The organism is Psychroflexus lacisalsi (assembly GCF_020164495.1).
In the GTDB taxonomy this organism is placed as follows: Bacteria; Bacteroidota; Bacteroidia; order Flavobacteriales; family Flavobacteriaceae; genus Psychroflexus; species Psychroflexus lacisalsi.
The window spans coordinates 57672-115342 of the sequence record NZ_JAIQYZ010000001.1 but is presented as its reverse complement, the minus strand read 5'-3'; the positions used below and the strand labels follow the sequence as shown (position 1 = coordinate 115342).

At 36.1% G+C, this 57671-nt stretch carries 53 protein-coding genes, 1 tRNA gene, 1 pseudogene and 1 riboswitch (2 of these 56 cut by a window edge); of the genes and pseudogenes, 37 read left to right on the top strand and 18 right to left on the bottom strand.

Going from position 1 to position 57671, the window contains the following annotated elements; all coding sequences use genetic code 11:
- From LB449_RS00560 to LB449_RS00545, 4 genes are all read left to right on the top strand, one after another.
- A protein-coding gene (locus tag LB449_RS00560) for a S66 peptidase family protein (RefSeq protein WP_224453128.1) crosses the window boundary here: on the top strand, positions 1-405 show its final stretch. It extends 492 nt beyond the left edge of the window; 405 of the gene's 897 nt are visible here — the last part of the coding sequence; the start codon falls outside the window, past its left edge; its stop codon occupies positions 403-405.
- Positions 406-407: 2 nt separating this feature from the next.
- Positions 408-770 carry a YraN family protein gene (locus LB449_RS00555; protein ID WP_224453127.1) on the top strand — a complete coding sequence of 121 codons (363 nt, stop codon included), beginning with the start codon at positions 408-410 and terminating at the stop codon, positions 768-770.
- A gap of 11 nt (positions 771-781) precedes the next feature.
- Complete coding sequence (locus LB449_RS00550; RefSeq protein ID WP_224453126.1) at positions 782-1795, top strand: pirin family protein; 1014 nt, start codon at positions 782-784, stop codon at positions 1793-1795.
- A gap of 66 nt (positions 1796-1861) precedes the next feature.
- Complete coding sequence (locus LB449_RS00545) at positions 1862-2128, top strand: hypothetical protein (protein WP_224453125.1); 267 nt, start codon at positions 1862-1864, stop codon at positions 2126-2128.
- 121 nt (positions 2129-2249) lie between these two features.
- On the opposite strand, the gene LB449_RS00540 is transcribed toward LB449_RS00545, so the two are convergent.
- Entirely contained in the window at positions 2250-3923 is a 1674-nt protein-coding gene (locus LB449_RS00540; RefSeq protein ID WP_224453124.1) for a glutamine--tRNA ligase/YqeY domain fusion protein, read from the bottom strand.
- Between the two features lie 433 nt (positions 3924-4356).
- Positions 4357-5073 carry a sulfite exporter TauE/SafE family protein gene (locus LB449_RS00535; protein ID WP_224454414.1) on the bottom strand — a complete coding sequence of 239 codons (717 nt, stop codon included), beginning with the start codon at positions 5071-5073 and terminating at the stop codon, positions 4357-4359.
- Between the two features lie 127 nt (positions 5074-5200).
- Here LB449_RS00535 and LB449_RS00530 point away from each other — a divergent pair, with 127 nt between their 5' ends.
- The gene (locus LB449_RS00530; protein WP_224453123.1) at positions 5201-5626 is read left to right on the top strand and encodes an Lrp/AsnC family transcriptional regulator; all 426 of its coding nucleotides are present in this window, start codon (positions 5201-5203) and stop codon (positions 5624-5626) included.
- A 16-nt stretch (positions 5627-5642) separates the two neighbouring features.
- Here the strand turns inward: LB449_RS00530 and LB449_RS00525 are convergent, their stop codons facing one another.
- The gene (locus LB449_RS00525) at positions 5643-6395 is read right to left on the bottom strand and encodes a DeoR/GlpR family DNA-binding transcription regulator (protein ID WP_224453122.1); all 753 of its coding nucleotides are present in this window, start codon (positions 6393-6395) and stop codon (positions 5643-5645) included.
- 169 nt (positions 6396-6564) lie between these two features.
- On the opposite strand from LB449_RS00525, the gene LB449_RS00520 reads away from it, so the two are divergent.
- From LB449_RS00520 to LB449_RS00505, 4 genes are read left to right on the top strand one after another with little or no spacing between them, the layout of a single operon-like run.
- Positions 6565-8142 carry a glycerol-3-phosphate dehydrogenase/oxidase gene (locus tag LB449_RS00520; protein WP_224453121.1) on the top strand — a complete coding sequence of 526 codons (1578 nt, stop codon included), beginning with the start codon at positions 6565-6567 and terminating at the stop codon, positions 8140-8142.
- Between the two features lie 52 nt (positions 8143-8194).
- Entirely contained in the window at positions 8195-9697 is a 1503-nt protein-coding gene (gene glpK / locus LB449_RS00515; protein WP_224453120.1) for a glycerol kinase GlpK, read from the top strand.
- 2 nt (positions 9698-9699) lie between these two features.
- Positions 9700-10431, top strand: coding sequence for an MIP/aquaporin family protein (locus tag LB449_RS00510; protein ID WP_224453119.1), 732 nt, complete (start codon positions 9700-9702; stop codon positions 10429-10431).
- A gap of 11 nt (positions 10432-10442) precedes the next feature.
- Positions 10443-11234: a hypothetical protein gene (locus tag LB449_RS00505; RefSeq protein ID WP_224453118.1), complete on the top strand. Its 792-nt coding sequence runs from the start codon at positions 10443-10445 to the stop codon at positions 11232-11234.
- A 212-nt stretch (positions 11235-11446) separates the two neighbouring features.
- Here LB449_RS00505 and LB449_RS00500 read toward each other — a convergent pair whose 3' ends face one another.
- Positions 11447-14899: a pyruvate carboxylase gene (locus tag LB449_RS00500; protein ID WP_224453117.1), complete on the bottom strand. Its 3453-nt coding sequence runs from the start codon at positions 14897-14899 to the stop codon at positions 11447-11449.
- A 171-nt stretch (positions 14900-15070) separates the two neighbouring features.
- Between LB449_RS00500 and LB449_RS00495 the strand changes: the two genes are divergently transcribed.
- From LB449_RS00495 to LB449_RS00480, 4 genes and pseudogenes are all read left to right on the top strand, one after another.
- The gene (locus LB449_RS00495) at positions 15071-15439 is read left to right on the top strand and encodes a TlpA family protein disulfide reductase (RefSeq protein ID WP_224453116.1); all 369 of its coding nucleotides are present in this window, start codon (positions 15071-15073) and stop codon (positions 15437-15439) included.
- A gap of 364 nt (positions 15440-15803) precedes the next feature.
- Entirely contained in the window at positions 15804-18974 is a 3171-nt protein-coding gene (locus LB449_RS00490) for a VCBS repeat-containing protein (RefSeq protein ID WP_224453115.1), read from the top strand.
- 2 nt (positions 18975-18976) lie between these two features.
- Positions 18977-20316 (top strand): annotated as a pseudogene (locus LB449_RS00485) (vanadium-dependent haloperoxidase).
- A 78-nt stretch (positions 20317-20394) separates the two neighbouring features.
- Positions 20395-20865: a hypothetical protein gene (locus LB449_RS00480; protein ID WP_224453114.1), complete on the top strand. Its 471-nt coding sequence runs from the start codon at positions 20395-20397 to the stop codon at positions 20863-20865.
- A gap of 39 nt (positions 20866-20904) precedes the next feature.
- Here LB449_RS00480 and LB449_RS00475 read toward each other — a convergent pair whose 3' ends face one another.
- A complete protein-coding gene (locus LB449_RS00475) occupies positions 20905-22020 on the bottom strand; it encodes a DUF2914 domain-containing protein (RefSeq protein ID WP_224453113.1) in 1116 nt (371 codons plus the stop codon).
- 209 nt (positions 22021-22229) lie between these two features.
- Between LB449_RS00475 and LB449_RS00470 the strand changes: the two genes are divergently transcribed.
- The 3 genes from LB449_RS00470 to LB449_RS00460 all read left to right on the top strand — a co-directional run bounded on the left by LB449_RS00470 (position 22230) and on the right by LB449_RS00460 (position 25380).
- Positions 22230-23063 carry a LytTR family DNA-binding domain-containing protein gene (locus LB449_RS00470; RefSeq protein WP_224453112.1) on the top strand — a complete coding sequence of 278 codons (834 nt, stop codon included), beginning with the start codon at positions 22230-22232 and terminating at the stop codon, positions 23061-23063.
- A gap of 87 nt (positions 23064-23150) precedes the next feature.
- Complete coding sequence (locus tag LB449_RS00465) at positions 23151-24590, top strand: S41 family peptidase (RefSeq protein ID WP_224453111.1); 1440 nt, start codon at positions 23151-23153, stop codon at positions 24588-24590.
- A 13-nt stretch (positions 24591-24603) separates the two neighbouring features.
- Positions 24604-25380, top strand: a complete 777-nt coding sequence (locus LB449_RS00460; RefSeq protein ID WP_224453110.1) for a hypothetical protein — start codon at positions 24604-24606, stop codon at positions 25378-25380.
- A gap of 266 nt (positions 25381-25646) precedes the next feature.
- On the opposite strand, the gene LB449_RS00455 is transcribed toward LB449_RS00460, so the two are convergent.
- A tRNA-Ala gene (locus LB449_RS00455) sits at positions 25647-25720 on the bottom strand.
- A gap of 130 nt (positions 25721-25850) precedes the next feature.
- Between LB449_RS00455 and LB449_RS00450 the strand changes: the two genes are divergently transcribed.
- The 4 genes from LB449_RS00450 to LB449_RS00435 all read left to right on the top strand — a co-directional run bounded on the left by LB449_RS00450 (position 25851) and on the right by LB449_RS00435 (position 30161).
- A complete protein-coding gene (locus LB449_RS00450; RefSeq protein WP_224453109.1) occupies positions 25851-26435 on the top strand; it encodes a HupE/UreJ family protein in 585 nt (194 codons plus the stop codon).
- A gap of 97 nt (positions 26436-26532) precedes the next feature.
- Complete coding sequence (locus tag LB449_RS00445; RefSeq protein WP_224453108.1) at positions 26533-26964, top strand: deoxycytidylate deaminase; 432 nt, start codon at positions 26533-26535, stop codon at positions 26962-26964.
- Positions 26961-28562, top strand: a complete 1602-nt coding sequence (locus LB449_RS00440; protein WP_224453107.1) for a S41 family peptidase — start codon at positions 26961-26963, stop codon at positions 28560-28562. Before LB449_RS00445 ends, LB449_RS00440 begins: the two co-directional genes overlap by 4 nt.
- A gap of 6 nt (positions 28563-28568) precedes the next feature.
- Positions 28569-30161 carry an ATP-dependent DNA ligase gene (locus tag LB449_RS00435; RefSeq protein WP_224453106.1) on the top strand — a complete coding sequence of 531 codons (1593 nt, stop codon included), beginning with the start codon at positions 28569-28571 and terminating at the stop codon, positions 30159-30161.
- 170 nt (positions 30162-30331) lie between these two features.
- Here the strand turns inward: LB449_RS00435 and LB449_RS00430 are convergent, their stop codons facing one another.
- Together LB449_RS00430 and LB449_RS00425 are read right to left on the bottom strand one after the other, a co-directional pair.
- Positions 30332-30604: a hypothetical protein gene (locus LB449_RS00430; RefSeq protein WP_224453105.1), complete on the bottom strand. Its 273-nt coding sequence runs from the start codon at positions 30602-30604 to the stop codon at positions 30332-30334.
- Between the two features lie 6 nt (positions 30605-30610).
- A complete protein-coding gene (locus LB449_RS00425) occupies positions 30611-31147 on the bottom strand; it encodes a CIA30 family protein (RefSeq protein WP_224453104.1) in 537 nt (178 codons plus the stop codon).
- Between the two features lie 55 nt (positions 31148-31202).
- Between LB449_RS00425 and LB449_RS00420 the strand changes: the two genes are divergently transcribed.
- On the top strand, positions 31203-31799 hold the full coding sequence (locus tag LB449_RS00420) for a DNA-3-methyladenine glycosylase (RefSeq protein ID WP_224453103.1): 597 nt from the start codon (positions 31203-31205) through the stop codon (positions 31797-31799).
- 6 nt (positions 31800-31805) lie between these two features.
- Entirely contained in the window at positions 31806-32468 is a 663-nt protein-coding gene (locus tag LB449_RS00415) for a hypothetical protein (RefSeq protein ID WP_224453102.1), read from the top strand.
- A gap of 96 nt (positions 32469-32564) precedes the next feature.
- Here LB449_RS00415 and LB449_RS00410 read toward each other — a convergent pair whose 3' ends face one another.
- Positions 32565-33449: an AraC family transcriptional regulator gene (locus LB449_RS00410; protein ID WP_224453101.1), complete on the bottom strand. Its 885-nt coding sequence runs from the start codon at positions 33447-33449 to the stop codon at positions 32565-32567.
- A 202-nt stretch (positions 33450-33651) separates the two neighbouring features.
- On the opposite strand from LB449_RS00410, the gene hemA reads away from it, so the two are divergent.
- The 3 genes from hemA to LB449_RS00395 are packed head-to-tail and all read left to right on the top strand — an operon-like array spanning position 33652 to position 36496.
- Positions 33652-34908, top strand: a complete 1257-nt coding sequence (hemA, locus tag LB449_RS00405) for a glutamyl-tRNA reductase (RefSeq protein WP_224453100.1) — start codon at positions 33652-33654, stop codon at positions 34906-34908.
- A gap of 30 nt (positions 34909-34938) precedes the next feature.
- A complete protein-coding gene (hemC, locus tag LB449_RS00400; RefSeq protein ID WP_224453099.1) occupies positions 34939-35847 on the top strand; it encodes a hydroxymethylbilane synthase in 909 nt (302 codons plus the stop codon).
- A gap of 1 nt (position 35848) precedes the next feature.
- Entirely contained in the window at positions 35849-36496 is a 648-nt protein-coding gene (locus LB449_RS00395) for a uroporphyrinogen-III synthase (RefSeq protein WP_224453098.1), read from the top strand.
- A gap of 47 nt (positions 36497-36543) precedes the next feature.
- On the opposite strand, the gene LB449_RS00390 is transcribed toward LB449_RS00395, so the two are convergent.
- Both LB449_RS00390 and LB449_RS00385 read right to left on the bottom strand, forming a co-directional pair.
- On the bottom strand, positions 36544-38610 hold the full coding sequence (locus tag LB449_RS00390) for a M16 family metallopeptidase (protein WP_224453097.1): 2067 nt from the start codon (positions 38608-38610) through the stop codon (positions 36544-36546).
- 1 nt (position 38611) lies between these two features.
- Positions 38612-39925 (bottom strand): M16 family metallopeptidase, encoded by a 1314-nt coding sequence (locus LB449_RS00385; protein WP_224453096.1) that lies wholly within the window; start codon positions 39923-39925, stop codon positions 38612-38614.
- Positions 39926-40088: 163 nt separating this feature from the next.
- Between LB449_RS00385 and LB449_RS00380 the strand changes: the two genes are divergently transcribed.
- The 3 genes from LB449_RS00380 (at position 40089) to rpmA (ending at position 41412) form a co-directional block, all read left to right on the top strand.
- The gene (locus LB449_RS00380; protein ID WP_224453095.1) at positions 40089-40529 is read left to right on the top strand and encodes a DUF4199 domain-containing protein; all 441 of its coding nucleotides are present in this window, start codon (positions 40089-40091) and stop codon (positions 40527-40529) included.
- Positions 40530-40616: 87 nt separating this feature from the next.
- Positions 40617-41129: a 50S ribosomal protein L21 gene (gene rplU / locus LB449_RS00375; protein WP_224453094.1), complete on the top strand. Its 513-nt coding sequence runs from the start codon at positions 40617-40619 to the stop codon at positions 41127-41129.
- Positions 41130-41151: 22 nt separating this feature from the next.
- Entirely contained in the window at positions 41152-41412 is a 261-nt protein-coding gene (gene rpmA, locus LB449_RS00370; RefSeq protein ID WP_224453093.1) for a 50S ribosomal protein L27, read from the top strand.
- Between the two features lie 145 nt (positions 41413-41557).
- Here rpmA and LB449_RS00365 read toward each other — a convergent pair whose 3' ends face one another.
- The 7 genes from LB449_RS00365 to recA all read right to left on the bottom strand — a co-directional run bounded on the left by LB449_RS00365 (position 41558) and on the right by recA (position 47098).
- On the bottom strand, positions 41558-41995 hold the full coding sequence (locus tag LB449_RS00365; protein ID WP_224453092.1) for a hypothetical protein: 438 nt from the start codon (positions 41993-41995) through the stop codon (positions 41558-41560).
- 7 nt (positions 41996-42002) lie between these two features.
- A complete protein-coding gene (locus tag LB449_RS00360) occupies positions 42003-42521 on the bottom strand; it encodes an acyl-CoA thioesterase (RefSeq protein WP_224453091.1) in 519 nt (172 codons plus the stop codon).
- 44 nt (positions 42522-42565) lie between these two features.
- Complete coding sequence (locus LB449_RS00355; RefSeq protein WP_224453090.1) at positions 42566-43513, bottom strand: HU domain-containing protein; 948 nt, start codon at positions 43511-43513, stop codon at positions 42566-42568.
- A 64-nt stretch (positions 43514-43577) separates the two neighbouring features.
- The gene (locus LB449_RS00350; protein WP_224453089.1) at positions 43578-44972 is read right to left on the bottom strand and encodes a hypothetical protein; all 1395 of its coding nucleotides are present in this window, start codon (positions 44970-44972) and stop codon (positions 43578-43580) included.
- Complete coding sequence (locus tag LB449_RS00345) at positions 44973-45527, bottom strand: RNA polymerase sigma factor (protein WP_224453088.1); 555 nt, start codon at positions 45525-45527, stop codon at positions 44973-44975. It lies immediately after the preceding gene.
- Entirely contained in the window at positions 45528-45956 is a 429-nt protein-coding gene (locus tag LB449_RS00340; RefSeq protein WP_224453087.1) for a hypothetical protein, read from the bottom strand.
- A gap of 119 nt (positions 45957-46075) precedes the next feature.
- The gene (recA, locus tag LB449_RS00335; RefSeq protein ID WP_224453086.1) at positions 46076-47098 is read right to left on the bottom strand and encodes a recombinase RecA; all 1023 of its coding nucleotides are present in this window, start codon (positions 47096-47098) and stop codon (positions 46076-46078) included.
- Between the two features lie 423 nt (positions 47099-47521).
- Positions 47522-47622, top strand: a riboswitch (SAM riboswitch).
- A gap of 238 nt (positions 47623-47860) precedes the next feature.
- Between recA and LB449_RS00330 the strand changes: the two genes are divergently transcribed.
- The 9 genes from LB449_RS00330 to LB449_RS00290 all read left to right on the top strand — a co-directional run.
- Positions 47861-49165, top strand: a complete 1305-nt coding sequence (locus LB449_RS00330; protein ID WP_224453085.1) for an O-acetylhomoserine aminocarboxypropyltransferase/cysteine synthase family protein — start codon at positions 47861-47863, stop codon at positions 49163-49165.
- 14 nt (positions 49166-49179) lie between these two features.
- Positions 49180-49644, top strand: a complete 465-nt coding sequence (locus LB449_RS00325; RefSeq protein WP_224453084.1) for an OsmC family protein — start codon at positions 49180-49182, stop codon at positions 49642-49644.
- On the top strand, positions 49637-50647 hold the full coding sequence (metX, locus tag LB449_RS00320) for a homoserine O-acetyltransferase MetX (RefSeq protein WP_224453083.1): 1011 nt from the start codon (positions 49637-49639) through the stop codon (positions 50645-50647). The genes LB449_RS00325 and metX overlap by 8 nt, the downstream gene beginning before the upstream one ends.
- Before the next feature lie 3 nt (positions 50648-50650).
- Positions 50651-51829: a homoserine dehydrogenase gene (locus tag LB449_RS00315; protein WP_224453082.1), complete on the top strand. Its 1179-nt coding sequence runs from the start codon at positions 50651-50653 to the stop codon at positions 51827-51829.
- Between the two features lie 178 nt (positions 51830-52007).
- Positions 52008-52274 carry a four helix bundle protein gene (locus tag LB449_RS00310; protein ID WP_317196203.1) on the top strand — a complete coding sequence of 89 codons (267 nt, stop codon included), beginning with the start codon at positions 52008-52010 and terminating at the stop codon, positions 52272-52274.
- Positions 52275-52383: 109 nt separating this feature from the next.
- A complete protein-coding gene (gene trhO, locus LB449_RS00305; RefSeq protein WP_224453081.1) occupies positions 52384-53412 on the top strand; it encodes an oxygen-dependent tRNA uridine(34) hydroxylase TrhO in 1029 nt (342 codons plus the stop codon).
- A gap of 281 nt (positions 53413-53693) precedes the next feature.
- Entirely contained in the window at positions 53694-53924 is a 231-nt protein-coding gene (locus LB449_RS14075; RefSeq protein ID WP_224453080.1) for a cation-transporting P-type ATPase, read from the top strand.
- Positions 53812-55098, top strand: coding sequence for a cation-translocating P-type ATPase (locus LB449_RS14020; RefSeq protein WP_317196202.1), 1287 nt, complete (start codon positions 53812-53814; stop codon positions 55096-55098). The genes LB449_RS14075 and LB449_RS14020 overlap by 113 nt, the downstream gene beginning before the upstream one ends.
- Positions 55099-55719: 621 nt before the next feature.
- Positions 55720-57671, top strand: partial view of a hypothetical protein gene (locus LB449_RS00290; RefSeq protein WP_224453079.1) — the 5' portion only. Its footprint extends 421 nt past the window's final position; only the first 1952 of its 2373 coding nucleotides appear in the window; its start codon is at positions 55720-55722; its stop codon lies off the right edge, out of view.

Genomic DNA, 57671 nt, shown 5'->3' with positions numbered 1-57671 from the left:
CAGATAACCGGTGAGGTGAAAGGAGAACTCATCGGTGGAAACTTATCGGTATTATATTCAGCAATAGGAAGCCACAGCCTGCCGAATTTTGAAAACAAAATTTTATTCCTTGAAGACCTGGACGAATACCTCTATCATATCGATAGGATGATGCAGAATTTAAAACGCAGTGGACTATTAAGCAAGATCTCTGGGTTAATTGTTGGCGGGATGACCGATATGAACGACAATTCGACTCCTTTTGGCAAAACAGCAGAAGACATCATTTATGGAGTTGTAAAAGACCTCAGCATTCCTGTAGCTTTCCATTTCCCAGCGGGCCACCTGGAGACAAATTTGCCTTTAATATTTGGGGAAACTGCTCATCTTAGTGTAACTTCGGAACGCGTTCAACTCACCTACTAAGCATGGCACAGCATAATGAATTAGGCAAGAGCGGCGAAAAAGATGCCGTCAATTTCTTAAGGGCTAAGGGTTATGAAATCCTGGAAACCAATTTTGTTTACGATAAAGCAGAGGTAGATATTATTGCCAAAAGTGGAGAGTTTTTGATCGTCGTAGAAGTAAAAACCAGAAGTACGCCAGATTTTGGTGATCCACAGGATTTTGTGAAACCCGCTCAAATTAAACGCCTGGTTAAAGCAGTAGACTATTACATTAATGAGAAGGATCTCAACCTGGAAGTGCGATTTGATATTGTAGCTATTATTAAAAATAAATTAGGAAAACGTATAGAACATCTTGAGGATGCTTTTTATTACTTTGAATAAAATTTGAAGCCATGAGTAATCCTATTATAAAAGTTAAAGAACTTGGTTTTCACTGGGAAACCAAAGATCCATTTATGTTTTGTGCCTTTCATCAAGATAATTATCCCAAGGGAGAAGCCCACAAAGGGCCCTCTAAAGACGCTCTAAAGGGTAGGTTCCTCGGTAATGATTTCCAGAAAAAAGAGGGTTGGAGAATGTACCACGGGCAGGAAGTGCCTGGGTTTCCATACCATCCCCACGCTGGTTTTGAGACCATTACTCTAGTAGAACAAGGTTTTGCCGACCATTCTGACTCTATGGGGGCCAAAGGCCGATTTGGACAAGGTGATGCACAATGGATGACGGCTGGAAAAGGGGTGTTACATTCTGAAATGTTTCCGCTTGTGAATCAGGATAAGGAGAATCCACTGCTCTTATTTCAGATCTGGTTGAACTTACCCAAGCGATCCAAAAAAGTGGAGCCACACTACAAGATGCTGTGGCATGAAGAGATTCCCATCGTTGAGGAGAAAGACGAAAATGGAAAACTTGCTAAGATCAAAGTCATTGCAGGACACTATAAATCCAATAAGTCATTGGATCCAACCCCAGATTCTCTGGCGGCTGTAGCTAAGAATGACATCCAGGTGTGGCGAATTACTTTAGAAGCTGGAGCTGAGTTTACACTTCCTGCCGGCGAAACTAAAAGTAACCGGGTATTGTTTTTCTACGAGGGTGAAAAATTAAAAACTGAAGGATTTGAAATTCCTGAAGGGCATTCCTTAGATTTGGAATCGTCTCAGGAGCTTAAATTGGTGAATGGTAATAAAAAAGCGGAGCTGCTATTATTACAAGGCAAACCCATCAACGAACCTGTGGTACAACAAGGGCCTTTTGTTGCCAATTCGCGTGAAGAGATGAGTGAGATCATCAGCGATTACCAGCGCACACAGTTTGGTGGATGGCCCTGGCCAAAAGCTGAGTTTACCCATGGTGATGAAGGTCGATTTGCGTTATTTGCTGATGGAAGCTTGGTGAAAAAATAATACTTTGCTATATAATTAAATTAAGCTGTGAAAAAATTTATCCTTCTTTTTCTTATCTGTTTTTGTATGATATCGTGTGTTGATCTATTTCTGGACGATGATATCAATTATCCAGATACTGGAGAACCTGTCACTTTTTTTGAAATCAATGTGGGTAATAACTCACTGGGTGGTAATAATATTGTGGAGTCAAGCTTAGGCACTTTTAATATTAACCAAAGTGCAAGCTTTAGATTACAAGCACAGCATTACCAAATCAGTAGAATCGAACTCAACCAGGACACAGGAGAAATTATCTACTTATATCAACCCCAAACAAGGTTATGTAGGTGAAGATTACGTAGAGATTTTAGCCCCAACCGATCGAAATGGCAATCAAATTTTTGAAACGAAAGTGTATAAATTTCAAATTAATGTAGGTCATTAAAAAAGCGAGATAAATATCTCGCTTTTTTTACTTATTCTTCCAATTATCCCTCAAGGTCACTGTCCTGTTAAAGACCAAATGATCTAATGTGGAATCCCTGTCCACACAAAAATAACCTATGCGTTGAAATTGAAATTTATCTTCAGCTTTAGCTGACTTTAAATAAGGCTCTACATACGCTTTACCTACTTCCAATGATTCTGGATTCACAAAGTCCAAAAAGTCCTTCTCTTTGTCCGCAGTAGGATCTTCCACTGTAAATAATCTATCGTAAAGTCTCACCTCAGCTTCAATAGCGTGAGGGATTGACACCCAGTGCAGAGTTCCTTTTACTTTTCGCTGAGAGGCTTCCGTACCACTTCCGCTTTTACTTTCGGAATCGTAAGTACAGTGAACTTCCAGAATAGTGCCGTTTTCATCCTTCACCACATCTTCAGCTTTGATGATGTAGGCGTTTTTCAATCTTACTTCCTTGCCCAATTTTAAACGGAAAAACTTTCGGTTGGCTTCCTCTCTAAAGTCTTCCTGCTCGATATACATTTCTCTGGAAAAAGGAACTTCGTGTTCACCTGCGGATTCATCTTCAGGGTTATTTTCGGCGCTAAGCCACTCCTCTTTTCCTTCAGGATAATTGGTGATCACAACTTTCAAAGGATCCATCACGCCCATTACTCGAGTCGCTTTTTTATTCAGATCATCTCTCACACAAAACTCCAGGTGAGCGACATCTATCATGTTTTCCCGTTTACCAATTCCGATACTTTCTGCGAAAGTTCTTATCGATTCTGGGGTATATCCCCGTCTTCTCAAACCAGAAATCGTAGGCATTCTTGGATCATCCCAGGAATTGACGATGCTTTGCTCCACTAGTTGAGCCAATTTTCGTTTACTTACCACAGTGTGGCTCAAATTACGTCTGGCAAATTCACGTTGTTTAGGCACCAAGTCGCCAGTTTTGCTCACACGCTTCACAAACCAATTGTAAAGTTCGCGATGAGGTAAAAACTCCAGCGTACAGAACGAATGCGACACCGACTCAATAAAGTCAGACTCACCATGCGCCCAATCGTACATTGGATAAATCATCCAATCGTTTCCTGTGCGGTGATGCGCTTTATGCAAACACCTGTACATCACTGGATCCCGCATGATCATATTTGGCGAAGCCATATCAATTTTAGCTCTAAGCACGTGAGCTTTTTCGCCAGTTTCACCGTTTTTCATGGCTTCAAAAAGCGCTAAGTTTTCTTCCACAGAACGCTTTCTGTAAGGACTCGCTGTTCCAGGCTGGGTTGGAGTACCCTTTTGAGAAGCCATCTCTTCAGACGACTGGCTGTCCACATAGGCATCTCCAGCTTTGATCAACTCCACAGCCCAATCGTACAACTGCTGAAAGTAGTCTGATGCGTAACATTCCTGCGCCCATTCAAACCCAAGCCATTGCACATCGCTTTTGATAGACTCCACATAAACCGTTTCTTCCTTCAACGGATTGGTATCATCAAACCTAAGATTTACCGGAGCATTGTATTTGAGCCCCAATCCAAAATTCAAACAAATAGACGACGCGTGTCCAATGTGCAAAAAACCATTAGGTTCTGGTGGAAAACGAAATTTTAAGTCGCTCGCTTTATAGTCGGTTTTCAAATCCTCTTCAATGATCTGCTCAATGAAATTCAAAGATTTTTTTTCTTCAGACATAATTCAAAGTTAAGTTGCAAATTTACTCAAATTCACGGTGCTATAAAGAGATGCCCGAATAAGATTTTTAAGGTTTCTTCTGATTTTGGGTTTCGTTAGCTTTTAGCTTTATAAGAAGTTAGCTTAAAGCCAATAACTCACTTAATCCCCTCGCCGGGACGGTAGTTACAACTGAAGGTTTTACGAAATTGACAATTATTTAAGCGAACTAAATAATGTTAGTCGTTTATGCTTCTTCAACTAAAACTAATCTTCAATAAAAATGTTGCTTGTAAATGGTTGAAACCATTAAAGTCTAGATGACGTCAACATAGCCCAGGGTTTAAACCGTGAACTATGAAAAAAATTACTCATGCTATAAAGCTATTTGACAAGACCTCACAGGTTTCAAAAACCTGTGAGGTCTAAACACATACAAGCTTATTTTAACTCTCTAAAAAATCAAAGCTAATCCAGAAAGCGATAGTATAACTAGAAGTATTCTTTTGAACTGAACTTCATTGATTTTAGGAAAAAATTTAATGCCCAAAAATTGAGCTAAAAAGAAAACTGGCAGAACCATTACACTCATTTGGAAGTGCTGTAAATTCAAAGCACCACTAATGCTTAAGGCAGGAATCCTGATGAGGGTAATCAAAGCTAGCACGCCAATCATAGTGGCTCTAAAAGTTTTAGCTTCCTTCACCGTATTTTTCACACTGATGACATATAAGGGACCTCCAGTAGAAAACACACCAGAGAAAAAACCACCCATCACCCCAAAGGTCCAGTTGGCTTTTTTACCAAGCGCCAATTCTTTCTTCCCCAGCAAGACATAACCAACATATAAAAGTATGAAAACACCTAGTCCTGTTTGTAAGATCGCAGGTTTGGAATAGGTAAGGACGACGATTCCCAACACAACGCCTATCAACGAGGCCAGTGTAAGTCTTACAATGGTGTCTTTATCTATGTTACGCCATTCTTTATACACCAAATAGCTGCTGGAAAACAAATAGAATATGGAAACATAGGCTATAGCATCTGGTAATTTGACGGCAAAAAGAAGGATTGGCAAAGCCACTAAAGACCCAGCAAAACCTACTAAAGACTGCACAAAAAAACCACAAAAAATAGCAATCGCTAGGATGACCAAAACATATAACTCCACAGTTTTTTCTTTTTTTAAAACAAGTGCAAATTTAAGTTTCAGCACGTTTTCTGTAAAATGGAATCAATGGCTCAAAGGTGCATTTACAATAATAAAGAGTATTTTTGAGCTTAAAACCTCATTTTTAATGGTAAATGATTTAGATCGCAAAATAATTGATATACTAAAACTGAATTCACGGCAGTCTTACGCTGAAATAGGCAAGCAGGTATTTCTTTCACCCTCTTCTGTAAGAGAACGGATAAAAAAGTTGGAAGACACGGGAGTCATTAAAGGCTACAGTCTTCGTGTAAATCAAACTCTGCTAGGAAACAGCTTGGAAGTTTTTATTATGCTTAAAATGTTTAGCGGCAAATTAAAACCTGCTTTGGTAGAGATAGAAACTTATCCGGAAGTCAAGGAAGCCTACAGGATAACGGGGCAACATAACTTGTTTATTCGGGTGGCTTTAAAAGATCAGCTTCACTTGCAACAATTCATAGATAAGCTGGTAAATTTTGGGGAGCCTACCACCCATTTGATTCTTTCGAGAGTGGGGAAAAAAATGACATGAAAATTTTAATAAGCAGTCATACCACAGTCAAATGAATCCCCATGCTTTTAATTTCCTTAGCAACCGTATTACTGATTCCAGAATCGGTAATAATATGATGGATGTCTGAAATGGCACAAATTTTACCAAATCCTTTTCGATTAAATTTAGAAGAATCAGCCAAAACAATAATCTTTTGAGCTGATTCTATCATTTTTTTATTCAGAATAGCTTCTTCAAGGCTTGTAGTTGTACATCCGTGATCAACATCAATTCCGTCTACACCCAGAAATAAAAGATTACACGAAATATTTTCCAACAGCGAATGTGAAAAATGTCCTGTCACCGAAGAGGAGCTGTGTCTTACATTTCCTCCGAGTTGTAAAATATCGTAATATGGAGAATTCGTTAATTCCAGAGCGACATTCAAAGACGAAGTTGTGATGTTAAGATGTTCTTCTATGTGGATAGCTTTAGCAAGCATTTGCATCGTCGTTCCAGAAGCAATCATGATGGAATCGTTGGGTTTGATCAATTGAATGGCGGCTTCGGCAATTGCTTCTTTTTCTTTCACATTCAGCTTTTCCTTTTCACTAACGTGTCTGTCGTTGATATAAGGATTTTGAATGGTAGCGCCTCCATGCGTTCGAAATAATAAACCTTTATCTTCTAAAAGTTTTAGATCCTTTCTTATAGTTACGGCAGAGACTTCAAACAAATCACACAAATGAGCAACACTGACGTAAGTTTCTTTTTCTAGAAGTTCTAAAATGGCTTGATGACGTTTCACTTTTCTTTCGCTTTTGCACAAATATATGAGATAAGTAGCGAAATACTCATTAAGAGTAAATATCTAGAAAAAACAGATGCAAAAAGTTTCGTTTTATTATTATTTTAATCTTTTAACTTCGTTTTAATAATATTTTGTTACATTTGAATTATATTCGAAATTAAACGTAATGAATTCAGAACAATTATTTAATAGAGATCATCTTATAGATAAAGCAGAGCAAGTTGAAGAATGGGATAACATCATTATTGGGGGTGGATCCACTGGTCTTGGTATTGCTTTGGATAGTGCAACTAGAGGCTATAAAACACTTCTTCTTGAACAGTTGGATTATGCCAAAGGAACTTCAAGCCGAAGCACAAAGCTTGTTCATGGTGGCGTAAGGTATCTCGCACAAGCAAATATATCTTTGGTTAGAGAAGCTCTCAAAGAACGTGGACTATTAGAGCAAAATGCTCCGCATTTGGTCAAAAATCAAACCTTCTTAATTCCAAATTACACGTGGTGGGAAGGTCCTTATTATACTCTAGGTTTAAAGGCTTACGATTTTTTAGCTGGAGAATTAAGTTTAGGAAGCTCAAAACATATCAGCAAAAACGAAACTATTCGTAAGTTACCTACAATTAAGAAAGATAAGTTAAGAGGTAGTGTAAGTTACCAAGATGGACAATTTGACGATTCAAGGCTAGCTGTAAATATTGCACAAACTGCCATAGAAAAAGGAGGTGTGTTACTCAATTATTTTAAAGTCAAAAACTTAACAAAAGATGGTAGTGACAAAGTCTCCGGGGTTGTATCAATCGATCAAGAAACCGGAAAAGAATTCACTTTTAAAAGTAAAGCAGTTATCAATGCAACCGGGGTATTTGCAGATGATATTCTACAAATGGATAAACCTGGTTCTAAGAAAAGAATACAGCCAAGTCAAGGTGTACATCTAGTATTTGATAAAAAATTTCTGCCGAGTGAAGATGCTATCATGATCCCAAAAACAGATGATGGCAGGGTTCTATTTGCTGTGCCTTGGCACGATAAAGTCATTGTAGGAACAACTGATGTGATGGTAGACAATCACACCACCGAACCCAATGCTACAGAAAAGGAAGTAGATTTTATTTTGGAGACTTTCAATCGATTTATAGAAAAGAAGGCTACAAGAGATGATATCAAAAGTATTTACGCAGGTTTAAGACCACTCGCCGCTCCTGAAGATGAAACTGGAAAAACCAAAGAAATTTCCAGAGGGCATAAAATATTAGTATCAGATAGTGGATTAATCTCTATCACAGGTGGTAAGTGGACTACTTATCGAAAAATGGCAGAAGACACTTTAAATAAAGTCATTAGCCTAGGGTATTTACCAAAAAAAGAATGTGTAACAGAACATCTTTTTATCCACGGAGCCATGAAGACTGAAGAAAGAGATAATCATCTTTATGTCTATGGAAGCGATCAAGAACACCTTCAGAAATTAATAGAAAAAGAAAAGAGTTTAGGCGAAAAAATTCACGCAGATTTAAACTACCTAAACGTCGAAGTTCTTTGGGCAGCGCGCCACGAAATGGCTAGAACTGTTGAAGATGTTTTGGCAAGACGAGTTCGCGTGCTCTTTCTAGATGCTAAGCGCTCTATTGAAATGGCTCCTAAAGTTGCTGAAATTCTTGCCAAAGAACTCAGCAAAGATCAGCAATGGATTGATAAACAAATTCAAGACTACACAACCCTAGCAAAAGGATATATCATCTAAAGACTGATAAAATTTTTAAACCAACCTCAACCAATAACTTAAAACACTAAGCATGGAAAAGTACATTTTGGCCTTAGACCAAGGTACCACAAGTTCAAGAGCTATTTTATTCAACAGAAGAGGAGAAATACACTCCGTTGCTCAGCAGGAATTTGCACAGCATTATCCAAAACCAGGGTGGGTTGAGCACGATCCTGCCGAAATATGGTCTAAACAAGCAGGTGTAGCCGCCGAAGCCACAACCAAAAAAGGATTAAACGGGAAGAATATAGCTGCCATCGGAATCACCAACCAAAGAGAAACTGTAGTAGTGTGGGACAAACATACAGGGCAACCTGTTTACAATGCCATCGTATGGCAGGACAAAAGAACCTCAGATTACTGTGATCAATTGAAAGCCGAAGGCAAAGAAAAAATGATTCAGGAGAAAACGGGACTCGTCATCGATTCTTATTTTTCAGGTACCAAAGTCAAATGGATATTAGAAAATGTAGAAGGCGCCAGAGAAAAAGCAAATGCTGGAGATCTTGTGCTGGGAACCATCGACACCTGGCTGATTTGGAATTTCACAAAAGGTGAACTTCATGTCACCGACGTTACTAATGCTTCACGAACCATGCTCTTCAATATCCATACGCTAGATTGGGATGATGAGTTGCTGGAATTGTTTGATATTCCTAAAAGCATGTTGCCAGAAGTAAAAGATTCTAGCGAAGTTTATGGTCATACCAAAACCACAATATTTGCATCCAAAGTCCCTATTGCAGGAATTGGAGGTGATCAAATGGCGGCTTTGTTTGGTCAAATGTGTACCAAAAAAGGCATGGTAAAAAGCACCTACGGAACAGGTTGTTTCATGTTGATGAATATTGGCGAAAAACCCATACTCTCCAACAATAAACTATTAACGACTGTAGCCTGGCGCATCAATGGTAAAACCAATTACGCTTTGGAAGGCAGTATATTCATAGGTGGAGCTGTTGTGCAGTGGCTTAGAGATGGTATTGGCCTCATAAGGCGATCTAGCGATGTTGAATATGTAGCTAACTCGGTTGAATCTTCGGAAGGGGTCTATTTTATCCCGGCTTTTGCGGGACTTGGAGCGCCTTACTGGGATCAAAACGCAAGAGGTAGCATGTTTGGCATTACCCAAGGTACAACCGATGCGCATATTGCAAGAGCCTCTTTGGATGCCATTGCATATCAAACCATGGATATTTTGAAAGCTATGCAATCCGATTCCGAAATCGATATAGAAGAACTCCGGGTCGATGGTGGTGCCAGCGTTAACGATATGCTAATGCAATTTCAATCGGATGTTCTAAATACAACAACTATAAGACCGAAAACGATTGAGACCACCGCACTTGGTGCCGCTTATTTAGCAGGTTTAGCCGTTGGGTTCTGGAAAAGTATTGAAGAGATTCAAAACATTTGGGAAGAGGATGTGAAGTTTTATCCTACAAAAGATCAGGAAAGCATTAAAGAGGGCATTCAAGGATGGTACAGGGCTATTGATGCATTACAGTACTGGAGTAAATCTAAAAACCAATAATTATGAGTCCATTTGTAGCAGAAATATTAGGTACAGCTTTGCTTATTCTCCTCGGAGGAGGAGTTGTCGCAAGCAGTGTTTTGAAGGATACCAAAAGTAGTGGCTCTGGCTGGATGGTCATCACCACGGGTTGGGCATTTGCTGTTTTTGTTGGCGTTTTCGTCTCTGCACCATACAGTGGAGCGCACATTAATCCTGCGGTAACCTTAGCATTAGCGCTAGAAGGAAGCTTTTCCTGGCAGGAAGTCCCTGTTTATTTTCTAGCTCAGGTGATTGGAGCCATGATTGGTTCTGGGACTGTTTATTTACTTTTTAAAGATCACTTCGATGCTACAAATAATCCTGAAGGGAAGCGCGCCATTTTTTGCACAGATCCTGCAATTCCAAATACATTCAGAAACCTGATGAGTGAAGTTATAGGAACATTCGTTCTTATTATTGCTGTCTTTTTTATCACAGGTGCGGAAATTCAAAGTGAAGAAGGCGTCCCAGTTGGTCTTGGTGCAATCGGTGCACTTCCCATTGCTTTTGTAGTTTGGGGGATTGGTCTTTCTTTAGGAGGATTAACAGGATACGCCATCAATCCTGCTCGGGATTTAGGACCACGAATTATGCATTTTCTTTTACCTATTAATGGTAAAACACACAGTAACTGGTCGTATAGCTGGATTCCTATCCTTGGACCATTTCTAGGTGCAACCCTTGCCACTTTTCTTCATTTAATACTTAGCTAAAATCTATTCTTATGCTTTATAAAATCAGAATATCAGGTCTGATTCTATTCCTGTGCACTTCTACTTTTATGTTTGGACAAGGGGATTATCAACCAATACCAGACCTACTTCCGGAAGACAGTTTACAAACTAAAAAAACCTACCGTCCTTTTGAATTCAACCTTACTGTGAAAAATATGCACTTGTGGCGCGGATATCGAGTGACCGATGAAGCTATGACCGCAGCCAATGTGTATTATGTTTCCAAGGATGGAAATTTTAAAGCTGGTCTTTGGGGTGGCGTAGGTTTTGCTGGTAACTACACAGAGTTTGACTATTATATATCATACGATTTTAAAAACTGGAGCTTTGCCATCTGGGATATCAACAACTATACAGATTTCCCGGAGGCTGAAATTTTCAATTACGACAGAAGTGAAACATCGCATTTTATTGATGTCTCTGTGACTTATGCTTTTAAAGAATTTCCATTGCAAACTTCATGGAGCACCATCGTTCAAGGAAGAGACACTTATATAACCTCCAGCGGAGATTTGAGGAATGCCTTCACCAATTATGTAGAGGCTTCATACGTTCTTGCAAGTGGAAGAGACTGGAATCTCGGACTCTATGTTGGAGCTGCCTTTTCTTTCAAGAGTGAGACTCATTTTTATGGAGATAGGCCAGGCTTCAATAATTTCGGAGCTACCTATTCCAAAACCTTAAAGGTATTTGACAAGTACGAAATTCCAGTTTCTGCCACAGCCATGTGGAATAACCTCCAAGATTATGGCGCTTTACAGGTGGCGATTAATTTGTTTTAAAATTTCTTCTGATTTTGAGTTTCGATAAATTGAAATGTAGAACAAGTTAACTTGAAACCAAAAGTTCACCTCAACCTCTCGCTTTATATAAAGACCCAACTGAAAGCTTTACGATAGATGTTTAAAAATTAAAACTTAAATGTATTTATGTTTCTAAAACACAAAAGCCCTTTCAAATTGAAAAGGGCTTTGTAAATACTATTCTATACTAATTACTTCAGCTCAACCACCAAATCGTCTGCATAGACCATAATTCCTGGTTTCAACTCTATATTACTGACTTCCCCTTCAGCATTGGCAGTAACCGTCGTTTCCATTTTCATGGCCTCGATAATAAATAAAGGCTGGTTTTTCTTGACCTTGTCTCCTTTCTTCACTAGAATATCCGTTAAAGAACCTTGAAGCGGCGCTCCAATCTGCTTCTCATCGGACTTATCTGCTTTTTTATGAGAGACTTTTTCAACTTTTACGCCTTCATTTCTCACCTGAATATTTCGGGTCTGTCCGTTTACTTTAAAGAAAACCGTAGCCATTCCATCCTCATCGGTTCTACCAACGGAAACCAATGTAATCAATAGAGTTTTTCCTCTATCAAGTTCTACAACAATTTCTTCACCAGGATCCATACCGTAGAAAAAATTCTTAGTAGGGATATTGAAAACACTTCCGTATTTTAAGTGATGGTTGTAAGCGTCAGTGAATACTTTTGGATACAATTTATACGATAAGAAATCGGTAAATTCCAAGACTCTATCCATGTCCTCAGAAAACATATTTTGAAATTCTTTAAATTCCTTTTCAAAATCAACAGGTTCCAAATGTGCATTGGGTCTGTCTGTGTAAGGCTTTTCTCCTTTCAAAATGATCTTCTGTATTTTCTCCGGGAAACCTCCAACGGGCTGCCCCAAATCGCCTTTGAAGAAACTCACCACAGATTGTGGGAAAGATAAGTTTTCACCGTCTTTCAAAACATCTTCAATGCTTAAATTATTACTTACAAGATACTGTGCCATATCACCAACAACCTTGGAACTTGGTGTTACCTTAATAATATCACCAAAAAGTTCATTCACTTTAGCATACATATCTGTGATCTCATGAAACCTATCAGCTAGACCCAATGATTCTGCCTGTGGCTTTAAGTTAGAATATTGTCCTCCTGGAATTTCATGTTTGTAAACCTCTCCTGTTCCAGACTTCAGACCAGACTCAAACGGATAATAGTAGGTTCTCACCTGTTCCCAATAAATGGAATATTCGTTCAGCTTTTCAATATCTAGTTTATTTTCTCTTGGATGGTATTTTAAAATCTCAACCAGAGAATTGAAATTGGGTTGAGACGTCAATCCAGACAATCCACCAAGGGCGACATCAACAACATCTACTCCAGCTTCTATCGCATGTAGGTAAGTTGACGCTTGCATTGACGAAGTGTCGTGGGTGTGCAAGTGAATAGGAATCTTAACTTCAGACTTTAAGGCAGACACCAATTCTTTGGCTGCATTTGGCTTTAGCAAACCAGCCATATCTTTGATAGCCAAAATATGAGCTCCAGCATTTTCCAGATCTTTAGCTAACTGAGTATAATATTTTAAGGTGTATTTGGTTCGGTTAGGATCCATTATATCTCCGGTGTAACACATGGAAGCCTCAGCCAAACCACCGGTATTCTTTCTTACATATTCTATGCAAGGTGCAATAGATTTCATCCAGTTTTGAGAATCAAAAATTCTAAAAATATCGATACCACTATTCCAAGATTCAGTAACAAAACGTTCGATTAAATTATCTGGATAGGCCGTATACCCCACTCCATTAGAGCCTCTTAGAAGCATTTGTAGCAAAATATTTGGCATGGCTTTTCTCAACAGTTTGAGTCGTTCCCATGGGTTTTCTTTCAAAAATCGCATGCAAACGTCGAATGTAGCTCCACCCCACACTTCCATACTGAAAACCTCAGGATGAGATTTAGCAAAATTTTCTGCGACTTTCTGCATATCATACGTCCTCATTCTTGTAGCCAGCAGACTCTGGTGCCCGTCGCGCATCGTCGTATCGGTGAAATGAATTTTCTTTTCATTCGTCAACCATTTCGAAAATTCTTCTGGCCCCAATTCTGTCAGCAGGTCTTTCGTTCCTTTTTGGTAAGGCGTTTGAGCTGAAACTTTAGGAACTTCAGGCTTTAAGAATTTCGGATTCTTGATAGTATTTTTTACATCTGGATTTCCATTTACGGTCACATCTCCAAGGAAGTTAACCATTTTGGTTGCACGGTTTCTTGGTTCTTTGATATCAAAAAGCTCAGGTGTATTTTTAATATAATTTACTGTCACCCGACCTTCTCGAAAGGTAGCATCCTTTAGGATATTATCGAGAAAGGCCATGTTGGTTTTAACGCCACGCACCCTAAATTCTGCCAAAGCACGACGCATTTTTTTACACGCATCATCCAATGTTCTGCTACTGGCAGAAACCTTCACGAGCATAGAATCAAAAAACGGGGAAATCTTCACTCCCTGGTAAACGCTACCCGCATCGAGACGTATTCCAAACCCTGAAGCACTTCTGTAAGTCGTTATGATTCCGTAGTCTGGTTTAAAATCATTTTTGGGGTCTTCGGTAGTAATTCTACATTGTACAGCATATCCATTTACTGACACTGATTCTTGGTTTGGAAGTTTTATTTCTTCATCTGATAGCTTAAAATTATCCGCTATGTAAAGTTGGGTTTTTATTAGATCAATCCCCGTCACTACTTCGGTCACGGTATGCTCTACCTGCACTCGAGGATTCACTTCAATAAAATAAATACTGCCATCATCGTCCACAAGAAATTCAACAGTACCGATGTTATTATAGTTTACTGCCTTACATATTTTGACAGCATACTTATAAAGGTTATTTTTTACCGTTTCATCTAAATCTTTAGATGGTGCAAATTCAATCACTTTTTGATAGCGGCGTTGCACCGAGCAATCCCTTTCAAAAAGGTGAAGAATATTTCCATGATTGTCGGCGACAATTTGGATTTCAATATGCTTGGGGTTTTCTATAAATTTTTCAAGAAAAACGGTTTCATCTCCAAAGGCATTTTTGGCTTCTCGCCTAGATTCGCTGTAAGCATTCTCCAACTCGTCCATGCTTCTAAGCACTCGCATTCCACGACCACCACCGCCAGATGCTGCTTTTAGCATGAGTGGAAAACCTATCCTCTCAGCTTCTTTTGTAGCAATCTCCAAAGAGGTTAAGTCCTCTTTATTACTTTCTATAATTGGAACATCATTGGCAATAGCCACTTTTTTCGCAGTCACTTTATCTCCCAAAGATTTTAAAACATCGACTTTAGGACCTACAAAAACTATATCATTATCTGCACAAGCTTGAGCAAATTTTGCATTTTCGGAAAGAAAACCATAACCCGGATGTATTGCATCCACACCGTTTTCTTTGGCTACACGGATGATTTCATCGATGTCCAAATAAGGTTTTAAGGGCTCCTTATCATCACCAACCTGGTAAGATTCGTCTGCTTTATATCTATGTAAAGAATATCGGTCTTCGTAAGTGTAAATACCAACAGTTCTTATACCTATTTCTGTACAAGCTCGGAAAATCCTGATAGCGATTTCTCCTCTATTGGCAACTAAAACTTTTTTGATGTTCATTATAATTGAGTTTATTTTGAATTAAATGTGGTAGGCTTTAAAGTTATTAAATAATTTAGTCAATTCGTAAATTTGAATTGTTTTTAAAGCTTATTAAAAATAGATCTTAAAACAAATATGGATATACTACTCAAAACCCTAAAAGGCGAAATCCGCACTTTAAAAAATTTAATGAAAAAGAAAAAAGTGAATCTCCTCCTTTTTTATAATACGTATTGTATGGGCTGTACTGGAAGGGCTATTCCGTTTGCGTATGAGTTGACCAAGGATTTCCCTGAGGTAAATTTAATTGTCATACACACCAATTTTGGAAATCAAACTTTTTCTGAAAATGAAATTCTCGATATTTTCACTACTAAAACCTCTCCTTTCAATATTTACATAGATCCAAATGCAGAAACTTACAATCACTTTCAGTGTGAGGGCACTCCTCATTGGATTGTTTTGGATCAAGAATTACAAATCTTTAGAAGTATTTTTGGCTCTCAAAATCAAGCTCAGCAAAGGCTATGGTATGCCTTAGAATCTTTAAAAAATTAAGATATAATTTAGTTTTAAATTTAATCCTAAAATTCTGAATTCTTAAGCTTTAAAATTTTCTCACCGCTATTTTTCTTATTAAAAAATTACAAACCCTCGGCATCATATTTATTCAATTAGAAGTAATTACCAATTACAAAGTGTTGAAAATTAATATTTTATTCTAGAATTAATCTTTTATTTTAAAATTTATCATCAGACAAGGGATTTTAATTTATTTTGAATTGATTAACATGTAATTAATCCAAAACGTTTGCTTTAAAGATATTTATTCATAATTTCGTTTTAAAATTAAATTATTATCAAGGCAAAAATTAATTCAATATTATTATTTTCCACTATCGCATTTTGGAGTTGCACAAATATGTCTAATAAAGATTTCTTATTCAAAGAAGTTCCCTTAGAGAAAAGCAATGTTGATTTTGAAAATATGGTTACTGAAGATGCTGAGCACAGTATCATCAACTATATTTATTACTACAATGGAGGTGGGGTCGCCACTGGTGATGTAAATGGCAATGGATTACCGGATTTATTTTTTGTTGCTAACACAGGGGAAAATAAGCTTTACCTCAACAAGGGAAATCTAGAGTTTGAAGATGTTTCCGAGCAGGCTAACATTAAAGGTAACTCAAGCTGGAATACAGGCGTAACCATGGTAGACATCAACAATGATGGCTTACTCGACATTTATGTTTGTGCAGTTTCAGGATTACTTGACTTTGCTGGACATAATGAGCTTTTCATCAATAATGGCGATGGCACTTTTACAGAAGATTCCAAATCCTATGGATTGGATTTTAAAGGTTATTCCACACAAGCTTACTTTTTCGATTACGACAAGGATGGGGATTTGGATGCTTATATCGTGAATCATGCTGTGCACACAAATTTGTCACATGGCAAAGCAGAATTAAGAAATGAGAGAGTGCCGAATGTTGGTGATGTTTTACTAAGGAACGACAATGGCAAATTTGTTGACGTAAGCGAATCTGCCAATATTTTTGGAGGGATTAATGGTTATGGATTAAGCGCAAGCATTGCTGATTTTAATAATGATGGCTGGGACGATATTTATGTGTGCAATGATTTTCATGAAGATGACTACTACTACATCAATAATCAAGATGGGACATTCACAGAAAGTCTCGATAAAGCTTTTACGACCATCAGTAGATTTTCTATGGGAAGTGATGCTACCGATATTAACGGCAATGGTTATCAGGATTTAATGACTTTGGACATGCTCCCAAAAGAAGAGCGATTATTAAAAGAAACCGAAGGTGATGATGCAATGTTCAACATGCAGGCACATCTCAAAAAATTAGGCTACAAAGATCAGTTTTCAAGAAATATGCTTCAATTCAATCAAAATGGAGATTATTTCATAGAGACTGCTCTACTCCATGAAGTCGCTGATACTGATTGGAGCTGGGCCCCTTTGTTTGCAGATTTCAACAATGATACACATCAGGATTTATTTATTTCAAACGGCATTTTACGAAGACCAAATAGTTTGGATTTTAAAAAATATGTCTCAAGTGCTTTTAAAGGAAGAAATGAAGACGAAGGCTTGAAGTGGCTTTACAATTCTATTGATAAAATGCCGAGCGGTATTGTAGCCAATGAGATTTTTGAAGGTAATTCTAAAACTTTCAAAAATCGAACTGGAAACTGGATCAAAAATCAACCACAGCTTTCCAATGGTGCCATTTATGTAGATCTAGACCTGGATGGCGACTTAGACTTGGTCACAAACAATTTTAACCAGAAAGCCTCTATTCTTGAAAACACGACTGATAAAAACGCAAATTACCTCAATTTAAAATTGAATTATACCTCAGGAAATAAAGAAGCAATTGGTGCTAAAGCCATGGTTTATAGTAATGGTAAAACTCAACTCAAGCAGTTATTTAAATCGAGAGGTTTTTTATCCTCAATTGAAGCTAAATTGTATTTTGGACTTGGTAAAACTATGGTAGTTGACTCTGTAAAAGTCATCTGGCCAAATAATGAATATCAGACACTTATAAAACCTGAATTAAATACAACACTAAAGGTTGACTACCAGGAAAGTGGAAAGTTCTATGAGTATTCTAAAGTCGAAGAAAAAAATGACATTTTTAAAAAAGTAGATCTTATAAATTTCACCCACAAAGAAGATAATTATAATGATTTTGCCGAAGAAAAACTCATTCCTTACAAAGTATCTACACTAGGACCTGCTATTACCGTAGGCGATGTTGATAATAATGGCTTTGAGGATGTTTTCATTGGAAACGCTTCAGGAAGACCTGCTCAACTATTTCTAAATAACGGCATGAATTTCGAAAACTCAGATCAGCCCGTATTTTTAAAAGATACTAATTTTGAAGATAATTCTGCCATATTTGTTGATGTAGATAATGACGGAGATTTAGATTTATATGTAGCCTCAGGCGCTAATGAGGACTCTAAGTTTAAAGAAGATCGTTTGTATTTAAATGATAACGGCAGCTTTACAAAGTCGGCAGGTCATATCCCAAATGATTCTTCTATTACTTCAACAATAATTGCTTATGATTATGATGGCGATGGTGATCAAGACTTATTTGTTGGAAACTATTCTCAATTGGGAAATTTTGGTGAAATGGTAGATTCTTACATCCTAATTAATGATGGGACAGGGCATTTCATTAAAGATCAGAATTTCAACCTAAAATCCAAAGTGACAGACGCTAAATGGCATGATGTAAATGGGGACGAAATTAAAGACCTGATTATCACTACTGAATGGGACCGTCCTTACATCTTCATAAATAACGGAGGTAAGCTTAAAGAAATGGAGCTCCCTAATAAGCTGAACGGCTTATGGCAAACAGTAACAATTTATGATATCAATAGCGACGGGAATGAAGATATTTTGCTTGGCAACTGGGGACTAAATACAAAGTTTAATCTCAATTTTGATGGCCCTTTAATAATGTATCACTCAGACTTTGACAAGAATGGAGTAGATGAGGTTGTTTTAGCTTACAATAGCAACGGTGAATATTATCCTTTAAATACTAAGGATGAGCTTGCTTCTCAAATGAACATAATGAGCAAAAGGTTTCTAGATCATAAAAGTATGGCTGGAAAAAACATCGAGGAAGTTATGACTAGTGGGTCATTAAAAGAAGCAGAAAAATATAAAGTTGAAACCCTGGCTTCTGGTTATCTATTAAATAAAAATGGAAAGTATGATGAATTTATTCCTTTTTCGAATGACTTTCAACTAGCGCCTATAACAAGCTTTTCTATATTAGGACTTAATGATGAAGATCAGCTATTGGTTGGAGGCAATTCCTTAAAAGTTAACACTTATCATGGTGCTTATACAGCATTAAAAGGTCTTTTGGTGAAAGATATAGACAACTACAAATTTATTTCTGATTTAGGGATGGAACCATTCAACGACCAAATAAAAGAAATTAAAAATCTGAAAATGAAGAATTCTAAATTACTAATTGTAGTGCCTAATAATAGTAGTATAGAATGTTATTTATATAAATAAAAATGAGGATAAAACTCTTTAGCCTTTTTTTGATAATAAATTGCTTTCTTACTTCTTGTGAGAAGGAAAGCAAAGCTATTGTTATTCAAAGAAAGGATTATCACGATGCAGTTGATAAGCTTACAGAAATAATGGTGCACGATATATTTTCACCACCAGTAGCTAGTAGGCTGTATGTATATCCGAATATTGCAGCTTATGAAACTCTCAATCAAAATAGTGAAGACTACATATCACTTGCTTCACAATTGAATGGCTTAGAAACTCTTACTCACTCACCTGAAACAGACAAGGTAAATTTAAAGCTTGCAGCTTTAATTGCTCATTTAAATGTTTCTAAAGAATTAGTTTTTTCCAAAGAAATGATGACTGTCTACAGAGATAGTCTTTACAACACCTGGAAAGACAGAAACTCAAATGAGTTTGAGATTGCCAAGAATTATGGTTTAGAAATTTCAGATCAGATTATCGCTTGGATGAATAAAGATGGATATAGTGAAACGCGAACAATGTCTGATTATAATATTTATTCAGATGATCCTTCGGTATGGCAACCTACTCCACCTGCTTATATGAAAGGGATTGAACCACATTGGAATAAATTAAGGCCCTTTGTATTGGACTCTGCTTCTCAATTTAAACCTAAGAAGCATCCACAGTTTTCATTGGAACCGGATAGTCAATTTCATAATGAACTCATGGCTGTTTATAAAGTGAATAATGAAATCAGAGAAAAAGGAAATGATAGCGAAGAAATTGCTATTGCTCGTTTTTGGGATTGTAATCCCTTTGTTTCCGTTAATAAAGGTCACTTCATGTTTGCCGAAAAAAAAATAACACCTGGAGCTATTGGATTGGCATTTGTAAAATCGCGAATGAAATTACTGACGCAGATTTTGAAAAAACAGTCTTTACTCAAACCAAAACTTCTATTGCGATTGCTGATGCATTTATAAGCTGTTGGGATGAAAAATACCGGAGTAATCTGGTAAGACCAGAAACGCTTATCAATAAATATATCGATCCCGAGTGGCTGCCAATATTACAAACACCTCCGTTCCCAGAATATACAAGTGGACATTCTGTAGTTTCTAATGCTTCTGCAGAAATTCTCACCTCAATTTATGGTAATGATTTTGAATTTTTAGACTCTACTGAATTGGCTTACGGCCTACCGTCCAGATCATTTAAGTCTTTCAGGGCTGCTGCAGACGAAGCCGTTATTAGTAGGTTTTATGGGGGGATCCATTATGAATCTGCCATTTATGAAGGGGAAAAGCAAGGGCAATTAGTAGGTGAGTTTATAGATAAAAATATTCAGTTCTTGAAGCCTAGAAAATAAGAATGCTGCTATATTTGGCTCCCAAAAACAATCTCAAAACAGATTGTTTTACACCCTAGAGTCATTATAATTTAATTTATGAAGTATTTCATTTTATCTATTTGTATCTTTTTTACTGTATCAATAGAAGCACAAAACCTAGCAGGAGCTCAAGTTTCTTTTGACTCCGACAGAGATAATGCTGGAATTGGTTTCAAAGGCGTATTTGGCCTTTCCAACTCATTATCATTCTCTCCAGACATCAATTACTTTTTTGGAAGTGCTAGTTTTGCAACGGTCAACACCGACTTACATCTGGACCTGGCTCAGGGGAATAATCTAAAATTCTATGGATTGGGTGGGTTGCACTTTGGAGCGCTCAGAAGCATAAGCAGTAGAAGTGGTTTTTTGGGATTCAACAGAGATGCAGATGTCAATTTGGGGGTGAATCTAGGACTTGGTGCTCAACTGTTTACCAAAGATAATTTTAGGTTATTTACTGAAGGAAAATACATAGTATCAGATTTGAATCGATTTGTACTTTCTATCGGTATGCTGTTCAATCTATGATTGATGAAATGATCAAAAAGTTAGTCAAGACCTGTTGTTTTAAAATGATTTTTCAATAGTTTTAGAGGTATAGGAATCTGATACATTCATAACTTCAAAATCCACAATCCCAATGACCAATTCTTCTTCTGTAATTACTTTTACTTTCCATTGTCCTTCCATCAAATTGCTTTTGTAAGTATAACCGCGGAAACCCCGTCCACGTCCACCAGCAATTTCAAAGTTTATGTCTTCTGTAACTTCCCAACTTTCGGTTTTTGGATTGTACCATTGCCAGCGGTGGGAAACTGATTTTGTTAAGTTGGTAGGAGCAAAAATTGAGGTGAAGACGTAAACAGGCTCCTCTGCTACTCGATGAAAGTTGATGTGGTGTGGACGCCAAAACACGTACCATTCATCCTTTTCGTAAATAACTGTATAATCACCGTTTCTTTTTTCGACATGGTGTGCCACCAATCCAGTTTCCATAGCAAGCGGCACAGGCGGAATGAGATTGAAATAATAAAACACATTGAATCCTATGTAAATAGACACGATTATGGCGATCATTTTTTTCAAATTGACCTCTGCTTTAATGCTTGGACTTGAGTTATAAATAAAAATTATAAGCGATAGAGTAATCACCAAACTCACCAATCCGGAAATAAAAAAAATAAAAGTATTCATCTCCTTTATAAACATTGGAATCATAAAAGCAAAAAACGTAAAGCTTATAAAAAAATAGACGCTAAATAGAAGGTACTTATTAGAGATGCGCTTCTTCAGCAGTTCATTAGCAAATAAAAGCAGAACCAATAAAATAAAGAAGGAAATGGTTTTTGACATGGACACACTTCTAAAGAAATAAATCACAAAAGCACTCGAAAGCCCTCCAAAAGAAAACTGTATAGCAAGAGGGATATATGCTGCATATTTTCCTAAAAATTGACTTATCCAATTTTCATCCTCCGCTATATTGTACAAATAGAGCATGAGGGATAAAGAAGTCATGTGAAGGCAAAGTACAGCTGTATCATAGGTGCGGTCTATTCGTCCAAGAGTTAAGGTGTCAAACACAAAGCCACCAATGAAAAACAGAATTGGAGTATACTTCTGATTATTGACCACAAATTTTCCGAAACCACTGTTTCTATACCTCGCTAAAGTTCTATTCATAACTGATTAAGAGGTGTCAAATGTAGAGTAATATAATTTGCGAAAATGTTTTTAAATTCTAGGGTTTAAAAGAATTGTTCATAAATTTATGTAGAATAAGAAATTGCATGAGCTATAATTATTAAATGTGGTCTTCCTAAAATTTAATTGATTAGACTTGACACTATTTTAAGTTAATTAAAGCTCAAGATAATTTTAAACTTAATATGATGAATTCATTTCAACAAAAACTACTTTCGAGGTACCCGACGTTGCGGAATAACAAAGAAATGTGTTACTCAGCTTTGGTAATTTCTGTATTGGTTTATTTTTTCTTGGCTGTATTCCAGCCCTTTGGAACGTATAATTTTCATCATACTTATAAATACGTAATATTATTAGCTTATCCTTTAATTGCTTTTACATTTTTCTTCTCTAGTGAGCTCATTGTAAAAAGGTTCTTTGACAATTGGAACTGGAAAAAGGAAGTTTATAAAAATATGTCTGCTCTTTTGATTTGTGCTTTTATCAGCTATCTATACCTCAACACAGTCATTCATCGAACGCCCTTCAATCTGACAGCGTTTTTATATTTAGTAGCGTTCACATTAGTAATTGGAATACCTATATGCGCTATTAATATTTTGGCTAAATATGTTTTTCTCAAAAACAATAATGTTTTATTTGAAAATTCAAGCCAAAACTTCACTATTGAAAATATTGAAAACCCACCACTTGTCATCATACCAGATGTAGGGGATTGCATAAAACTTTCACAAGAAAACTTTCTTTACGCAAAATCGGACGGCAACTATTCCTTTTTGCATTATTTTGACAAGGGAACAAATCAGCGGAAATTATTGAGATTGTCTTTGAAAAGTCTTGAAGAGCAAATTTGTGATGAAACAATCTTCAGATGCCACCGGTCTTATATTTTGAACGCCAATAAAATTCAAAATAAAACTGGAAATTCTCAAGGGTATAAACTGTCTTTAATTCAGGTTAAAGACAAAATCCCTGTGTCTAGAATTTACATTGAGAAGATAGATAAGCAGATGTTCTAGTTGCTCATCACAAATCCTTGTCATTAATCACAATATTCAACAGCATAAGATACTATAGTCGATTTTTGAATGAAAATCGTTTTAAGTATGAATCTCTACCTTTTTGGAATTAGGCATTTGAAGTTTAATTGCATTCTAATCTATGTTTTATTTTACCTCATATTACTAAACCCAAATTTTTGCTGGGCTCAAACCATTTCAGGTGATCAAAAATTATCAGGTAAATGGAACATAAATCTTCATCATAACGCGGTTGGGAATGCTCAATTTCTGATGGATTTTGAAACCAACCAAGATGAATTTGAAGCACATTCCAGAAAGAATGCAGATAGGGACATTCTTGGCTTTTGGACCTCTTTATTATCTAGGACTTTTACAAAAAACTTCAAAAATGGTAGTCTTTTGAGAATTGAAAACGGTAACTATCAATTGTTGAATGACACAATTTATTTGAAAGGGAAACTAATTTCAACTATTGGCAACCTCAATATAGATGGATTTGTAGTTGGAGATGAGTTACAATCTACTTTGAAATATGATAATGGTAATATAGCAGGAAATATTTCTGGAAACCGAATAATTCCAGATTTACCCCTAAGCAACTACAAAAACCTTTTTCATGATATCAAGGTGTTGACACAAAAACACATCTACAATAAAGACGTATTAAAAACCAAAGAATGGGAAGTTTTTACTGAAAAAATGAACTCTAGTGCTTCTAACTTTCAGGATGACTTGGATATGATTTTTGCTTTTTATTACCATTCGAGAAATTTACCATTTTCGCATTTTTCTTTGACTAAAACTCTGAAGCCAACCAAGAAATCAAACCCTACCAAACCTAAAAAAGGGTATTTAACTTTAAAGCAAAAAAATTCTGATACAGCTTATCTCAAAATCTTATCCTTCAATGGAACTTCTACGGAAGTTGATAGCATTTTCAAAATTATAAATGAAAGGGAGTATGGTCACTTAATTGTTGACTTGCGGAATAACTCCGGAGGGAATGTAGAAGCAGGAATCACTTTTGCAACAAATGTAATTGATAAGGTGAGTTATGGTGGTGTATTTTTAACTCAAAAATGGTTCAATAATCACTCAGGATTGCCCCAAATTGAAGACTATAACAAATTCGCTTTTTTCTCTGAAGCAAATAATGATTTGATTCTCGAAGGTATTCATAAAACAAAAGGATTATGCCTTAAAGTTATTCCTAAAGAGAAAACCTATAAAGGTCAACTTTATATTCTAGTTAATAAAAATACTGCAAGTACATGTGAACCCATTGTTTACGAACTTAAAAAGCAAGAAAGAGCCCTAATTATAGGAGAAACCACAGCTGGAGCAATGCTTAGTAGTGAAACTTTTGATTTAGATAGCGATTATAAAATAACTATCCCTACAGCTGATTATTACGCATCAGATGGATATAAAATTGATCAGAACGGTGTAAAACCAAATATCAAAACCAGTAGCGAAGATGCGCTACTAAAAGCTTTTGAAAAAATTGCTAATATAGAAGAATAATTAAACCACTCTTATGAAAAACGTCTCTCTTAAAAAAATCATCAGAATCGCAAAGTATTTAGCCATATTTTACTTATCCATTGGCATGATTGCACTCGCCATACCAAAACTGCTAGAAATGCAGTTTAGAGTTGATCACTACCAAGCTTTTATTCCTCTCGCAGAACTGCCAAAATCAACTCATATGTGGTCTTTTTTTGGCAGGTCCTATGTCTACAATCTTTTTATTGGGCTAACAGAATTATCCATTGGCATTCTCATCATATTTAAAAGAACTAGATTGATTGGCTTGTTGATTTCTTTAGGGGTGTGCTTAAATATTTTTATAATAAATATTCAATTTGATATGATTTATGAAGTTGTAAGGCACATTTCTATAGATTTATTCTTAACTCTAATTTTGCTCATTGAATACCGAAAGGATTTGTATCAATTCTTTATAGGATTGGGTGGTAAACTAAACGGAGAAGTTATTAAAGCAAATAGTGGAATTTGGAAAAAACTTCGCATTGCTTATGTGATCTTTTTTCCGGTAGCCTATTTCATATTCTCCTTCGTGGTGATATCCATGTTCGATTATAATCTTATTGGAAGCTATGAGATTAAAAATACTCAAATTGAAAACGGAAACATTACATTCGACAAAGGAAGCATCGGTACTACACCTATGCTTTTTTTTGAAAGAAATGATTTAGTTGTATTATCAGTCAATGATAGTATTCATTATGGGTGGTATGAAATAGAGGAGGAGCATCTTCGGATGAATTTTCGACCATCTAAAAATCATTAACTCGAATATATTGATGCGCAAATTAAAGACTATAAATTCATCACTGGCAAAATAAATGATAGCATCCCCATACAGATGGAAATTCACAGATTACCCATTGAAAAAGACTATTTGAATGGTATGTATATCGATTAAATCAAAAGAAAGGTTGTTTTAAAAAAAAGTCTATAATTTAGAGTGAATGAGAACAGGCTTATGCTTCGGGAGAACCGATAACGCACGCACCTCTAAAAATAAAAACCACTCCGTAAAGAAGTGGTTAAAAGTGGAGAATATCGGATTCGAACCGATGGCCTCCACGCTGCCAGCGTGGCGCTCTAGCCAACTGAGCTAATCCCCCTTGATTACAAAAATAAACAAAAATAAGAAGCACCATAATCATACCTCAACTATTTTCACGTTTGAACCCTTAGAATCCTCATCTGAAGCAATTTTTAATTAATTTTACCAACTAAACTTAACTACTTATCATGGATGATTTTTGGCTATATCTCAAACTGGGTTTTGATCATGTTTTAGACTGGAACGCTTATGACCATGTACTTTTTCTTACAGTTCTGGTGGCCTCATACTCTTTTAAGCAGAGCAAAAAAGTCATTTGGCTGGTCACACTTTTCACCATTGGTCATATCTTGTCTTTAGCGATTTCGGCTTATGATATTTTAAGGATTAACAGTGCAATTATTGAATTTTTGATCCCTGTGAGTATTATTTTTACAGGAATCTACAATATTTTTACCGCGGGAAAATCTACAGGAAAAAGCAAATTCGATCTTCTTTATGTCGTGACTTTTTTCTTTGGTTTGGTACATGGTTTTGGGTTTTCTACCTATTTCAATATGCTGGCAAAAAGCTCGGATAATTTATTTCTTATGCTGGTAGAGTTTGCTTTAGGAATTGAAATCGCTCAAATTCTAGTGGTTTTTGTGGTTCTACTTTTAAGTTTCATTGTTCAAACTATTTTTAGATTTTCAAAGAGGGACTGGATATTAGTTATTTCATCCATTGTTTTAGGGTTAACCTTACCCATACTTGTTGATAATTGGATTTTATAAACACTATAAAATCAATATATTAGAGTTTAAGTAAATTTAAGCAGCTTCTTAACGCTTGTAAAGAAGCATAAGTTTTAGATTTGTAATTATTTTCCAAATGACTACAAAGAAACAACTGAAATTTGATAAAGCATACTTGAGAATAGCTCGAGAGTGGGGGAAGTTATCTCATTGTAAGCGTAAACAAGTTGGAGCAATTATAGTAAAAGACCGAATGATCATTTCTGATGGCTTCAACGGTACCCCAACTGGATTTGATAATGCTTGCGAGGACGAGGAAGACATTACAAAATGGTATGTATTGCACGCAGAAGCAAACGCTATCCTGAAAGTGTCAGCTTCTACACAATCTTCCAAAAACTCAACCTTATATATCACGCTATCGCCTTGCAAAGAATGCAGCAAGCTGATTCATCAAGCTGGTATAATTCGGGTGGTTTATCAAAAAGCTTATAAAGATAACTCTGGTCTGGATTTTTTGGAAAAGGCTGGAGTACAACTAGAACATATACAAGATCTTGAAGAATGAATAGAGGAATGAAAATAATGCTACCCATACTTATTTGTGTAGTATTTGTAGGTGGGATATTACTTGGAGATGTATTGAATTTCCAGGACAATTCCCTTGCCAATTCTTCGTCAAAGCGACAAAAAATAAACCGGCTTATCAACTTTATCGACAAAGAGTATGTGGATGAAGTCAATACAGATAGTATTGTAGATATTACAGTCAATTCTATTCTAGAAAACCTAGATCCACATTCTGCTTACATCTCTAGTCAAGACTATGACTATGTTCAGGATAATATGCGTGGTGATTTTGTTGGAATCGGTATTAGTTTTTACACCATCAAGGACACCATTGCCGTTATAAGAACTTTGGAAAAAGGTCCTGGGGAAAAAGCTGGACTGGAAGCTGGCGATAGAATTTTATATGCAGATGCTGTGCCTTTGTTTGGTAACGAGATGAATAATGATTCACTCACAAAAATCCTGAAAGGCCCAGAAAACTCTAAGGTTAACTTAAAAGTAAAACGCCTCGGTGAAAACGACCTTCTCGATTTTGAAATCAATAGAGGTGTGGTTCCTTTAACGAGCGTCGATGCTGGATACATGGTAAACGATACTTTGGGTTATATAAAAATTAATCGCTTTGCTGAATCTACTTATTCTGAATTTAAAACTAAAATGAAGCAATTCGCCACCCCAGAAATGAAAAGCGTGATTCTGGACCTTAGAAGTAATGGAGGTGGATTTCTGAAACAGGCTACGCTGATTCTGGATGAATTTATCACCGATGGGAAATTGCTTTTATTTACCAAAAACAAAAACGGAGACCTGAAGGAAACATTTTCTACTGAACGTGGAGACTATGAAGACCAAAACCTGGTTGTTTTTATGGACGAAAAGTCCGCTTCGGCCAGTGAAATAGTTGCGGGTGCGATACAAGATAATGACAGAGGTACTATTGTAGGTCGGCGCTCGTTTGGCAAAGGTCTTGTCCAAAGGGAGATGAATCTTGGTGATGGCAGCGCTGTAAGGTTAACCGTAGCAAGATATTACACCCCTACAGGGCGTTCCATCCAGAGGCCTTACGAAAACGGGAATAGCGATGCCTATTATTCTAAGTACATGGAGCGATACTCCAATGGTGAACTCATGAGTAAGGACAGTATTACTACAGATGACTCTCTGAGGTACGAAACTCCAGAAGGCAAAGTTGTTTATGGTGGTGGTGGAATCATCCCAGATATTTTTGTGGCCAGAGATTCTTCTAAAGCTGTACAAGACATAAAATTCATGTATAATGGTGGAGTCATGGACAGGTTCATATTCGATTTGCTGGATGAAAACAGAAAGCTTTATAATTCACTTTCTAAAGATGACTTTTTAAAGAGAACGCTTATTACTGAAGAGGTTTTGGATCAATACACCCGGTATCTAGGAGACTACAATATGAATTACAATTTTGGTAGTACAAGTCATGTCTTAGAAAAGTATCTGAAAGCTACCATGGCGAGACAGTTGTTTGGAAGTGATCTTGCTGAAAAAATTTCTAACGAAAATGACTCCTACATCAATAGACTTCTAAAATCAAAATCAGAAAAAACCCAGGCGACAGATTAAAGGTGTATGAAGGATTTTGCTCAATTGGTAAAAACGATAGACAGTACAAACAAAACCAATAGAAAGGTGGAAGCCTTGAGTGAATACTTTCTGAAAGCTTCAGACTCTGATAAAGTCTGGACCATCGCAATTTTATCCCACAGACGACCTCCAAGACCTGTGAACAGCACTTTGATAAGAGGCTACGCTTCAGAATTGGCGGATATTCCTTTGTGGCTTTTTGAAGAATCCTATCACATTGTTGGCGACCTTGCGGAAACCATAGCTTTGGTAGTCCCGGAAAAAGTTAAAACCACCGAAAAGAGTTTGAGTCAATATCTCCAGGAAATACTTCGACTTAAACCAAAATCAGAAGAAGAGAAAAGGGAATACCTTATAGAGAATTGGAGCCAACTCACTTATTACGAGCGTTTCGTATTTACCAAATTGATCACAGGAGGATTTAGAATTGGTGTGAGTCAGAAGTTGATGACCCGCGCACTTTCCAAGGCAACTGAAATCGATGAAGATATTTTGGCTTTCAAGCTCATGGGTAACTGGGATCCCAATAAAATCTCTTATTCTGAATTGATTTTGGAAGAGAATGAAGCGGATTATTTGTCCAAACCTTATCCTTTTTACCTGGCTTACGCTATTGAAGACGATGCTTCCGAACTTGGAAATCCAGCGGAGTGGATTGCAGAACACAAGTGGGATGGCATTCGCTCTCAACTCATTGTGAGGAAAAATCAGCTTTTTGTGTGGAGTCGTGGTGAAGAGTTGGTAACTGATAAGTATCCAGAATTTGAAGCTTTTACTGAAGTTTTGCCCAATGGTACCGTTCTCGATGGAGAGATTTTACCTTATCCCGGAGATGACATTGGGGATTTTAAAGATTTGCAAACCAGGATAGGTCGTAAAAATGTTAGCAAAGCGCTTCTGAAAAAGCTACCAGTCATTTTAAAGGCTTACGACATCCTAGAATATAATGGGGAAGACATTCGTTCGACCCCTTTTGAGAAGCGTCGGAAAATTCTAGATAAGCTTTTTGCTGAGTATTCTTCCAAAATAAAACCTTTTCACCTTTCAGAAACCATGAGGTTTTCATCCTGGGAAGAAATGGCTAGAGAGCGAAAGAAAGCAAGAGATATCAAGTCTGAAGGACTCATGATAAAGCGGGCGGATTCCTGTTACGGTGTTGGTCGTAAAAAAGGAGATTGGTGGAAATGGAAGTCAGATCCTTTTAGTATCGATGCGGTGCTAACTTACGCTATGCGTGGACACGGCAGACGAAGTAATTTGTTTACAGATTACACCTTTGCGCTTTGGAATGATGATAAGACAGAATTGGTCACTTTTGCCAAAGCCTACTCCGGGCTTACCGATAAGGAATTTAAGAAAGTGGATGCATGGATCAAAAAAAATACCATCGAACGCTTTGGGCCTGTGAGAAGTGTAGAACACGAACATGTTTTTGAGATCGCTTTTGAGGGCATCGCCGAATCCAAACGTCACAAAAGCGGAATCGCGACAAGATTCCCCAGGATATTACGCTGGAGGCAAGACAAAAAAATTGAAGACGCCAATACTTTGGAAGATTTGAAAGCGATGATTCCTTAGTGAATTAAGATGTGAGTTTGACTTATTACAAATACTTTCAGAATATAGAAGTGCAACGCATTCTAAATATAAAGATTGATATGAGGTCTCGACTGCGCTCGACCTGATAAAAACGTCTATACTAATGAAATGTACCCTCAAGCGCCATCGAGAGGCAAATATTTAAAACACTAATTATCTTTAATCTTTTTCCGATAGATATAGTCGTTCAGATGCCAGGAAAAGAAACCATAAATCCCGCCTCCTACTACAATAGAAATCATCAATTGAACAAAAAAATCTGTGTTGCTGATTTGCCCCCACTTATCCCAATAATTAATCACCAGGTTAACAGCAAATATTATAATTCCAAATCCAACCCCGTGTTTGATGATATATTTTGCTTTGCCCTGACTTTTGTTTTTCTCCCAATTGTCAACAAATTTTTTATCGGCTTCGTTCATAAATTTTTATTTGGATAAATATATTTTATCAATTTCAAGTTTAAACTCCTCTTTGTTTCCATTTCCAATCAGTATGGCTACTTCTCGGATGACATTGGCTTCAAAGTTGGGCAAATTTAAACTTCTCCCTCTATATCTAGGATAAAAGCTTGAAAGTTTTAATTGAACAGTTTCCCAATCTGAAGTCACTTCAAATTCTTGTATATAGGAATGAATCTCTCCTTCATTTTTCTTAATTCTAAACTGGTAAGTAGAGGGTTTACCTTTCACCTTGAGGTTGATATATGAGTACTTTTGAACGCCTGTTATATCGGTTTCATGCCTGACAGAAGCAAAACCTCCATTATTTTCCAAAGATATTTGTCCCTTAAATACCGCATTTCCTTCTTCATCAAGGTTTATTGAACTTTGAGACAGCCCGCCCATGACTCCATCATTCACAATTTGCCAGTCGTTAAGATCTTGACTTGAATTGAAGTTATAAATAGTAAAATCTTGTGCCATAGCTGTGGTTATTATAAAACAGAACATTAAAGTTTTCATAGTTATCCATTTTTTCATCTTTAAATTTACTTATTTTATATTGAAATTCAGATTTATGCCTCAACCACTTTCTAAAACTTATTTTGAAAATGAAAATGTAGTTTTTCTTGCAAAAGACTTGATAGGCAAACAATTAAGTACTTGTATTGATGGAGTTCTCACTTCTGGGGTCATCACTGAAACTGAAGCTTACGCTGGTCAAGGAGATAAAGCTTGTCACGCGCATCTTGGCAGATTCACCAAGCGCACAAAAGTAATGTACGAGTCTGGTGGAATTGCCTATGTTTACTTGTGTTATGGCATCCACCACCTCTTCAATATTGTTACAAATACTAAAGGAAATGCGGACGCGATTCTGGTAAGAGCTATTGAACCTACTCTTGGTATAGACATAATGCAAGAACGTCGTGGAAAATCTAAAGTGGATAAAACATTGACTTCCGGTCCTGGAAATATCTCAAAAGCTTTAGGGATTTCAAAAACTTATAATTCACTTAGCGTAACAAGTGAAAATATCTGGATTGAAGATATTGGGCATAACCCGTCAAATATTAAAGAAACAACGCGTATTGGTATAGACTATGCAGGAGAAGACGCGGCCTTGCCCTGGAGATTTTACGATAAAGATTCTAAATTTGTTTCAGTTAAATAAATACTTATGAAAATAAAACTCATCCTTGTAACTATTTTTACTTTTTTGCTAAGTAATACTATCTACAGCCAAAACAAATTATTTTTTAATAGAATACATTATTTTGAACATCAAGAATGTGAACATCCCATAGGTACAGTAATTTATGACAAAGTTTTTTTTGGTAACAACACAGATAACAGCTCCTTTTTAAATTTTAATAATTCGAAAAGTGAAGTTGTTTACGTAGACTTAACCAACTATGGAAGTTACACAGCATTCAATCAATTTGTGAAAAATAATTTTTTGGGAGCAAATAATATTATGATGGGCTTCAAAATGGGAGTTCCAAGCATTTCGGAATCCATAAAACAAGCGAGAAGTGGTTTCAAGCTTGATAAAGTGAAGGATACAACTGTAAATGATAAAAAGTTAAAACATATTCGGATTAAACCAAAAGATACTCTCGCTCATCGATATGAATCTTACAATATTCTTATCAATATCAATACATCAACTGAAAAACCACTATATACGTCCCCAACAGTTCATTTTTTGTTATTAGGTAGTTTAAAAGATTTAAAAGGAACTGTCGTAGAAACCTATTTTATCGACCTTCAGGGCTACAGGTTTTGCCGTGATGTCCTTTCAGGATTCGAAGTCACTAATAAGAGAGTTATTGTAAAATAAATCGATTGTTTTAGTATAAGACCAAACGAAAATCACAGGAAACTATTTTAGATAAATGCCCCAAATGTCAGAGTGGTTAATATGCCTAAAGAAAGATTAACCCTGAATATATTTTTTAGGAGTGGTCCCAAATTTCTTTTTGAAAGCGGATATAAAATGACTTGCAGTACTGTAACCAATACTCAGTCCTACCTCATTGACATTGTGCTGTCCTTTTTCTAATAGCTTTCTGGCGTAGTCCATTTTATAATCGAAGAGAAAAGAAAATACGGTATCGCCGTAAATTTCTTTAAAACCTTCTTTCAGTTTTTTAAGACTTAAACCCACCTCATCGGCAAGTGCCTGCAAAGTTGGAGGCTCTGTCATACGCTGAAGAATGATTGTTTTTGCCAGTTTTATTTTTTTCACATTATCCTCATCATCCAGAAACGGGCATTGTTCAATATCCGCTTCTGCAGGTCTGTTAAAGTAAAGTCCTATCAATTCATAAGCTTTCCCCTTAAGGTATATTTTCCTTACCGAAGGATGTAAATTGAAATTCAGTATTTGAGATAAAATGACTGCCATTGCAGGAGTAACAACTACTTCTTTATAAAACTTCTTGTCCCGATTATCTTCAGTTAAGAAATCAATATAGTTAGCTTCAGCTGAAAATAAAGTATGAAGTTTTTTGATAGAAATCAAAATAGACACCGACCAGGATTGTGAAGATGCTTCAAGATTAATCGGCAAATCCCTTTCAGGATTATAAAGTAATAATGAGCTATCCTCTTTTATATTTAAGGCATAACTTCCTTCATTGAAATTGAATTTGATCTCACCCTTCACGCAGAAATGAAACTGAATAAAATCAGCACTTATATTATGGGTGATGCATTCTTCATGTTCAGAATCATTTTTTACAGACAAGATGGATATCCCTTCTTCAATTTCAATAAATTGTTCCGAACCTCTAGCGATATTTTTTTCTGATGGTAGCATTGAATATTGTTATATTTTGTTTAGAACGGTTCTAATTAGTAAGGCTTCAATTGGTGATTATTGTTACAAAAATACCTAATTGAACTGATATTTATCACATTTAAGATAAAAATACGTCAAACGACAAAAAAGGAACTTTGAGCGTTATTTTTAATTATGCTTATGCTCTAATTTTGTAATCTATATTTTTTGGAATCAAAGAATGCATAAATACAACGTCTCTAAACATAAAAACTTCTACGTCATAGGTATCAGCTATCAGAAAGCCGATGCAGAGACTAGAGGTAAATTCAATTTAAATATTGACCAAAGAAAAGCTTTACTGGTTAAGGCCAAGTACATTGGGCTTACTTCTGTAGTAACTTCTTCCACTTGCAACAGGACAGAAATTTACGCTTTTGCAAATGACCATAACGTTCTCATAGATCTACTGTGCGAATTTAGTATTGGTGATCAAACAACATTCTCAGAAAGTGGTTATGTTTTAGAAAATGAAACTGCCATTAATCATATGTTTAGAGTTGGTGGTGGACTTGACAGTCAAATTCTTGGAGACTTTGAAATTATAAGCCAGATCAAATCTGCTTTCACATTATCCAAGAAGAAAGGAATGATCAATCATTTCATGGAAAGATTGGTCAATTCAGTAATTCAGGCGAGCCGTAGAATTAAGAATGAAACTAGAATTTCATCAGGCGCTACTTCTGTATCTTTCGCTTCAGTACAATATATTTTAGACCATATTCAAGATGTATCGGATAGAAAAATCTTATTGTTTGGTACTGGAAAAATAGGTAGAAATACTTGTGAGAATTTGGTGAAGCATACCAGCAATAAAAACATCACATTAATTAACAGAACAAAAGATAAAGCTGAGGAAATCGCAGGAAAGTTCAATTTAATCGTAAAAGATTTTTCCGAACTACAATCAGAGATTCGTTCTACAGATATACTTATTGTTGCTACTGGAGCTCAATCTCCAACCATTACTAAGGAATTGATTTATCCAAAAAAAGAACTTCTAATTCTTGACCTCTCTATCCCGAAAAATGTTGCTGAAGATGTTGAAGGCATGACTAATGTGAAGCTGCTTCACTTGGATTATTTATCAAAACTTACTGACGAAACTTTAGCTAAGAGAAAAGCTTTTATTCCTGATGCTGAAGTTATTATTGAAGACGTTAAAACTGAATTCAATGAGTGGTTGGACACTAGAAAATTTGCACCAACCATAAAAGCTTTGAAAGAAAAATTTAAAATCTTTCAGGATGAAGAATTAGATTATCAAAGCAAAAAAAACAATCAGTTTGATAAAGAGCAAGCTGAAATTATCAGTGACCGTGTCATACACAAGATAACTCGGAGTTTTGCAAGTCACTTAAGAAGCGCCAACGGCTCTACTGAAGACAGTATTGCATTACTCAAAAAGGTGTTTGAGTTGGAAACTGAATCCGAATAGTCTAAATTTCCCTTCCTAAATTAATTTTATATGTCAAAAACTATACGAATAGGAACTCGTGATAGTGAACTAGCCTTGTGGCAAGCTCATAAAGTAAAATCACTTCTTGAGCGTGAAGGTTACAATCCTGTTTTAAAACCTGTAAAATCGACTGGAGATCTCAATTTGGATCAACCGCTTTACGAGATGGGAATTACTGGGATTTTTACTAAAACACTAGATGTAGCGCTCATTAAAGGCGAAATTGATATTGCAGTGCATTCCATGAAAGACGTACCAACGGCTTTACCCAAAGGTGTTGTGGAAGCGGCAGTTCTTCCACGCGCCAATACAAGTGATATTTTTATTCACAAAGGCTTGGATGATTTTTCTTCAGAAAAAACTATTGCTACAGGAAGCTTAAGACGAAAAGCACAGTGGTTGAGCAAATATCCAAATCATGAAGTCGTCAACCTGAGGGGGAATGTAAATACACGTTTGCAAAAATTAGAAGATAATGATTGGTCAGGTGCCATTTTTGCAGCAGCTGGTCTCGAAAGAATAAATTTAAAGCCGGAAAATCACGTCGAATTGGATTGGATGATTCCAGCGCCGGCTCAAGGAGCAATGCTAGTGGTCACCATGGAGTCAAACCCCACTTGTAAAACGGCTTTAAAGCCTATAAATCATGCTGAGACGGCTTTGGCAGTGAAAGTTGAGCGTGAGTTCCTTAAAACACTGGAAGGCGGCTGTACAGCACCGATTGGTGCTTTAGCAACCCTTGAGAATAGTGTTTTGAACCTAAAAGCGGGATTATTTAGTCTGGATGGAAAAGAATGCTATGTAATTGAAGAATCTACGGATTTAGAGCAGGTAGAAGGCTTTGGGAAACGCTGTGCTGAACTTGTATTAAAACAGGGTGGTGACCGATTAATGAAAGAACTTCGCAAAGTGTTGTAATATGCCTTCTGTTCTTTCTACAAAACTACTTAGTCCCTCTCAAAAAAATTTGCTGCTAAATGCATACTTAAGTCTTACTGAATACAATGCAATACAAACTAAAGCATTGAAGATACCTGCTTCTATTTCAGAAGAAAAGTATCAGAATGTAATTGTTACAAGCCAAACTACAGTAGAAATCATCAAAGATTTTAAAATTGAGACTTGCTTTTGTGTGGGTGAGAAAACAGCTTTGAAATTGAAATCCTTAGGATTTAAAGTGGAGGTAATTGCTGAAAGTGGAATAGAATTAGGAAAAAAAATCATTCAGGACTATTCTGAGTTGTCCTTTACTTTTTTCGGAAGCAAAAAGCGGAGACCAGAACTTTCTTCAGCACTCAAAAAAGCAAACGTTTCTCTGGCAGAGGTTTTCGTTTACGATACTATTAAAATACCAAAAACATTTCAAAGAGATTTTGATGCAGTCTTGTGTTTTAGCCCGTCCGGAGTTGATAGCTTTTTTGAAGGAAATCGAGATACAAGAGCTAAAATTATTTGTATTGGGTCTACAACTGCTCAACAGGCAAAACTCTATTCTGAATCTGTTTTTGTCTCGACTAAAACTAGCGTAGAAAGTGTTATTGTAAAGACTGTAAAACTTTTAAAATAAAAAATCCCGCTGAATAGCGGGATTTAATTTAGTTTATAAAAGGAAGTTTACTCGAAATCAGCTTCACTAACATCTTTATTAAACATAACTTCTTCCATATTGAAATCTACAGTTTGTGGTCCTAAGTTTTGACTAAAAGTCATTGGAACCATCACGCCGTTTTTCTCAGCATAATCTAAATAAGAAACAGTTGAAGTCATTTTTTGACCCATTTGTTCTGCAGTAGTTTCAGTTGCCAGCTTAAGTCCTGTTTCAACGCTGTAGAATTCTCTTACATTATCAGTCAATTGAATAACATAAGCCTCCTCATCATTCACAGTTTCAATAGCCACAAGCTCTGCACCTTCATTGATGTTTAGCTCCGGGAACAATCCTGAAGTGACTTTTGTATCCTTGATTTGTTGCTCATTAAGATCAATTTTTTGACCTCTCATCATTAAATATCCACTATCTCCATTGAAAACTTGTTTACTAAGTGTATTGCCGTTCATAGCAACTTCTTCAGATTGTTTTCCTTCGGTAGTTGATTTTCTTGTTAAAGAAAGCGACATTCCCTGGAAACTTGCATTACCTTTCATGACCATAGAATTTAGCTTAGAAACAGCTTCTTTACCTCCTATAGCTTGAATGTAATCATTGTATACTGTTTCAACAGACACACCTTCTGGCAGAGGTTTTTTAAATTCAGGTTTATCAATTGGGTTCGCATATTTATCGAAATAGTTGATAGGATAGTCTAACCTGCCTAAGTTCTCAACAACTTCACTTCCTTTTCCTACGATAATTATTTTGGCATTATCGACCTTGAAGTATTTCTTAGCAACATTTTGAACATCCTCAACAGTTACATTGTTTATGTTTTCTAAATAAGAAGCATAAAAATCGTTTGGTAAATTATTGCGTTTAATATTAAGCGCGTAGTTTGCTATAGTTTGCGGACGCTCCAAGGCCATAACAAAATTTCCTACATATTTCGCTTTGGCATCTTTCAATGTTTCAGGGTCTACTGGTTCAGTTCGGATACGGTCTATTTCTTTTACAAATTCAACCACAGCGCTATCCGCTACTGCATTACGAACTTTCGCGCTTGCATTAAATCTGGAAACACCATAGCGGCTAGCGCCCAAACTAGAGTAAGCTCCATAAGTATAGCCTTTATCTTCCCGAAGATTTTTAAATAAATAACCTTCTCCACCTCCACCAAGAATATTGTTGGCCATCAATGCTGCAAAATAATCTTCATCACTTTGTTTTAAACTCACAGTGTTTGTAACTGAAATTTCAGATTGAGATGCATTTGGTAAATCAATAAAATTAATTTCCGTTGTTGGAGCGTTTTTAGTTAACTGAGGTTCTGGGGTTTCAGGTAAGTCTTGTTTTTCCCAACCTCCAAAATAAGTTTTAATTTGTTTTTTTGCTTCTTTTGGCTTGATGTCACCAACAACAACAATATAGGCATCGTTTGGAGCAAAGCGTACTCGATAAAAATCTTTAACGTCTTCAAAAGTAACATTGTTTACTGTTTCTTCAGTCAGGAACTCACCATATACATGGTCTTTTCCGTAGGCTAAAGCACTAACAACTCTGCTGGAAACTGAACTTAAATCTTTTTCCTGAGTCTTTAGATTTTCAATAAGCTTATCTTTTTCTTTTTGAAACTCTTCTTCAGTCAATAAGGGATTTATAGTTGCATCTGCCATCAATTCAACGATACGGTCAGCATACCTTTTCAATCCACTACCGAAACCTCCGCTAGAACCAAAATTGATATTTGCTCCTAAGAAGTCAACTTCTTCATTGAATTCATCTTTTGGAATTGTTGTGGTTCCATTCCCAAGCATGGCGGATAAAAGGCTAGCTACACCAGCTTTTTCACCTTCTTTGTAAGGTTTATTATCTATACTCAATTGGTATGATACACGTGGTAGTTTGTTATTTTCTACCACCATTATAGTGATACCATTTTTCAATTTGTATTCCTTTGGGTCTTCTAAGTTGATGCTTGGCTCAGGTCCTGCCTCCGGCATCTGAGACCTGTCTATTTGGGCGCTTGCTCCAAAAGTAATCAAAGCAACACCTATAAAAGCGACTAATTTTTGTTGTAATGTTTTCATCTTAATTATCATCTTTTTTTGGTAAGTACTCGATTTCAACTCTTTGGTTAGGGCTCAAATATTTTTTTGCCACATCTCTAATTTCTTCTCTTGTAATAGACTGATATAAATCTAGTTGATTGTTTATCAGGTTTACATCATCATATAACATATAATAAGTTGCTAAAGAGCTAGCAATACCAGCAACGCTTGAATTTGAACTTACAAATTGATTCTCAAACTGATTCAGAAGCTTTTGATAATCACGTTTTGAAATTAATTCGTTTTGAATTTTTGCAATCTCCTCATCCATTTCTTCTAGAAGAGTGTCCAAAGACACATCACCTTGAGGAAGTGCAAAAAGTGCGAAGATACTGTAATCAACCTGTCCTAGATTTACAGCTTGAACCTGTAGCGCTTGCTTCTGCTCATCAACTAATTTTTTGTAAAGCACTGAGCTCTTGCCACCACTTAAATAAGCAGAAATCATGTCTAATACAAACGCATCTCTAGTGGCCTGACCTGGAAGTCTATAAGCTGCGATAACAGCAGGGATCTGAATATTTGCATCATAAGCAGTGACTTTTTTAGTCTCTGTTATAGGTTCTTCTTCAGGAAAGTCTCTTACTACCTCTGGACGTGGTTTCACTTCTCCAAAGTAATCTTTCACCATTTTAATAGTTTCATCCTTATCGATATCACCGGCAACAACAAGCACAGCATTATTTGGACCATAATATTTATCGAAATAAGCACTAAACTCTTCCAATGTGGCGGCATCTAGATGCTCCATTTCACCAATGTTAGTATCTTTATAGGGGTGAGCTTCAAAAACGTTTTCGCCTATAACTTCCAATAATTTTCCATAAGGGGCATCATATCTTTGGCGCTTTTCCTCCTTAACAACTTCATTTTGAGTTTCAACTCCCTTTTCATCGATTACAGGATGAAGCATACGCTCAGACTCTAACCATAAACCTAATTCTAATTTATTAGAAGGGAAAATGTCGTAATAATAAGTACGATCCTGAGAGGTGTTGGCGTTAAAAGTACCACCGTTTGCAGGTATGATTTTCATAAACTCTCCACGAGCGATGTTTTCTGTACCTTCAAATAATAAATGTTCAAAAAAGTGAGCAAATCCTGTTCGATCGCGGGGACCATCTTTTCCTCCCACATCGTACATAACAGACGTAATTACAACAGGTGCCGTATTATCTTGATGCAAGATCACGTGCAAACCATTGTCCAAATCGTACTCTGTAAATTCTACCTTCTGGGCATTAGCCAGCGTGATAAAAAAAACAAAAACGGATAACATAATAGTTTTAGTCATTTTTAAATTGTTTTAGTTATAATTTATTAGTCTAAAAATAATTCATTTGTTACAATATTTAATAACCTAATTTATATTTTTGCATTCCTTAAGACATTATTAATGTTGATGGAAAATTCTTATCCGTCTTTAAATTTAATATATTAGCAAATAAAATTATCTCATGAGTCGATTTGTACTTTCTGTAAGATTTGGCATTGCCTTAGCTTCTTCATTAATAGCATACTTTTTGGTGTTATCCTTATTTGGATTTCACACCAATCCTTTTTTCAGTTTATTTAATGGAGTCATCACTGGTTTTGCCATTTATGAAGCTATTCGATACAAAAGAATTGAATTAAAATCAGAGTATAATTATGTAGAAGGGTTTCAGGCTGGAATAGTTACTGGATTCTTGGCTACAATAATATTTACGGTCTTCATGTCGGTCTACGTTACCGAAGTTGATCCAGACTTCATCAACAAAATTGCTGAAAACTTCTCAAAGTCTTATGATATTGGTGTTGGAGTTTTTGGTTTCACAGTATTACTTTCAGGATTTGCTACTGCTGTAGTCCTCACTCTTTCCTTTATGCAGCTCTTTAAACATAAATTGAAAGAGTAATTGATTTCAAAAAAAATATTTTATTGAAGTTATTTTTAAAATACTATATTTGCAAACTATTTAGTAAAAATTAAATAACTAAACACTATGTATGCAATTGTAGAGATAGCAGGGCAGCAATTTAAAGTTGCGAAAGACCAGAAAGTGTTTGTTCACCGTCTAAAAGAAGAAGAAGGTACTGATGTATCTTTTGATAGAGTTCTTTTACATGCAGATGGAGACAACATTACTCTAGGCGCCCCAGCTATAGATGGTGCAACTGTTAGCGCAAAAGTCGTTAAGCACCTGAAAGGAGACAAAGTCATTGTCTTTAAAAAGAAAAGAAGAAAAGGATACCGTAAGAAAAATGGCCATCGTCAATATCTTACTCAAATCCACATTGAAGATATTTCTGTTTCAGGAGGATCTTCAAAACCTGCTTCAGCTTCTAAGAAAAAAGAGGAAGCAAAAGAAGAGAAAAAAGTAGAGTGTAAAGAAACAGAAACTACAGACTTGAGCAAGCATACTGTTGCTGAGCTTAAGGAAATGGCTAAAGAAAAAGGCCTAGAGGGATATTCTGCTTTGAAAAAAGCCGAACTCATCGAATTATTAAGTAAGTAACATAATATAAAAACTAAACATCATGGCACATAAGAAAGGTGTTGGAAGTTCAAAGAACGGAAGAGAATCAGAATCAAAACGTCTTGGCGTGAAGATTTTTGGTGGACAAGCTGCAGTCGCTGGTAACATTATTGTGAGACAAAGAGGAACTGCTCACAAACCTGGAGACAACGTTTATGCAGGAAAAGATCATACATTACATGCTAAAGTTGATGGAACAGTACATTTTAAAAGAACTAAAGATGATAAATCTTTTGTCTATGTCACTCCATTTGAAGCTTAAGCAATAAACTTCTATTAAATACAAAGCCCATTGAAATTAATTTCAATGGGCTTTTTTATGTTTTAAATATTTCTGAGGACTAAGTAACACTTTTACTTTATTCCGTTTATCCGAAAAATATTTTAGTTTTCACTTGATTTATGTTTTAAAACCAAGCATTCCAAGGAATTCTTGAAAGCATAAGCAGCAAGGCAAGAGCATAAAAAATGGCTATGGTCCTAAATTTTTTATTGGAAGCTAATTTCTTTTTGTGTTTGCTATACCCTACGGTAATAAGTACTATTGTGATTATCATAGTTAAAGGATGCTCAACTAAGTAAAGTCTCAAAGTAGAGTCTCCCATAACTCCTTTCATCCCTACTTCAGAAAAAGCATTGAAATAAGGGCTTACAAAATAAAGAACAATACCAATAAGCAATTGTAAATGTGAAACAATAAGTGTAAAAAGTGATATCCTAAAGTCCTGAGGACCAAATGACTTTTTTCCAAGCGTTTTAATGATGGCGTTGAAAGTTGCTAATGTCAATATTAGCAGAACTAAATAAGCCCAATAAGAGTGAACAATCTGTATAACTTCGTACATAGTATTTTTATTTATTATTTACAAATAGAGCTTTAAGCTCTGTGGCATCTTCTGGTTTCATTTTACCTGCTAGGACTAAACTCAACTGCTTACGTCTCAGGGCAGCTTCATATCTATCTATTTCAAGCTTGGTTTGTGGCTCCAATTTTGGAACAGGAACAGGATTACCCATATCATCTACAGCTACAAAGGTATAGATAGCTTCGTTAGCTTTGGATCTCCTTCCGCTTTCTCTATCTTCTATCCAAACATCTATAAAAATTTCCATAGAGGTTTTAAAGTTTCTGGATACTTTGGCCTCCACAGTCACTACACTACCTAAAGGAATAGCTTTATTAAAAGCCACATGATTTACAGATGCTGTTACAACAATACGCCTGGAATGCCGTCTAGCCGCAATACTTGCAGCTCGATCCATTCTAGCCAAAAGCTCCCCACCAAAAAGATTATTGAGAGGGTTAGTTTCACTCGGTAAAACTAGATCTGTGAGTGTGGTTTTGGAATCTTCAGGGTACTTAACTTCCATGTAATATTTTTTGCAAATATAGGGTTTGTAGTGTTAACCCAAGCTTAAAGTTGCTTGACGAAAAGCCAGGCCTCTGGGTTTTCTAAAGCTTTTATTTTCCTCAATTGAGCCAGTGCTCTACCTCTGTCAACAAAGCTTGCAAAGGCAACTTGATGTAGACCGTATGAGTTTTTACCAATCATTGAAGCCTCGTAGCCTTTCTGTTTAAGAAGTTCTATTTTTTTGTAAGCATTGCTCTCAACTCTAAAAGCTCCAGCTACAACATGATACTTTGGTTTTACCGTTTCTATTTGAGTAGCATTCAAAGGAAGCTCGGTCAAGGTGTAGTTAAATTCAGCACTTTGAATACGTTCCTGCAAGAGTGATTCAGCTTTTTGAGATTCAGAATCATTATAGGAAATAACATAATTATTGTATTGATATAAACCCGCAAAGCCAGCTATACCAATAGCAATAATTCCTACAGCAGCATATTTGAGATAAGGCTTACGCTTAACTTGGCCAGTAACTTCCTTTTCAGGACTTAAGATCTTGACTTTATCATCAACAATAGTCTCCTCTATAATTTTTTCCTCAGGAATTCTATCGATTGTGAACTCACCTAAACCAAATGAATCCACGAAGAAGTTTACTTGATTATTCGGCTCAAAAGATAATTTATTCTCTTTATCAAGATTGAACCTTCCAAGCGCAGGAATTTCTATTGCTTTGTCTGCTTTTATAGCAGATTCAAAATCGTCTACGAACAGTTGGATTTTTTGTTTAGCACTTTCAAAATCCATAGATTCACCTTTGGCGATCGCCTCAGCTAAAAGTCCGTCATGATTTCGGATGGACTTATTGAAGGTGATTTTTCTTGTTGGAGGAGTAAATTTATGTAAATGAGAATAGTATTGGGAAGTGTTTTTTTGGATAATAAAGGCTCCAAAGTCAGGCACGATAACGCAATCATACCTGTATAATAACTGTTTAATATACTCTTCTACTCTCATAAAAACAAAGTTAATTTTTTTACTTACATAAGCAACAAGCTAACTCTATTTTGAAAAATTATTTCTAAAATTTGAATCTTATGCCTGAATATATTCCGAAGAAATAAGGCTGAAAGCTAGAATCCGTATCTTGAAAAGTATTTATTTGGTACAAGAATTTGGGTTCTAAATTTAAAGATAAAGTTTCAGAAAAATTATAATCCAGACCTAAACCCAAATTGGCACTAAAACTGAAAGAATTAAGGTTTTCTGCTTCACCAATGCTGGAAGAACGTCCTCCTTCCTCAAAGAATATTTCGTTGTTATTCAGTAAATAAGTGCTCGCTCCTCCAAGCACATGCAAGCCGATTTTTTTATCGATGATTGCATATTCAATTTCAACAGGAACCTCTACAAATCCCAATTCATGATTTAATGAACCAATAGAATTATATTCTGATGTTGAACTTAAGAAAGATGAATTTCCAGGATCACTCATTGTAGCATTTCTGCCTCCAACTCTTCTGTTTGTAGCAGAAACCAAAGTCACCTCTGTAAGAATATCATTTTTGATATTGGGATTATTAGAATTATCGGAACTAAAAGAAGACGAGGTTGTTGATAAAATAACATCCTGAGTATTATAACCCATTGCTACCTGATTAACTCCTGTTCTTATTTTGATCTTTTTGTTAATAGCGTAGGCTACATTAATCCCATATGAAACATTGGGATTGCTGGTTGTCTTTCCTTGAAGGCTGGCTTCTATAGGATTACCACCACTAAAGGAATTCATGAAAACCGGAGCTACATTTGGTGTTAGCTCCCAAGGCTTATAAATTTGTTTATCATCTTCAACTACCAAAAAAGGCTCTTCTTCTATAGCATCGAATAAGGATTTTTTCTCCACATTATCGCCTAAGGTCAAATCTTCTTTCAATTCATTGCTCAGAAGATTTGAAGCAATTCTTAAATTCTGTAGGTACTTTAGCTCAGCCTTAACCAGTTGATTCACGTATGACGATGAAATTCCAGTAACCTGAGGGTTTATAGCATCATCTCCTTCAGCATCAGCAAGCTTTGGAGATTCAATTACGGATTTGGGAACTTCAAGCTGAAAAGCCAAACTATTTTCTATATCATTTTCAAATGATGAAAGTGCAGTGCTTACGGAAGTAAATCTATACTGAGCTGGAGTAACTACTATTGAATTTAGATTCCTTTTAATTTCTGAATTTTCTTTTGATGAAACAGATGATTTAGTTTCTGCATTCTGAAAATAGAAAGCCCCAATAGAGCTAAAAATTAATAAAATCGCAGCTACAGATGCAACCTGCCACCAAAAGGCTGCAAATCGTTTTTTCTTTTTTCTCCCTGACAATTTTTCTTCGATGCCTTTCCAAACCTTTGGAGAAGGTGAAGTCTGAAGGTCATTTAAACCTTCCTGAAATAATCGCTCTATGGGTTTGGAAGATTTCATTTAATTATGATCAATTTTTCGGATATAGGCCTCATCAATATTGGACTCAGTAATTTTTCGACGTAAAATATCTTTTGCTCTGGAAAGATTTGATTTTGAAGTCCCTTCAGTAATCTGAAGTTTTAATGCGATTTCTTTATGAGAAAATCCGTCGAGTGTATAAAGGTTAAATACCATTCTATATCTATCCGGAAGGCTTTGGATACAGTCTAGAAGAAATTGTAAAGAATAGCTGTTATCTTCTACGTAGACATCTTCAGCTTTTAGGGCTTCTTCGTTTACCAGCTCAAATACCTTTTGTTTTCTGTAGCGCTGTAGACAGATATTAATAGTGATTCGCTTCAGCCAACCTTCAAAAGATCCTTTATGCTTAAACTGATGGATTTTTTCAAAAATTTTAATAAAAGCATCTTGCAAATTGTCTTCAGCTTCGGAATAATTTCTTGAATATTTTAAAGAAATACTAAAAAGCACATCAGCAAAAATATCGTACAAAAGCTTCTGAGAAGCTATGTCATTCTTTTTACAGCGCTTTATTAGATTCTTTAATTCCATTTAGTCTTTTATCACGATCACATCTTTATCAAGATAAGTAAAATCTCCTAAGCTGTCTCTTCCATTCAAAAACTTGAAAGTAAAATTAGACTCAAAGTTATTGGTGAAATCAACTTCTTTTTGATCCCCTGCTGTATCTTGATTACAATTAGCAGCCTGAGTAAATATAGTTATTGCCCGGACATAATACAAACTATCTCCTTGATTCACAGCGTCAAAATTGGAAAACCTATGACAGTCAGAATCTTTTTGATAGGTAATTCCTAGAGTGTAGGTTTCGCTCATAACCATTGTATCAGGAACATTGGCATCTAAGATAGGGGATACTTGAGACGTTTGAAATAAATTCTCGTCATCATCAACACTGCAACCGACAAAAACAATTGAACCTATAAAAAAGACAATAAATAGTTTGCTGATATATTTCATTAAGAAGTGTTTATTAAGAGACGACTGGATTGAAGAAAGGTTGCGCCGCAGTTTAAAAAATTAAAGCATAAAAAAACCGATGATTAATCATCGGTTATGAAAGTAGTATATAAATTAGCTTAATCTTCAGACTTAGCCAACTTTATAGCGTCAACTATTTTTACTTCCAGCTCTTCCATCAATTCAGGATTATCAAGAAGTAGAGTTTTTACTGCATCTCTACCTTGCCCAAGTTTAGTGTCTTCGTAACTAAACCAAGATCCAGCTTTTTTGATGATTTCATAATCAACACCAATATCTATAATTTCACCTATTTTGGAAATTCCTGTTCCATACATGATATCAAACTCTGCCATTTTGAATGGAGGTGCTACTTTGTTTTTCACCACTTTCACACGGGTTTTATTACCCATGACGTCACTATTTGAGTTTTTGATCTGTGTGGATCTTCTGATGTCTAATCTTACGGAAGCATAAAATTTCAAAGCGTTACCACCGGTTGTAGTTTCTGGATTTCCAAACATCACCCCAATTTTCTCTCTCAATTGGTTAATGAAAATCACTGTACAATTGGTTTTACTTATGGTAGAGGTCATTTTTCTCAAGGCTTGTGACATCAGTCTGGCGTGGAGACCCATTTTGGAATCTCCCATTTCGCCTTCAATTTCACTTTTTGGAGTTAAGGCTGCAACAGAGTCAATCACAATAATATCAATCGCACCAGACCGTATTAGGTTTTCAGTGATTTCTAATGCTTGCTCACCATGATCTGGTTGTGATATAATGAGATTATCTATATCTATATTTAAGTTTTTAGCATAGGCTCTATCAAAGGCATGTTCAGCATCGATAAAAGCAGCAATCCCGCCAGCCTTTTGTGCTTCAGCAATTGCATGAAGCGTTAATGTTGTTTTACCTGAAGATTCTGGTCCGTATATTTCTACAACTCTTCCTCTAGGGTAACCACCAACTCCTAAGGCTAAATCCAATCCCAAAGAACCTGAAGAAATTGCCTCCACATCTTGTACTGCCTGGTCGCTCATTTTCATTACAGTACCTTTTCCGTAAGTCTTGTCTAGCTTATCCAAAGTCAATTGAAGCGCTTTTAACTTTGCATCTTTCTCGCTATTTTCTTTTGCCATGTTTTATTGAATTCTTTTTTGTAAAAATAGTATTTCTTTTTAATATTGGAATTAAGTTCCGCAACCATTCCAAGTATTTGGTATCTATTCATAAAGACTATTATTTGAAATTTCTTAAAAAAACATCTATAACCAATACACATGGGATTTCAGTCTCGTTTACGACTATTTCCAGCTGTAAAATCGACGGGGGCTGACGTTGTTATATTTTGACTATTATAAAAATGTATAACAACGAATTAGCCTAATCTTGTTGTTTTTGACAACATTTTTGAAAAAGCCCTGTAACTCAGGGCTTTTTTCATTTCAGAAAACCAGATAATATTATTAACTTATTTTTAACATACTAGGCTTTTTTTTGAATAGGTAAAATAAAAATCCTGTTTTATATTTGTCCTATCATTTACCACTTTACTGGTGTGTGATTTATAAAGAAGAGGCGAGAGACAGGCTCCGCGACCCTCGGCAACCTCAACAAAGTGTTGAAAGGTGCTAATTCCTGCCCCATAAGGGACATATAAATTAGAAAAAATGAATTACTCCTTTTTTAAAACAACTCTATCTTTTCTATTCATTTTGAATAGTTCTTCAAATTGCATTTTATCAGATTTTTTAAGCTTGCTTTCTATGCGAATGCTTAAGCCTATGCCGTGCATTGTTTCTATGTGCGCATAGGCTTTCTCATTTCTTTATTAAGCTCAGTGCTTTCAATCCTGAAGGCCCAATGAGCATTCCTATTTTAAAAATTATAAACGTTTACTTATGTCTACATCATTAAAATTCGAAAGTTTACAACTTCATGCAGGTCAGCAAGCAGACCCAACTACAGGCTCTATAGCTGTCCCTATACATCAAACTTCTTCTTATCAATTTCAAAATTCAAAACACGCTGCAAGGCTTTTTGGGCTAGAAGAGTTTGGGAATATTTACACAAGGATTATGAATCCTACCACAGACGTTTTTGAAAAACGAGTTGCCGCATTGGAAGGTGGCGTATCTGCAGTAGCGACTTCTTCAGGAATTGCTGCTCAATTTTTAGCACTGACCACCCTATTACAAACTGGTGAAAATTTTGTTTCTACTTCTTTTGTTTATGGAGGAACTTTCAATCAATTCAACGTGACTTTCAAAAAACTTGGTATAGATGCACGTTTCGCAAACGGTGATGAGCCTAGCTCGTTTGAAGCCCTCATTGATGATAAAACTAAAGCGCTCTATCTTGAAACCATTGGCAATCCAGAATTCAATATTCCAGATTTTGAAGCTATAGCTAAGATCGCCCAGAAACATCATATCCCTCTTATTGTTGATAATACCTTTGGAGCGGGAGGTGCCATTGCACAACCTATAAAACACGGTGCTAATATTGTGACCAGTTCTGCAACCAAGTGGATTGGTGGACATGGAAATAGTATTGGAGGAATACTTGTAGATGCAGGTAACTTCAACTGGGCCAACGGAAAATTTCCTGGGTTTACAGAACCTTCTGAAGGCTACCACGGACTTAAATTTTGGGAAGTCTTTGGTGAAGGTAATGCGCTTGGTCTGCCAAATGTTGCTTTTGCCATCAAAGCGAGAGTAGAAGGCTTACGGGATTTCGGACAAGCTTTAAGCCCGTTCAATTCATTCTTATTGCTTCAAGGTTTAGAAACCTTATCCCTAAGATGTGAACGCCATTCTGAAAATGCCTTTAAACTGGCTAAGTATCTTGAAAAACATCCAAAAGTGGAGTATGTAAACTATCCTGGTTTGGAAAGTTCACCTTATCATGAAAATGCCAAAAAGTACCTGCAGCGCGGTTTTGGTGCTGTATTGTCTTTTAAGCTAAAAGCAACGCTCGAGGAGGCAGACAAACTGGTAGATTCTTTAAAATTGATTATCCACACCGCCAATGTTGGCGATGCCAAAACCCTAATCATTCACCCTTCCTCAACTACTCATCAACAGTTAAATGAAGAAGAACAAAAAGCTTCAGGTGTATTTCCTGGTTTGCTTAGGATTTCAGTAGGCATCGAACATATTGACGATATCCTCGCCGATTTGGATCAGGCATTTTCACAACTTTAAAAAAAATCAAATATATGAGTATTTCAAACTTTTCAATAAACGGATCGAGTATCAATTCAACCTTATATCAGGGAAAATCAAGACAATTCAATTTCTTGGTGGATGAACCTCACGAACTTGGCGGCAAAGATTTAGCTGCCAATCCTGTAGAATATTTATTGGCTGGCTACGCCGGATGTCTTAATGTAGTGATCAACCTGGTGGCCAAAGATCTTGGCATCAAGATTTACGATATGAAAATCAATATCAATGGCAATATTGATGCTTCCAAGTTTTTAGGGCTTTCAGAAGAAGTTAGGGCTGGGTTTCAGTCATTGGATGTTGACATTGATTTTGTCACCAATGCCACTCAGGAAAGTGTCAATTTTCTTTTGAAAAGCGTCAAACAACGCTGCCCTATCAACGATAATTTGAGTAACGAAACTGCGATAAATTATCACATTAAAAAATCATCCTACAAGGAAGAAGCCTATGCTTAAGGTATTTTCATATCAACATCCTTTCGAACTTGAAAACGGACAGACTTTAGCTGAGTTTGAGTTAACTTATAACACTCTAGGTCAACTCAATGCAGAGGGTTCAAATGTTATTTGGATTTGTCACGCCCTCACAGCAAATGCTCACCCTGAAGAATGGTGGCCTGGTCTTTTCGACAAAAAAAATGAAATTGATCTGGATAGATATTTTGTAGTGTGTGCAAATATCCTAGGATCTTGTTATGGCAGCACTTCTCCTCAAAGCATCAACCCTGAAACGAATGAAATTTATGGATTGAACTTTCCAAAATTCAGCATTCGGGACATTGCCAAAACCTTAAACCTCTTAAGTAAAGATTTAGGAATCTCAGAAATCCAATATTTGATGGGCGGATCTATGGGAGGTATGCAAGCTATGGAATGGGCAATTCAAAAACCAGATAAAATCAAAAATTTGGTTTTACTCGCGACCAGCGCAAAGCATTCTTCATGGGGTATTGCTTTGAATGAGACACAACGCATGGCGATTGAGTCTGATTCTACATTCTATGAGAAAAATAAAACTGCTGGAAAAAAGGGACTAGAAGCTGCAAGAGCTATTGCTCTGTTGAGTTATAGAAACTACAACACCTATCGATCCACTCAAATAGATAAAAAAAATACAGTAGATGACTTCAGAGCATCCTCCTATCAAAAATACCAGGGAGAGAAACTTTCCAAACGTTTTGATGCAAAATCCTATTGGTACTTGTCCAAAGCCATGGATAGCCATAATGTAGGTAGAAATAGAGGCAACTGTAAAAAAGCACTTGCAAAAGTTAAAGCCAAAACTTTGGTCATTGGGATTCAAAGCGATTTGCTTTTCCCTGTTGAAGAACAAAAATTTTTAGCTGAACGTATAGGGTATTCAGCACTAGAAATCATCGATTCATCCTATGGACACGACGGATTTTTGATTGAAGTTGAAACCATAAAATTAATATTACGAAAACATTTTAAATTATAACTAATGCCACAACACCTTACTATTGGATTATTTGGATTTGGAAGTGTAGGTTCTGGAATTTATCATTTACTCAAGAAAAAAACAATTCCAAACATTGAGCTTAAGACTATTGTTGTCAAAAATCCTGATAAACCAAGATCTAAAGATGCAAAACACTTTAGCTATCAACCCAAAGATATATTGGAAGACAAAGATATCAATGTTGTTTTGGAATTGATTGATGACGCCGATGCTGCTTATTCAATTGTGAAAAAAGCTTTAGAAAAAAGAAAGCATGTCATTACTGCCAACAAAAAGATGCTCGCTGAGCATTTCCAGGAACTCACTGCTTTAGCCCAAAAGCAAAATGTGAGTTTACTTTACGAAGCATCGGTTTGTGGAAGCATTCCTGTGATAAGAACACTGGAAGAATCTTTTGGTCAGGACTCCATAAAATCGCTGAGAGCTATTAGTAATGGAACCTGTAATTATGTGTTGACGCGTTTGTTTCAAAATCCACAGCCTTTTGATAGAATCATCACCGATGCTCAAAAACACGGTTTCGCAGAATCGGATCCAACTTTGGACATCGACAGCTGGGATTCCAAATTCAAACTCATCATCAGCAATTATCACGCTTTTGGAGTTTTGAATACACCTGAAGATATTTTGAATTTGGGCATACGACACATCAAACCAGAGGATATTGAATTTGCCAAAGAAAAAAACTTCAGTATAAAAGTTTTGGGACATTCTGAACTCAATGACGATGGACTAAACGCTTTCGTAGCGCCACAGTTTATCAAAAACAATAATTTACTAACCTCTATTGAATTCGAAAATAACGCGGTGCAAATCGATGCAGAATTTGCACAGCAACAACTTCTACAAGGCAAAGGAGCTGGAAGCATTCCCACTGCAAGCGCAGTGCTTTCAGATGTGATTTCCCTATTGAAAGATTACACTTATTCGTATTCAAAAGCTGAGGCTAATAGTTCTAAGTTTAATCCTGACCAATTGATAAAAGTTTATATATCATCCTACGATAAAAAAGATCTAACGCCATTTAAATTTAAAAACGAGATTGTTTGTGGGACTCGAAAGCAACTTGAATATAAAATAGGAAAATTATCCATCAAAGATTTAAAACATCAATTTGAAGCCCAATCGGCTAAAGTCTTTGTCGCTGTGTTTCCTGACTGATTATTTGATTGCAAATTTTAGAATAAAGATTTTTGATTTAAATAACTAATTTTAAATTCTGAATCAAAGAGATGTGAAAGAAGAACTGAAAAAGCGTACTAGGCAATTTGCAATCAGAGTGATAAAGTTGGTTGAAACCTTGCCAAATAAACCAACTTGTTGGACAATTACCAACTAAATCATACGCTCTTCAACTTCTGTTGCACCAAACTACAGAGCTGTTTGTAGAGCTAAAAGTGACAAAGACTTTATTTCGAAAATGGGAACCGTAATAGAAGAAGCCGATGAAACTCAATTTTGGTTAGAAATGATAGAAGAGCTTGATCTCATCAAAGATTTAAACGAAAAGAAAGAATTGAAATTCTTGCATAAAGAGGCAAATGAATTGACTTCTATTTTTGTGGCATCAAGTAAAACCATCAAAAAACGATTAAATAATTTATAATTGAGGACTGCTGATTGCCAATTCTTAATCTTAAATCTGATATCGTAAATTCCAAATCGTATCTTTGCGCTTCAATAATCATTTCTTTTAACTCAAATATTAGTATAGCATGCAACTGTACAATAAACTAAGTTCAAAAGAAAGGGAACAGCTTATAGAACAAGCTGGTGAAGAGCGCTTTACCCTTTCTTTTTACAAGTACCATCAACTCAAGAATCCTAAAGAATTTAGAGATTACTTGTTCCTCAACTGGAACAAACTCGACGTTCTTGGCCGCATCAATGTGGCTCACGAAGGCATCAACGCTCAACTTTCTGTGCCTGCCAAAAAGTTTGAAGAGTTCAAAACATTCCTGGATAGTATTGACTTCTTAAAGGATGTAAGGCTCAACATCGCCATCGAACATTACGATAAATCCTTCTTAAAACTCAAAATAAAAGTCAGACCCAAAATTGTCCACGATGGGCTCAACGATGCCACTTTCGATGTCACCAACAAAGGGATTCACGTCGATGCCAAAAAGTTCAATGAACTCATCGAAAACCCAAACACTGTTTTGGTCGATATGCGTAACCACTACGAAAGTGAAATTGGTCACTTCAAAAATGCGGTGACACCGGACGTTGACACTTTTCGTCAATCTTTAGACATCATAGAAGAAGACCTCAAAGATCATAAAGAAGACAAAGACCTCGTCATGTATTGCACCGGCGGCATTCGTTGTGAAAAAGCCAGCGCTTATTACAAACACAAGGGTTTCAAAAGAGTCTACCAACTGGAAGGCGGAATTATAGAATATGCCCGACAAGTCAAAGACAAAGACTTGGAAAATAAGTTTTTTGGAAAGAACTTTGTGTTCGATGACCGCCGAAGCGAAAAGATTTCCGACGATGTCATCGCCAAATGCCACCAATGCGGGACGCCCTGCGATACCCACGTGAACTGTGCCAACGACGGTTGCCACTTGCTCTTTATCCAATGTGAAGATTGCGCCAAAAAGATGGACGGTTGCTGCTCAGAGCAATGCCAAGAAATAGTGCACCTGCCATACGAAGAGCAAAAAAGCTTAAGATCTGGCAGACCTGCAGGAAATAGAAAATTCAAAAAAGGAAGGTCACCAGTATTGAAGTTTAAGTAAAAATTCTCTCACATTATTTTAGATTGACTTACCCCCTATATTCTTTTGAAATTCGGGGGGATTTTTTTTTGAACCTACATGATTCTTCTAGATACATTGCTTTATGCTTATAAGTTAACCTCAACATCCAGCCTTGCTTCAAATTTCTACTAAAGGCTGACTGATAGTTTAAAACTTCTACTCTATTCCTATTTAAGCTCAGGCTTAACCCAAAACTATTTCAAATAAAATTGTATTTTCATAATGATGAAAGTTTAGTAATAGCTTGACAATGAAATAAAATGGATGAACATGAACCTCAAAAACACCTTAGACAAAAACATTGGCAAGCCAATAACAAAGAAGAAATTTTCAGCGAGTTAAGAACTTCTGATACTGGATTAAAACAGGAAGAAATCAATAACCGGATTCAGTTTTACGGAGAAAACAAACTTCCTCAAGGACAAAATACTTGCCGATGCAGAACAAATTGCTCAAGATGGTTATCGTGTATTAGCCTTTGCCAGTGGTAAATACCCCAATTTTCAGAAAAAGGAAATTTATGACAATGGAGATATTCCTGGACTCACATTTTACGGACTTGTAAGCTTTATTGACCCGCTAAGACCGGAGGCAAAAACATCTGTAGAGCAATGCAATAAAGCTGGAATAAGGGTAATCATGATAACCGGAGACCATCCAGCAACAGCTGGTGCCATAGCTCGTGAGTTGGGAATAGCCGACACAACAACTCTTGTTGTTACTGGACAAATGCTGAACGAAGCAGGCGCGGTAGATAGTCCTGCGTTTGAAAAACTGGTGGCATCAACCTCAGTTTTTGCCAGAGTTTCTCCAACACAAAAACTTGAAATTGTAGAGGTGTTGATTCGTAAAGATGAATTTGTTGCCGTTACAGGCGATGGTGTAAATGATGCTCCCGCCCTTAAGCGCGCTAATATTGGGATAGCTATGGGTTCGGGTACTGATGTAGCAAAAGAAGTGGGATCAATGATTGTCGTGGACGATAACTTCTCATCGATTGTTGCAGGAGTCGAAGAAGGCCGGTTTGCCTTCGATAATGTGCGTAAAGTAATTTATCTATTGATTTCAACTGGAGCTGCAGAAATCATCCCTTTTCTTGCATCAATCGCTGCTGGATTGCCTCTGCCGCTACTTGCAGTTCAGTTACTATGGCTCAACCTCGTTACCAACGGCATACAAGATGTTTCCCTTGCGTTTGAGAGGGGAGAACCAGGTGCCATGGAGCGAAAACCCAGAAAGCCATCAGAAAAAATATTCAACCCGTTAATGATTCATCAAACCGTAGTTTCTGGTGCAGCTATGGGATTAATTGTTTTTGGACTCTGGTATTATTTAAACACGTTCACCCAAATGGATGAAATACACGCACGAAATATTATTCTGCTGTTAATGGTATTTATGCAAAACTTTCATGTATTTAACTGTCGTTCCGAACGAGTTTCAGTCTTCAAAGTACCGTTAAAAAGAAATATCATACTTGTTTTTGGAGTTCTGGCCGCTCAGGGAATTCACATCTTGAGTATGCAAATTCCTTTTATGCAAGATATCTTACGAATAGAACCAATTAGTTTTAACGAGTGGTTGTATGTTTTGGCGCTAGCTTTACCAATGATTTTTGTGATGGAAGTGTTTAAGTTTTTTCGTGGACAAAAACACAGGTCTTAAACAACTTTCAATTTGGTTAATTTCAACTTTCGTTCTCGGATTAATTTTAATATTCGTAACCATAGAATATTTAAGAAATGTATTAACCGATTGGTTATTTAAAAACATAAAACTATTTCTAGTTCTAGGAATCCTTGGCATTGTCATCATGTCTTTAATAAACTCTATAAGTTTTATTAGAAGACCTAATTTCAAAAAGGATATAAAATGGTTTTTCCTAGGTGAGGCACCTTTTATAGTGTTTTTGATCTTATTCATAGGGTCACTTAATTGGAATAATATAATCATTTCAATTTTCGATTAATTAAAATTAACAGATCATCTTAATTTTTGGAACTTTAAATAATAGTGATTCATCGCAAGTCAAGAGTATTATCTGGAAAATGTAAGTTTAGAAAGCTGGTAAAAAAATTTATTTTCTAGACCAGTGACTCATTAAAGACTGCTGTTAAAACAGGGTCAAGGCCTTTATGAATTCTCACCAAAGACTAATTATTCTTATCGTCTATGACCTGTAAATCAGCAATGTTTTTTATCCGAAAATGTTATATATTTGAGAAGCTGTGATTATTATACCGCATAATGATGTAGTTGATTATTCTAATTAAATTCTACAAAGCCATGAAAAAAGCGATACTCATCACGATTATTTTAATTAGCAACCTACTAATTGGCCAAGAACAAAAAATAGATAAGATTATAACATCATTCGATGATTACAGCTCTCTTTATAGAGAGGTAGCTTATTGTCATTTGAATAAAAGTACCTTTATAAAAGGAGAAATGATAGGGTTTAGTGGTTACGTTCTTGATAAAGATTCAAAAGTTCCGTCAGAATCAACTAAAAACCTTTATTGTGTCATTACTGATGCCAGTAATAAAGTCGTTAAAAGTAAGCTGGTAAAGGTGGATAACGGCTTTACAAACAATGTCTTCACTGTTGATAGCTTATTCAGTTCTGGGCACTACACCTTTAAGGCGTATACCAATTGGATGAGGAATTTTGATGAACCCAATGCTTTTGTAGAATCATTCAGAGTCATTGATCCTGAAGAAGAAAGCAGCATTGAAAAAACTGCAACCATACAAAAATTAGATGCACAGTTTTTACCTGAGGGCGGTTTCTTTGTCAATTCTGTTAAAACCAGTGTAGGAGTTATCATAAAAAATAATCAAGGTTACGGAGTTCAGGATGTGGAGGGCAAAGTCTATGATTCTAATGATCAGCTTTTGATATCGTTTCAAACCAATGCCTTTGGGATAGGTAAATTCCAGTTCACTCCTAGCTTAGATCAAACATATAAAGTAGAGGTTAATCACCTTGGTAAAATCTATAATTACGAAATCGACGACATCAAGCCTAAAGGAATTTCTGTTCATGTCAATAACTCTCCAAAACTTTTAGCAGTAGAGCTTAGAACCAATCAAAGCACTTTAAGAGATATCAAAGGGAAGTCATATAAGCTCACCGTTCATAATGGCAAAACAGCAAAAGCTACTCCTGTTACTTTTAAAGAAAAAAGTCTTTTAAAAATAGTCAATCATGAGGAGTTGTTTTCTGGAATCAATATTCTTACCCTTTTTGATGAAAATAACAAACCCGTATTGGAGCGCATTTTTTTTCACTACACAGGTATTAACTTTATTAATCCTGGTACTCCCATTACTACAACATATAAGGATTCAACACGAATTCGTATTCCTTTATCAAACTTAGCTCATTCCTCGACGGATAAGACTAACATAAGCGTCTCCATACTTCCAGAAACAACCAAATCTTATCAGAGACAACATAATATCATTTCTTATACCTACTTACAGCCTTATCTGAAAAGCTACGTTGAAAATGCTCACTACTATTTTACAAATGTAGATGCTAAGAAAAAGTACGACTTAGACAATTTATTGTTGACTCAGGGCTGGAGCAGTTATAATTGGGATGACATCTTTAATAACAATGTAACTGACACATATGCTTTTGAAGATGGTATTGTTTTAAAAGCAAATCAGAATAAAAAAAGACAAAAGGAGTATGTGGTATACCCTCTTGAACAGAATAATGGAGTGAAGGTAAGTCTATCTGAAGATCAAGATAGTTTCGTTGTTTCTAGTCTTTATCCCATAGAAAGCGAAATGCTGGGCATTGGTACAATGAATAAAAAAGGAAAAGTGTGGAAGCCTGATTTAGGTACAGAATTTTATCCTTCAGAAATTCCCGATTTTGAGAATACATTTAAAGTATTGCAAACCAATCAGTCTTTCTCTCCTAAGGGTATATCTAAATCAGAATTTAGCCTGATTGATCTCAATAAAACCCAAAAGCTTGATGAAGTCTTCATAAAAGCTAAAAAAAGGCAAACTAAAATTGAAAATCTTAAGAAGGATATTTTCACAAAGGTCTATGCTTTTGATGATACAAAGAGAAATAGTAATCTGACCTTTGCAAATTACGTCAATGCGTATTTGCCTGATTATTATGCTAGGGAAACCTCAGGATCATTTGAAATAGTTCCTAGGGTTGCAAGATCCAATGTCAATGACCCAAGTCCATTAATTTACCTGGACGATCAACT

What these genes read in the sequence shown, in the direction of transcription:
- recA (WP_224453086.1), bottom strand. Translation starts at nt 47,098, where the DNA reads ATGGCAAAAGAAAATAGCGAGAAAGATGCAAAGTTAAAAGCGCTTCAA.
- LB449_RS00510 (WP_224453119.1), top strand. Translation starts at nt 9,700, where the DNA reads ATGAGTCCATTTGTAGCAGAAATATTAGGTACAGCTTTGCTTATTCTC.
- hemC (WP_224453099.1), top strand. Translation starts at nt 34,939, where the DNA reads ATGTCAAAAACTATACGAATAGGAACTCGTGATAGTGAACTAGCCTTG.
- hemA (WP_224453100.1), top strand. Translation starts at nt 33,652, where the DNA reads ATGCATAAATACAACGTCTCTAAACATAAAAACTTCTACGTCATAGGT.
- LB449_RS00490 (WP_224453115.1), top strand. Translation starts at nt 15,804, where the DNA reads ATGTCTAATAAAGATTTCTTATTCAAAGAAGTTCCCTTAGAGAAAAGC.
- LB449_RS00430 (WP_224453105.1), bottom strand. Translation starts at nt 30,604, where the DNA reads ATGAACGAAGCCGATAAAAAATTTGTTGACAATTGGGAGAAAAACAAA.
- LB449_RS00440 (WP_224453107.1), top strand. Translation starts at nt 26,961, where the DNA reads ATGAATAGAGGAATGAAAATAATGCTACCCATACTTATTTGTGTAGTA.
- LB449_RS00315 (WP_224453082.1), top strand. Translation starts at nt 50,651, where the DNA reads ATGCCACAACACCTTACTATTGGATTATTTGGATTTGGAAGTGTAGGT.
- LB449_RS00330 (WP_224453085.1), top strand. Translation starts at nt 47,861, where the DNA reads ATGTCTACATCATTAAAATTCGAAAGTTTACAACTTCATGCAGGTCAG.
- LB449_RS00380 (WP_224453095.1), top strand. Translation starts at nt 40,089, where the DNA reads ATGAGTCGATTTGTACTTTCTGTAAGATTTGGCATTGCCTTAGCTTCT.
- glpK (WP_224453120.1), top strand. Translation starts at nt 8,195, where the DNA reads ATGGAAAAGTACATTTTGGCCTTAGACCAAGGTACCACAAGTTCAAGA.
- LB449_RS00425 (WP_224453104.1), bottom strand. Translation starts at nt 31,147, where the DNA reads ATGAAAACTTTAATGTTCTGTTTTATAATAACCACAGCTATGGCACAA.
- LB449_RS00360 (WP_224453091.1), bottom strand. Translation starts at nt 42,521, where the DNA reads ATGGAAGTTAAGTACCCTGAAGATTCCAAAACCACACTCACAGATCTA.
- LB449_RS14075 (WP_224453080.1), top strand. Translation starts at nt 53,694, where the DNA reads ATGGATGAACATGAACCTCAAAAACACCTTAGACAAAAACATTGGCAA.
- LB449_RS00520 (WP_224453121.1), top strand. Translation starts at nt 6,565, where the DNA reads ATGAATTCAGAACAATTATTTAATAGAGATCATCTTATAGATAAAGCA.
- LB449_RS00385 (WP_224453096.1), bottom strand. Translation starts at nt 39,925, where the DNA reads ATGACTAAAACTATTATGTTATCCGTTTTTGTTTTTTTTATCACGCTG.
- LB449_RS00350 (WP_224453089.1), bottom strand. Translation starts at nt 44,972, where the DNA reads ATGAAATCTTCCAAACCCATAGAGCGATTATTTCAGGAAGGTTTAAAT.
- rpmA (WP_224453093.1), top strand. Translation starts at nt 41,152, where the DNA reads ATGGCACATAAGAAAGGTGTTGGAAGTTCAAAGAACGGAAGAGAATCA.
- LB449_RS00495 (WP_224453116.1), top strand. Translation starts at nt 15,071, where the DNA reads ATGAAAAAGAAAAAAGTGAATCTCCTCCTTTTTTATAATACGTATTGT.
- LB449_RS00470 (WP_224453112.1), top strand. Translation starts at nt 22,230, where the DNA reads ATGAATTCATTTCAACAAAAACTACTTTCGAGGTACCCGACGTTGCGG.
- LB449_RS00355 (WP_224453090.1), bottom strand. Translation starts at nt 43,513, where the DNA reads ATGAGAGTAGAAGAGTATATTAAACAGTTATTATACAGGTATGATTGC.
- LB449_RS00410 (WP_224453101.1), bottom strand. Translation starts at nt 33,449, where the DNA reads ATGCTACCATCAGAAAAAAATATCGCTAGAGGTTCGGAACAATTTATT.
- LB449_RS00415 (WP_224453102.1), top strand. Translation starts at nt 31,806, where the DNA reads ATGAAAATAAAACTCATCCTTGTAACTATTTTTACTTTTTTGCTAAGT.
- LB449_RS00325 (WP_224453084.1), top strand. Translation starts at nt 49,180, where the DNA reads ATGAGTATTTCAAACTTTTCAATAAACGGATCGAGTATCAATTCAACC.
- LB449_RS00505 (WP_224453118.1), top strand. Translation starts at nt 10,443, where the DNA reads ATGCTTTATAAAATCAGAATATCAGGTCTGATTCTATTCCTGTGCACT.
- LB449_RS00550 (WP_224453126.1), top strand. Translation starts at nt 782, where the DNA reads ATGAGTAATCCTATTATAAAAGTTAAAGAACTTGGTTTTCACTGGGAA.
- LB449_RS00445 (WP_224453108.1), top strand. Translation starts at nt 26,533, where the DNA reads ATGACTACAAAGAAACAACTGAAATTTGATAAAGCATACTTGAGAATA.
- LB449_RS00530 (WP_224453123.1), top strand. Translation starts at nt 5,201, where the DNA reads ATGGTAAATGATTTAGATCGCAAAATAATTGATATACTAAAACTGAAT.
- trhO (WP_224453081.1), top strand. Translation starts at nt 52,384, where the DNA reads ATGCAACTGTACAATAAACTAAGTTCAAAAGAAAGGGAACAGCTTATA.
- LB449_RS00345 (WP_224453088.1), bottom strand. Translation starts at nt 45,527, where the DNA reads ATGGAATTAAAGAATCTAATAAAGCGCTGTAAAAAGAATGACATAGCT.
- LB449_RS00475 (WP_224453113.1), bottom strand. Translation starts at nt 22,020, where the DNA reads ATGAATAGAACTTTAGCGAGGTATAGAAACAGTGGTTTCGGAAAATTT.
- LB449_RS00555 (WP_224453127.1), top strand. Translation starts at nt 408, where the DNA reads ATGGCACAGCATAATGAATTAGGCAAGAGCGGCGAAAAAGATGCCGTC.
- LB449_RS00545 (WP_224453125.1), top strand. Translation starts at nt 1,862, where the DNA reads ATGATATCGTGTGTTGATCTATTTCTGGACGATGATATCAATTATCCA.
- LB449_RS00340 (WP_224453087.1), bottom strand. Translation starts at nt 45,956, where the DNA reads ATGAAATATATCAGCAAACTATTTATTGTCTTTTTTATAGGTTCAATT.
- LB449_RS00460 (WP_224453110.1), top strand. Translation starts at nt 24,604, where the DNA reads ATGAAAAACGTCTCTCTTAAAAAAATCATCAGAATCGCAAAGTATTTA.
- LB449_RS00365 (WP_224453092.1), bottom strand. Translation starts at nt 41,995, where the DNA reads ATGTACGAAGTTATACAGATTGTTCACTCTTATTGGGCTTATTTAGTT.
- LB449_RS00480 (WP_224453114.1), top strand. Translation starts at nt 20,395, where the DNA reads ATGAAGTATTTCATTTTATCTATTTGTATCTTTTTTACTGTATCAATA.
- LB449_RS00420 (WP_224453103.1), top strand. Translation starts at nt 31,203, where the DNA reads ATGCCTCAACCACTTTCTAAAACTTATTTTGAAAATGAAAATGTAGTT.
- LB449_RS00540 (WP_224453124.1), bottom strand. Translation starts at nt 3,923, where the DNA reads ATGTCTGAAGAAAAAAAATCTTTGAATTTCATTGAGCAGATCATTGAA.
- LB449_RS00500 (WP_224453117.1), bottom strand. Translation starts at nt 14,899, where the DNA reads ATGAACATCAAAAAAGTTTTAGTTGCCAATAGAGGAGAAATCGCTATC.
- rplU (WP_224453094.1), top strand. Translation starts at nt 40,617, where the DNA reads ATGTATGCAATTGTAGAGATAGCAGGGCAGCAATTTAAAGTTGCGAAA.
- LB449_RS00435 (WP_224453106.1), top strand. Translation starts at nt 28,569, where the DNA reads ATGAAGGATTTTGCTCAATTGGTAAAAACGATAGACAGTACAAACAAA.
- LB449_RS00450 (WP_224453109.1), top strand. Translation starts at nt 25,851, where the DNA reads ATGGATGATTTTTGGCTATATCTCAAACTGGGTTTTGATCATGTTTTA.
- LB449_RS00395 (WP_224453098.1), top strand. Translation starts at nt 35,849, where the DNA reads ATGCCTTCTGTTCTTTCTACAAAACTACTTAGTCCCTCTCAAAAAAAT.
- LB449_RS00390 (WP_224453097.1), bottom strand. Translation starts at nt 38,610, where the DNA reads ATGAAAACATTACAACAAAAATTAGTCGCTTTTATAGGTGTTGCTTTG.
- LB449_RS00465 (WP_224453111.1), top strand. Translation starts at nt 23,151, where the DNA reads ATGAATCTCTACCTTTTTGGAATTAGGCATTTGAAGTTTAATTGCATT.
- metX (WP_224453083.1), top strand. Translation starts at nt 49,637, where the DNA reads ATGCTTAAGGTATTTTCATATCAACATCCTTTCGAACTTGAAAACGGA.